Annotated in this window: 46 protein-coding genes and 1 tRNA gene (1 of these 47 running past the window's edge); 21 read left to right on the plus strand and 26 right to left on the minus strand. The window is 50.2% G+C overall.

Annotation, left to right across the window (positions count from 1 at the left end):
- Positions 1-450: 450 nt before the first annotated feature.
- The 5 genes from ACY2RQ_RS13505 to ACY2RQ_RS13525 all read right to left on the minus strand — a co-directional run bounded on the left by ACY2RQ_RS13505 (position 451) and on the right by ACY2RQ_RS13525 (position 4,343).
- Entirely contained in the window at positions 451-1,788 is a 1,338-nt protein-coding gene (locus ACY2RQ_RS13505; RefSeq protein ID WP_490113515.1) for an OmpP1/FadL family transporter, read from the minus strand.
- Positions 1,789-1,860: 72 nt separating this feature from the next.
- Positions 1,861-2,508 carry a hypothetical protein gene (locus ACY2RQ_RS13510; RefSeq protein WP_490113516.1) on the minus strand — a complete coding sequence of 216 codons (648 nt, stop codon included), beginning with the start codon at positions 2,506-2,508 and terminating at the stop codon, positions 1,861-1,863.
- 134 nt (positions 2,509-2,642) lie between these two features.
- Entirely contained in the window at positions 2,643-2,828 is a 186-nt protein-coding gene (locus ACY2RQ_RS13515; protein ID WP_490113517.1) for a type II toxin-antitoxin system RelB/DinJ family antitoxin, read from the minus strand.
- Positions 2,829-3,016: 188 nt separating this feature from the next.
- Positions 3,017-3,346 carry a MarR family winged helix-turn-helix transcriptional regulator gene (locus ACY2RQ_RS13520; protein ID WP_490113518.1) on the minus strand — a complete coding sequence of 110 codons (330 nt, stop codon included), beginning with the start codon at positions 3,344-3,346 and terminating at the stop codon, positions 3,017-3,019.
- A gap of 349 nt (positions 3,347-3,695) precedes the next feature.
- Positions 3,696-4,343, minus strand: coding sequence for a GNAT family N-acetyltransferase (locus tag ACY2RQ_RS13525; protein ID WP_490113519.1), 648 nt, complete (start codon positions 4,341-4,343; stop codon positions 3,696-3,698).
- A 192-nt stretch (positions 4,344-4,535) separates the two neighbouring features.
- Here ACY2RQ_RS13525 and xthA point away from each other — a divergent pair, with 192 nt between their 5' ends.
- The 9 genes from xthA (at position 4,536) to infA (ending at position 15,091) form a co-directional block, all read left to right on the plus strand.
- The gene (gene xthA, locus ACY2RQ_RS13530) at positions 4,536-5,342 is read left to right on the plus strand and encodes an exodeoxyribonuclease III (protein WP_490113520.1); all 807 of its coding nucleotides are present in this window, start codon (positions 4,536-4,538) and stop codon (positions 5,340-5,342) included.
- Positions 5,343-5,530: 188 nt separating this feature from the next.
- Positions 5,531-6,691 carry an isovaleryl-CoA dehydrogenase gene (locus ACY2RQ_RS13535; protein WP_490113521.1) on the plus strand — a complete coding sequence of 387 codons (1,161 nt, stop codon included), beginning with the start codon at positions 5,531-5,533 and terminating at the stop codon, positions 6,689-6,691.
- A 23-nt stretch (positions 6,692-6,714) separates the two neighbouring features.
- Positions 6,715-8,334 carry a carboxyl transferase domain-containing protein gene (locus tag ACY2RQ_RS13540; protein ID WP_490113522.1) on the plus strand — a complete coding sequence of 540 codons (1,620 nt, stop codon included), beginning with the start codon at positions 6,715-6,717 and terminating at the stop codon, positions 8,332-8,334.
- Positions 8,335-8,359: 25 nt separating this feature from the next.
- Positions 8,360-10,366: an acetyl/propionyl/methylcrotonyl-CoA carboxylase subunit alpha gene (locus tag ACY2RQ_RS13545; RefSeq protein ID WP_490113523.1), complete on the plus strand. Its 2,007-nt coding sequence runs from the start codon at positions 8,360-8,362 to the stop codon at positions 10,364-10,366.
- Complete coding sequence (locus tag ACY2RQ_RS13550; RefSeq protein ID WP_490113524.1) at positions 10,363-11,265, plus strand: hydroxymethylglutaryl-CoA lyase; 903 nt, start codon at positions 10,363-10,365, stop codon at positions 11,263-11,265. Before ACY2RQ_RS13545 ends, ACY2RQ_RS13550 begins: the two co-directional genes overlap by 4 nt.
- 3 nt (positions 11,266-11,268) lie before the next feature.
- The gene (locus ACY2RQ_RS13555; protein ID WP_490113525.1) at positions 11,269-13,254 is read left to right on the plus strand and encodes an acetoacetate--CoA ligase; all 1,986 of its coding nucleotides are present in this window, start codon (positions 11,269-11,271) and stop codon (positions 13,252-13,254) included.
- 75 nt (positions 13,255-13,329) lie between these two features.
- A complete protein-coding gene (gene aat, locus ACY2RQ_RS13560; RefSeq protein ID WP_490113526.1) occupies positions 13,330-14,040 on the plus strand; it encodes a leucyl/phenylalanyl-tRNA--protein transferase in 711 nt (236 codons plus the stop codon).
- On the plus strand, positions 14,019-14,732 hold the full coding sequence (locus ACY2RQ_RS13565) for an arginyltransferase (protein ID WP_490113527.1): 714 nt from the start codon (positions 14,019-14,021) through the stop codon (positions 14,730-14,732). The genes aat and ACY2RQ_RS13565 overlap by 22 nt, the downstream gene beginning before the upstream one ends.
- 140 nt (positions 14,733-14,872) lie before the next feature.
- Positions 14,873-15,091, plus strand: coding sequence for a translation initiation factor IF-1 (infA, locus tag ACY2RQ_RS13570; protein ID WP_155159927.1), 219 nt, complete (start codon positions 14,873-14,875; stop codon positions 15,089-15,091).
- A gap of 134 nt (positions 15,092-15,225) precedes the next feature.
- Here infA and clpA read toward each other — a convergent pair whose 3' ends face one another.
- The gene (gene clpA, locus ACY2RQ_RS13575; protein WP_490113528.1) at positions 15,226-17,508 is read right to left on the minus strand and encodes an ATP-dependent Clp protease ATP-binding subunit ClpA; all 2,283 of its coding nucleotides are present in this window, start codon (positions 17,506-17,508) and stop codon (positions 15,226-15,228) included.
- Positions 17,509-17,533: 25 nt separating this feature from the next.
- The gene (gene clpS / locus ACY2RQ_RS13580; RefSeq protein WP_490113529.1) at positions 17,534-17,908 is read right to left on the minus strand and encodes an ATP-dependent Clp protease adapter ClpS; all 375 of its coding nucleotides are present in this window, start codon (positions 17,906-17,908) and stop codon (positions 17,534-17,536) included.
- Between the two features lie 169 nt (positions 17,909-18,077).
- Between clpS and ACY2RQ_RS13585 the strand changes: the two genes are divergently transcribed.
- Positions 18,078-18,356 carry a cold-shock protein gene (locus ACY2RQ_RS13585; RefSeq protein ID WP_490113530.1) on the plus strand — a complete coding sequence of 93 codons (279 nt, stop codon included), beginning with the start codon at positions 18,078-18,080 and terminating at the stop codon, positions 18,354-18,356.
- Positions 18,357-18,722: 366 nt separating this feature from the next.
- Here the strand turns inward: ACY2RQ_RS13585 and icd are convergent, their stop codons facing one another.
- The gene (icd, locus tag ACY2RQ_RS13590) at positions 18,723-19,979 is read right to left on the minus strand and encodes an NADP-dependent isocitrate dehydrogenase (RefSeq protein ID WP_490113531.1); all 1,257 of its coding nucleotides are present in this window, start codon (positions 19,977-19,979) and stop codon (positions 18,723-18,725) included.
- A 354-nt stretch (positions 19,980-20,333) separates the two neighbouring features.
- On the opposite strand from icd, the gene mnmA reads away from it, so the two are divergent.
- From mnmA to ACY2RQ_RS13610, 4 genes are all read left to right on the plus strand, one after another.
- Positions 20,334-21,446, plus strand: coding sequence for a tRNA 2-thiouridine(34) synthase MnmA (gene mnmA / locus ACY2RQ_RS13595; RefSeq protein WP_490113532.1), 1,113 nt, complete (start codon positions 20,334-20,336; stop codon positions 21,444-21,446).
- 60 nt (positions 21,447-21,506) lie between these two features.
- The gene (gene hflD / locus ACY2RQ_RS13600) at positions 21,507-22,130 is read left to right on the plus strand and encodes a high frequency lysogenization protein HflD (RefSeq protein ID WP_490113533.1); all 624 of its coding nucleotides are present in this window, start codon (positions 21,507-21,509) and stop codon (positions 22,128-22,130) included.
- A 122-nt stretch (positions 22,131-22,252) separates the two neighbouring features.
- Positions 22,253-23,617, plus strand: a complete 1,365-nt coding sequence (purB, locus tag ACY2RQ_RS13605; RefSeq protein WP_490113534.1) for an adenylosuccinate lyase — start codon at positions 22,253-22,255, stop codon at positions 23,615-23,617.
- 95 nt (positions 23,618-23,712) lie between these two features.
- Complete coding sequence (locus ACY2RQ_RS13610) at positions 23,713-24,816, plus strand: JmjC domain-containing protein (RefSeq protein WP_490113535.1); 1,104 nt, start codon at positions 23,713-23,715, stop codon at positions 24,814-24,816.
- An 11-nt stretch (positions 24,817-24,827) separates the two neighbouring features.
- Here ACY2RQ_RS13610 and ACY2RQ_RS13615 read toward each other — a convergent pair whose 3' ends face one another.
- Together ACY2RQ_RS13615 and ACY2RQ_RS13620 are read right to left on the minus strand one after the other, a co-directional pair.
- Positions 24,828-25,733 (minus strand): hypothetical protein, encoded by a 906-nt coding sequence (locus tag ACY2RQ_RS13615; RefSeq protein WP_490113536.1) that lies wholly within the window; start codon positions 25,731-25,733, stop codon positions 24,828-24,830.
- Between the two features lie 326 nt (positions 25,734-26,059).
- Positions 26,060-27,193 carry an LLM class flavin-dependent oxidoreductase gene (locus ACY2RQ_RS13620; protein WP_490113537.1) on the minus strand — a complete coding sequence of 378 codons (1,134 nt, stop codon included), beginning with the start codon at positions 27,191-27,193 and terminating at the stop codon, positions 26,060-26,062.
- Between the two features lie 207 nt (positions 27,194-27,400).
- Here ACY2RQ_RS13620 and galE point away from each other — a divergent pair, with 207 nt between their 5' ends.
- The gene (galE, locus tag ACY2RQ_RS13625; RefSeq protein ID WP_490113538.1) at positions 27,401-28,537 is read left to right on the plus strand and encodes a UDP-glucose 4-epimerase GalE; all 1,137 of its coding nucleotides are present in this window, start codon (positions 27,401-27,403) and stop codon (positions 28,535-28,537) included.
- Positions 28,538-28,625: 88 nt separating this feature from the next.
- Here the strand turns inward: galE and ACY2RQ_RS13630 are convergent, their stop codons facing one another.
- Positions 28,626-30,821, minus strand: a complete 2,196-nt coding sequence (locus ACY2RQ_RS13630; RefSeq protein WP_490113539.1) for a malate synthase G — start codon at positions 30,819-30,821, stop codon at positions 28,626-28,628.
- Positions 30,822-31,262: 441 nt separating this feature from the next.
- On the opposite strand from ACY2RQ_RS13630, the gene ACY2RQ_RS13635 reads away from it, so the two are divergent.
- Entirely contained in the window at positions 31,263-32,858 is a 1,596-nt protein-coding gene (locus tag ACY2RQ_RS13635; RefSeq protein ID WP_490113540.1) for an isocitrate lyase, read from the plus strand.
- Positions 32,859-32,971: 113 nt separating this feature from the next.
- Here ACY2RQ_RS13635 and ACY2RQ_RS13640 read toward each other — a convergent pair whose 3' ends face one another.
- Positions 32,972-33,292, minus strand: coding sequence for a hypothetical protein (locus tag ACY2RQ_RS13640; protein ID WP_490113541.1), 321 nt, complete (start codon positions 33,290-33,292; stop codon positions 32,972-32,974).
- 159 nt (positions 33,293-33,451) lie between these two features.
- Here ACY2RQ_RS13640 and ACY2RQ_RS13645 point away from each other — a divergent pair, with 159 nt between their 5' ends.
- On the plus strand, positions 33,452-34,015 hold the full coding sequence (locus tag ACY2RQ_RS13645; RefSeq protein ID WP_490113542.1) for a hypothetical protein: 564 nt from the start codon (positions 33,452-33,454) through the stop codon (positions 34,013-34,015).
- 159 nt (positions 34,016-34,174) lie between these two features.
- Positions 34,175-34,780, plus strand: a complete 606-nt coding sequence (locus ACY2RQ_RS13650) for a YceI family protein (RefSeq protein WP_490113543.1) — start codon at positions 34,175-34,177, stop codon at positions 34,778-34,780.
- Positions 34,781-34,861: 81 nt separating this feature from the next.
- Here the strand turns inward: ACY2RQ_RS13650 and ACY2RQ_RS13655 are convergent, their stop codons facing one another.
- The 6 genes from ACY2RQ_RS13655 to ppsR all read right to left on the minus strand — a co-directional run bounded on the left by ACY2RQ_RS13655 (position 34,862) and on the right by ppsR (position 41,638).
- The gene (locus tag ACY2RQ_RS13655) at positions 34,862-35,833 is read right to left on the minus strand and encodes a LysR family transcriptional regulator (RefSeq protein ID WP_490113633.1); all 972 of its coding nucleotides are present in this window, start codon (positions 35,831-35,833) and stop codon (positions 34,862-34,864) included.
- 69 nt (positions 35,834-35,902) lie between these two features.
- On the minus strand, positions 35,903-37,915 hold the full coding sequence (locus ACY2RQ_RS13660) for a hypothetical protein (RefSeq protein ID WP_490113544.1): 2,013 nt from the start codon (positions 37,913-37,915) through the stop codon (positions 35,903-35,905).
- A 92-nt stretch (positions 37,916-38,007) separates the two neighbouring features.
- On the minus strand, positions 38,008-38,955 hold the full coding sequence (locus ACY2RQ_RS13665) for a glycerophosphodiester phosphodiesterase (RefSeq protein ID WP_490113545.1): 948 nt from the start codon (positions 38,953-38,955) through the stop codon (positions 38,008-38,010).
- Between the two features lie 126 nt (positions 38,956-39,081).
- Positions 39,082-40,461: a YjiH family protein gene (locus ACY2RQ_RS13670; protein ID WP_490113546.1), complete on the minus strand. Its 1,380-nt coding sequence runs from the start codon at positions 40,459-40,461 to the stop codon at positions 39,082-39,084.
- Positions 40,462-40,663: 202 nt separating this feature from the next.
- Positions 40,664-40,737 (minus strand) — tRNA-Cys (locus ACY2RQ_RS13675).
- A 64-nt stretch (positions 40,738-40,801) separates the two neighbouring features.
- A complete protein-coding gene (gene ppsR / locus ACY2RQ_RS13680; RefSeq protein WP_490113547.1) occupies positions 40,802-41,638 on the minus strand; it encodes a posphoenolpyruvate synthetase regulatory kinase/phosphorylase PpsR in 837 nt (278 codons plus the stop codon).
- A gap of 268 nt (positions 41,639-41,906) precedes the next feature.
- Between ppsR and ppsA the strand changes: the two genes are divergently transcribed.
- Positions 41,907-44,285, plus strand: coding sequence for a phosphoenolpyruvate synthase (ppsA, locus tag ACY2RQ_RS13685; protein WP_490113548.1), 2,379 nt, complete (start codon positions 41,907-41,909; stop codon positions 44,283-44,285).
- Between the two features lie 71 nt (positions 44,286-44,356).
- On the opposite strand, the gene ACY2RQ_RS13690 is transcribed toward ppsA, so the two are convergent.
- The gene (locus tag ACY2RQ_RS13690; protein ID WP_490113549.1) at positions 44,357-45,415 is read right to left on the minus strand and encodes a hypothetical protein; all 1,059 of its coding nucleotides are present in this window, start codon (positions 45,413-45,415) and stop codon (positions 44,357-44,359) included.
- Positions 45,416-45,823: 408 nt separating this feature from the next.
- Positions 45,824-46,312: a ribonuclease E activity regulator RraA gene (gene rraA, locus ACY2RQ_RS13695; protein WP_490113550.1), complete on the minus strand. Its 489-nt coding sequence runs from the start codon at positions 46,310-46,312 to the stop codon at positions 45,824-45,826.
- 136 nt (positions 46,313-46,448) lie between these two features.
- Here rraA and ACY2RQ_RS13700 point away from each other — a divergent pair, with 136 nt between their 5' ends.
- The gene (locus ACY2RQ_RS13700; RefSeq protein ID WP_490113551.1) at positions 46,449-46,976 is read left to right on the plus strand and encodes a hypothetical protein; all 528 of its coding nucleotides are present in this window, start codon (positions 46,449-46,451) and stop codon (positions 46,974-46,976) included.
- Between the two features lie 270 nt (positions 46,977-47,246).
- Positions 47,247-50,498: a protein-tyrosine phosphatase family protein gene (locus ACY2RQ_RS13705; RefSeq protein ID WP_490113552.1), complete on the plus strand. Its 3,252-nt coding sequence runs from the start codon at positions 47,247-47,249 to the stop codon at positions 50,496-50,498.
- Between the two features lie 33 nt (positions 50,499-50,531).
- On the opposite strand, the gene prpC is transcribed toward ACY2RQ_RS13705, so the two are convergent.
- The 6 genes from prpC to ACY2RQ_RS13735 form a co-directional block, all read right to left on the minus strand.
- Positions 50,532-51,668: a bifunctional 2-methylcitrate synthase/citrate synthase gene (prpC, locus tag ACY2RQ_RS13710; protein ID WP_490113553.1), complete on the minus strand. Its 1,137-nt coding sequence runs from the start codon at positions 51,666-51,668 to the stop codon at positions 50,532-50,534.
- Between the two features lie 278 nt (positions 51,669-51,946).
- The gene (locus tag ACY2RQ_RS13715; protein WP_490113554.1) at positions 51,947-53,179 is read right to left on the minus strand and encodes a MalM family protein; all 1,233 of its coding nucleotides are present in this window, start codon (positions 53,177-53,179) and stop codon (positions 51,947-51,949) included.
- A gap of 108 nt (positions 53,180-53,287) precedes the next feature.
- Positions 53,288-54,910, minus strand: a complete 1,623-nt coding sequence (locus tag ACY2RQ_RS13720) for an outer membrane protein transport protein (protein WP_490113555.1) — start codon at positions 54,908-54,910, stop codon at positions 53,288-53,290.
- A gap of 82 nt (positions 54,911-54,992) precedes the next feature.
- Positions 54,993-56,075, minus strand: coding sequence for a transporter family protein (locus ACY2RQ_RS13725; protein ID WP_490113556.1), 1,083 nt, complete (start codon positions 56,073-56,075; stop codon positions 54,993-54,995).
- 187 nt (positions 56,076-56,262) lie between these two features.
- On the minus strand, positions 56,263-57,063 hold the full coding sequence (locus tag ACY2RQ_RS13730; protein ID WP_490113557.1) for a C39 family peptidase: 801 nt from the start codon (positions 57,061-57,063) through the stop codon (positions 56,263-56,265).
- A 73-nt stretch (positions 57,064-57,136) separates the two neighbouring features.
- Positions 57,137-57,671 carry the 3' end of a DUF6160 family protein gene (locus tag ACY2RQ_RS13735; RefSeq protein ID WP_490113558.1) on the minus strand. It continues 842 nt past the right edge of the window, so only the last 535 of its 1,377 coding nucleotides appear in the window; the start codon falls outside the window, past its right edge; it ends in the stop codon at positions 57,137-57,139.

The raw sequence follows: 57,671 nt of genomic DNA on the forward strand, positions 1-57,671 counted from the left end.
TAAAAAAGAACCCGGCAGCTGGGGGAAGCTCACCGGGCCAAGACCATAGGAGTGAAACATAGGTACACAATCCAAGTACCAGAGCCAGCCATTAATCACTTACGCTGACTCCACCAGTGTGACTGTAGGGGGACATCAATCACACTGACGACAGTAAGTATTGTTCAATTCCCTTTAAACGCCAGTTATTTATTAGATAGAAAATTTATAATGCAACCTTAAAAATAATATTAAACATCTGATAAAACGGTCAGTTTCCAGGGCCTGTTGAGGTTTTATGGTCGGATCAGTGGCTCTAAAAGCAGCCGGCGTTAGAAAGGCTTGTGAAAATCGTAGTTATGAAAGGCAACAAGCATTCCTGCAACACTGCGCACCTGTGCCCTATGGGTATAACCATAAAGGTACGGAGAGGCATGTTTATGAAACATCCGGGTTAAGCGGCAGCTTAAGTTAAAATGCGAAATTATATTGCAGGGCGAACAACTGTGCTGTGCCTTTTAAATCTGAAGCAGCTTTATCAAGAGTTATCTGCACACCGAGGGGAATGCCTACTGAGTCATCAATGTGAACTTTTTTTCCTTTCACATACATATAGGCGAAATCTATAGATTGTTGTTTGGTAAATGCCCAGGTAAATCCGCAGGCGTATATCTGGCGATCGCTGTCAGGAAGTCTGAAATTCCGGTGCTCGTTATAAACCGGAGAATTATCGTAGGATACTCCGGCCCTTAACATTAAGGAATCTGTGGCCTGGAAGGATGCCCCCAAGGCAAAACGCCAAACATCTTTCCACTGCTCTTGTACAAGAGGTGCAAGGGGAAGATCAATTTCTACTTTACGGAAGCTGGACCAACCTGTTCTGACCGCGCTTGCATGGAACCCGAAAGCCTCATTTACTTGATACAGCAGAGATAGATCCAGAAGGTCGGGCATGGGCATGATCACTGTTGTACGGGCATTCCAGTTAGGTTTGTGAAAATTTTTGACCACCGGAATATTGTTTTTCATAAAATCTTCAAAAGGCTCTCCATTCATGACTTCAGATTTGGCCTTATCCTGAAAACGCATTGTGAATTCAGGGCGATAGCTTATTCCCAAACGCATTTTCTCCGTGGCCTGCCAGATAACCCCGGCATTCCAACTGAATGCTATATCTGTTCCCTTAAGCTTCAGAAGGTTCTGGCTCTTATGGATAAGGGTGAATGTTTTGTTGAAAATGGTGAAAGTCGTGTCTTTATCCGCTGTGGAAGAGAAAATGGCCTGCCCGGTAGTAATACTGACACCTGCTCCGATACTTAAAGTGTCCGTCAGTTGGTATGAAAGTGATGGATTCAAGGTGAGGGTACGGACCTGGCTTTCTCTGGCAAGAGCGGTGACCCCTGACGCTATACCATAGGATGTGCCAATATCAAAGTTTGTGAAAAGGCCTATGCCGTAACGCAGGCGGATATCTTCTCCGGGGGTGACATAGAATATGCCAGGTATTATCGCTTCATCAATAACTTGTTTGGCACCATTGACTTTCTGTCCGTTTCTTTCAAGGTAAATATTGGGCTTGAGATAGATAAGGGCTCCGGTAAAGACGGGGTTATTGAGAAGGTTCATCCCAGCAGGATTTTCTGAAACAACAGCTGCGTCGGGAGCGATCGCAGCCAGTCCGGCCTGAGCCAGAGCCATACTGGCCGCACTGTGTTCATTGACAAGATAGCCAGATCCATAGACTGTCTGGCTCAGGCACAATACGCAGGCCAAACCAAGGGTGGAGCCTGACAGAAGTAATGCTTTCATGGACAGGCTCCATTTCTATGGGCAAGCCGGATTATTTACTCAACAGTGTGGCAGGGCAGGGGAAAGGCCCCCCTACCAGAGATGTGCTCCTTCAGTCAGTTGGCAGGCTGCTTCATGGCTGAAGACAATTCTGCCCAGGGTATCAGCCATCTGAGCCTTATGGGTGATAATATTGCTGCCTTCTTCAATCTTATTCGTGACCAGTATTTTGTGTACTGAGCCCATTGTTCTCCAGCCTGTTTTATTGGTGAGACTCAGGGGAATGCTATGGTGGGTAATCAGCTCGCCATTAACTTGAATAGCTTCATTAAAGTTGACGCTGACATAGGGGATAGTAGATGTACCGGAAGGCTCCATTTTTCCCTGACTTAACTTCATCTCACACATACTCAGGTTGAGATAACCATGAACATTGCGGCCAGATTTCAGTGATTTCATCACATCATCGTATGACGTGTGTTCATAGGGTTTGTCTGGAGTAATAGGATACTCGGGTATTCCATGCCGATGATGGTCACAGGGGGGAGTTATGGGGTATTCGGGTATTTCGTGACGGTGGCCACAGGGGGGGGTTATGGGGTATGCGGGAATTTCGTGACGGTGGTCACATGGAGGAGTAATAGGGTACTCAGGTATATCATGGCGATAATGGGCGGAAGCATACATAAAAAAACCGGAAGCCACGACAAATGAGGCGGCCAGAGCAGTGTACCGTAACATAAGAGTATCCAGGGTGACGAAAACTTGTAGTCGTTAAAGCGAGTGTCAGTGTAGGTATCCTGGAAATATCAGGCGTGTTTTTTTAATAAGATTATGCTTTAAAGGTGTAAAGTTTTAGTTATTAGAACAGAGCCTCAATAAGGTTGTTCTCTGTCGTCTGGAATCGTGACATCAAAAGGAAGGCCTTTGCGAAGGACAATCTGGCTGAAGTACAGGTTGATGGCCTGGGAGGTGTTCAGACCGAGCTGCTGGAGAATACTCTCAGCCTCCTCTTTCAGTTCTTCGCTGATACGTGCGCGAACGGTTGTTTCCTTAGGCATGTGTGCGTGTCTCCTGGATGCTGTTTACGACGGTGTGCCTGTTCCTGATGTATTCTGCCAGTTCTCTCAGGTATATCTGGTTTATGTTGATGAGTTAAGCTAAGTGGAATGGGTAAGGCAGGATAATAGGGAGAGCAGGGTGGATGGCATCCGAAGACCCGCAGGTCTCCGGGATATGCCAGTACACCTTACTTTACATTCTTTATTTGCTGCTTGAGTTTTTCTACCATTTTCTTGCCCTTGGGGCTGAGAGACAGGCGGAAATACCGGCCATCATCTTCATGCTGCTGCTTTTTCAGCAGGCCGAGTCCGGGACGGTCATGTCGACCTTCGCCAAGGCGTTTTACGCTGACGGCTATATCACTGGGCGTGCCGCATACGAGTTTGCCGTCGTTCACGAGATCAGTAATGGTTTCACCGGGATTTTCAGCCACTACCAGCAGGATCTGCCACTGGATAATGGTAAGTGAGTGGGCTTGCAAGATACCTGTCAGTTTTATCAGGCCTTTAAGAGTCATAAGCGTGTCCTCTGGTTTTATAGTCGTCTTCCAATGACGCCTCAGCACGATTGGTATAAAACAGCCCATACGACACGGCTAATACCTTTTCTCTTTGTATAATACGGTGCAATCAAAAAACAACATAATATTACCGTCACTAAATATTAGACAGAGTCTATCCAAAATTGCAAATGACAGACATCTGTAATCTGTTATCAGTCGTATAAATAGAGGTAATATTGCGTAAAATATATTCGCATAATGTATATTATGTTAAATCAATTCTTTATAGATAAATCTGCGGTTCCGGGCAGGAGCAATAATTCTGTTAATATCTCCCTGCTCTTACCCTGGTAAGTGCAGGCACTTATGCGGGCCGTGGCCTGAACAGCAGGACTTCGGAATGGTTCTGCTGTTTCACTTCCGTCAGTTCCCGGTATCCCATTTGCTGAAAAAACGGCAGCAGAGTCCTGTCGTTCAGGGAGACCCCGCTGCCCCTGGAATTTTGATCAAGATCACACAGATCGTGGACGGCTTCCAGCAATTTGCGACCATGACCCTGTTCCCTGAATTCCGGATGCACGCCAACCAAAGGCAGGATATAGCACCGCCCTTTCGGCAGTGCCTTCCTGATATTCTTGTGGTAGGCGAGATAGTTGTCGGTACATCTGTACCCAATGGAAAGAATCATACGGCAGCGCCAGAGCATTTTACTGGTCATGTCATCCGCAACTTCATTACTGTTTACAAATGCCACGCCGGCCAGTCGCTCACCGGCCAGTAACCCGATCACGGGCATATTTTCTGAGAAATAACTGCTGGCCAGCTCCCGGGTGCAGCCCCGGATACGCTGGGAATACCCCCGTCGTTCAGATTCCAGCAATTGCTGGAACATAGGATCTTCATGGTAAGTGTGAAAAAGCAGAGAACGAATCTGCCGGCTCCAGGAGGCATCCATGTAGCGGGTGGAGATTGCCTGGGGAGTAGTACCCAAATCCAGTGTTGCAGTGGTCATAGCATGCTGCCGTTATTGTTATTTTTATTATTCGGCCACCAAACAGACAAAAACGTATCTGGTGTTTCTAAAACGTATCATGGGATGGTATCTGAGGTAAGCCCTGTCACAGGATATTGTTGAATAAGAGTACGCTCTGCTGTTCAATTCAATCTGTTCCACTTACAGATTCGGTACTGATACCTCTACAAAATGAAAATTATATCGTTCAACGCCAACAGTATTCGCACTCGACTGCATCAGCTTGAAGCTATTATTGAATCTCACCAGCCCGAAGTTATAGGAATTCAGGAAACAAAGGTGGCTGATCCTGAATTCCCTGTGAAAGCTGTTGAAACCCTGGGTTACCACGCCACTTACCATGGTCAGAAAACCCATTATGGTGTGGCCACTCTCACTAAAGAGAAGCCCCTTGCGGTTCAAAAGGCCTTTCCCGGTGAGGAAGAAGATGCCCAGCGCCGTATGGTTATTGTGGATCTGCCCTGGAACGGACAGGTTCTGAAAGTCATCAATGGTTATTTTCCCCAAGGAGAAAGCCGGGATCATCCTGAAAAGTTTCCCAATAAGAAGCGTTTCTACGAAAATCTACAACAATATCTTGAAGAGTCCTGCAGTCCTGACCAGCCGGTAGTCGTGCTCGGTGACTTTAATATTTCCCCAGAAGATGCAGATATAGGCATAGGCGCAGATAATGCCAAACGGTGGTTGCGCACGGGAAAATGCAGTTTTCTACCGGAGGAGCGTGAATGGTACCAACGCTTGCTGGGGTGGGGGCTGACGGATACTTATCGCCATATTTATCCCGACAGTAATGATCTGTTCAGCTGGTTTGATTATCGTTCAAAAGGTTTTGACCGTGAACCCAAACGGGGGCTGAGAATCGACCATATTCTGGTAACCCAGCCTTTGTTGGAGAACTGTAAAGCCGCAGGCGTGGATTACGCTGTGCGGGGCATGGACAAACCATCAGATCACGCCCCTATCTGGGCAGAACTCTAACCACCCTTCTCTTTCGATTGATCTTGTCTATATTTCTAAATCCGGCTTTTGCCGGGTTTTCTTTTCTATGGTATTGGCTCTATGGTGTTGGCTGTTTTTTTCCTTTAGCTTATAAACGAAGCGAATCAAAACATTGAACGAATAATTAATAATAAGAGCGCTTCCCAACCCTTTCGGGAGAATAACCAATGCGTTCATTAAATTTCGGGCTCGGGGAAACCCTTGAGATGTTCCGGGAACAGGTTCACCAGTTTTCTCAGGCAGAAATCGCCCCAAGAGCGGCGAAGATTGATAAAGACAACCGTTTCCCTATGGATCTGTGGAAGAAGTTTGGGGATATGGGGCTTCTGGGTATCACTGTGCCGGAAGAATTTGGTGGTCTTGGGCTTGGCTATCTCGCCCATGCTGTGGTCATGGAAGAGGTCAGTCGTGCATCAGCCTCTGTTGCCCTCAGTTATGGTGCCCACTCCAACCTCTGCGTAAACCAGATTCGTCTGAATGGTACTGAATCCCAGAAGCGGAAATACCTGCCAGACCTTATCAGTGGCGAGAAAGTTGGCGCCCTCGCCATGAGTGAAACCGGTGCCGGCTCTGATGTTGTGGGTATGAGTCTGCGAGCGGAAGACAAAGGTGACCACTTTCTCTTGAATGGCAGCAAAATGTGGATCACTAATGGTCCCGATGCCCACACCTATGTGATTTACGGTAAAACGTCTTCAGATAAAAAAGCCCACGGCATCACCGCTTTTCTGGTGGAACGGGATTTTCCCGGATTCTCCCGCTCCCCCCACCTCGACAAGCTTGGTATGCGGGGCTCCAACACCTGTGAACTGGTATTTGAGAACACACCTGTTCCCCGGGAGAATATTCTCGGGGAGCAGGATAAGGGCGTAAAAGTTCTGATGAGCGGCCTGGATTACGAGCGTGTCGTTCTTTCCGCCGGGCCAACAGGCATTATGCAGGCCTGTCTGGATGCTGTATTGCCTTATGTTCACGATCGTAAACAGTTTGGCCAGTCCATTGGCGAATTCCAGCTGGTGCAGGGGAAGCTGGCGGATATGTACAGCACTGCCAGTGCATGCCGGTCCTATCTCTATACCGTGGCCAGGGCCTGTGACGAAGGGGGCGCCACCCGGAAAGACGCCGCCGGTGTGATTCTTTATTGCGCTGAAAAAGCCACCCAGATGGCTCTGGATGCCATCCAGTTATTAGGCGGCAATGGTTATACCAGTGATTACCCTGTAGGCCGCCTGTTGCGGGATGCCAAGCTGTACGAAATTGGTGCCGGTACATCGGAGATTCGTCGTATGCTGATCGGACGTGAGCTTTTTGCGGAAGAGTCTCGGTAAAAGTAATAGGAAAACAATAAGATATGCCTGTTATTTCAAGTTCAGTAAAAACAGCGGATCCTGAATATGCAGCCAACCAGAAGGCGATGGCGGATCTGGTAAAAACTATCAATACACTGTCTGACAGTATTCTTTCCGGTGGCCCGGAAGCGGCCTGCAGGCGTCACCAGGAAAGGGGCAAGCTGTTACCCCGGGAACGTATCAGCGCCTTGCTTGACGCTGGTTCTCCTTTTCTGGAGATTGGCCGGTTTGCGGCTTACGACGTTTACGGTGAGGATGTACCCTGTGCCGGTGTGGTGGCGGGCATTGGCCTGGTATCCGGTCGCTTGTGCATGATCGTGGCGAATGATGCTACGGTGAAAGGTGGTTCCTATTACCCCCTGACAGTGAAAAAACACCTGCGGGCCCAGACCATCGCCAGGGAGAACCGTCTGCCTTGCCTGTATCTGGTGGATTCCGGTGGTGCCAACCTTCCCCGGCAGGATGAGGTTTTCCCAGACCGGGAACACTTCGGGCGGATTTTCTTTAACCAGGCCAATATGTCGGCTATGGGCATAGCCCAGATTGCTGTGGTGATGGGTTCCTGTACGGCGGGAGGCGCTTATGTTCCCGCTATGGCCGATGAAAGCATTATTGTCCGTGATCAGGGCACAATATTTCTGGCGGGGCCGCCGTTGGTCAAAGCGGCCACGGGGGAAAAAGTGTCCGCCGAGGAGCTTGGTGGTGCAGATGTCCATGGCCGTATATCCGGTGTGGTGGACCATATCGCTGAGGATGACCACCACGCCCTGCAATTGGCCAGGCAGGCTGTCGCACGTTTGAACAGCCTTTATTCGGATGCTCCCAACCATTTTTTTAACAAAAGGCCGTCACGGCCCCCTGTGCTGGACAGGCATGAGCTGTCCGGTGTTGTCCCCGCAAGTTTAAAGATCCCCTACGATGTGCGGGAGGTTATTGGCCGTATTATTGATGGTTCGGAGTTTGATGAGTTTAAAGCCGCTTTTGGCCAGACCCTGGTATGTGGTTTTGCGGAGATTCATGGTTATCCGATAGGTATTCTGGCCAATAATGGCATTCTGTTTTCGGAATCTTCCCAGAAAGGCGCACACTTTATTGAACTATGCTGCCAACGAAAAATTCCCCTGGTGTTTTTGCAGAATATTACCGGTTTTATGGTGGGTGCCCGCTATGAAGCTGGGGGGATAGCCAAACATGGCGCGAAACTGGTAAACGCCGTGGCCTGCGCCGCAGTGCCAAAATTGACAGTGATTATTGGCGGAAGCTTTGGTGCGGGGAATTACGGTATGTGTGGTCGCTCTTATGATCCCCGTTTCCTATGGAGCTGGCCCAATGCCCGTATCTCGGTGATGGGTGGAGAGCAGGCGGCTGGCGTTCTGGCCATGGTGCGGGAGGCATCCCGAAAGAAGAAGGGTCTGGACTGGAGCGAAGAAGAGAAAGAGCAGTTCCGCGCAGGCGTTGTAGACGACTATGATCGTATGGGAAGCCCTTTCTACGGCAGTGCCCGGCTATGGGACGATGGCATTATCGATCCTGCGGATACCAGAGACGTTCTGGGGCTGGGCCTGGCTGTGGCCCTGAATGCCCCGGTTTCAGAGACACGCTTTGGCGTTTTTCGTATGTAAGCTAGCCTGAGTGGATAAGTCGGTCATGACAAACAAAACAAAAGAAATCAGAAAAATAACCAGGCTGCTGGTTGCCAACCGCGGTGAGATTGCCTGCCGGATACTTCGAACAGCGAAAAAACTGGGGATGGAAACAGCTGTCGTCTGCTCCGAGCCTGACCGTTTAAGCCTTGCAGCGGAAATAGCTGATGCTGCTCTGGTTATAGGTCCTGCCAATGCCGCGGCCAGTTACCTGAATCAGAAAGCCGTTCTTGAAGCGGCTGTTTGCTGGGGGGCGGATGCTATTCACCCCGGATATGGTTTTCTTTCAGAGAATGCGGCATTTGCCAGGGCGGTTGAGCAGGCAGGTATTACCTTTATCGGGCCATCGCCCAGCGCTATGGAGGCTATGGCCTCAAAGAGCGAAGCGAAAAATTTAATGGAAGGGGCCGGTGTGCCTGTACTGCCGGGCTATCATGGAGAGCGACAGGATGACGTCCTGCTTGACCAGGCAGCCGCTGATATTGGTTATCCGGTGATGTTAAAGGCCGCTGCCGGTGGCGGTGGTAAAGGGATGCGTATTGTTGAATCACCGGAGGCCTTTTCGGAGGCTCTCGCTGCGGCACGCCGTGAAGCCCAGAGTAGTTTTGGTGACCAGGTTATGCTGGTTGAGAAGTACCTCGAGAATCCCCGTCATATAGAAGTACAGATATTTTTTGATCAACAGGGACAAGGTGTCTATCTGTTTGACAGGGACTGTTCTATCCAGCGGCGGCATCAGAAAGTGATAGAGGAAGCTCCGGCTCCCGGACTGTCAGACGATGTGCGCAGGGCTATGGGTGAAGCGGCTCTGGCGGCCGGGCGAGCCATTGGCTATGTCGGAGCTGGTACGGTGGAGTTTCTACTGGATAGCTCCGAAGAAAAAACGAAAGCCGGCAGCTTCTATTTTATGGAGATGAATACCCGCCTGCAGGTTGAGCACCCGGTTACGGAAATGATCACAGACCAGGATCTGGTGGAATGGCAGATTCGTGTGGCTGAAGGTAATTCCCTGCCCTGCTCCCAGAATGAACTGCTGTGCAGTGGCCATGCTCTGGAGGCGCGTTTGTATGCGGAAGACCCGAAGAGAGGGTTTCTTCCTTCAACAGGTTGTGTATCTATATTGCGCTGGCCTGAATTGCAGCCCTGGCTAAGGATTGAAACCGGCGTGCGGGAAGGCGATGCCATTACCTCCTGGTATGACCCGATGATCGCTAAGCTTGTTGTTTGGGGCCATGATCGCTCCCAGGCCGTTAAGCGTCTTACAATAGCTTTGCAGAAAACAATCATTTGCGGTCCGGTCACTAACCGGGATTTTCTCCTGTCGGCTGTCTCCCATCACGCATTTATCGAAGAGCGACCTGATACTGGTTTTATTTCTTCTTTTCAGGAGGAATTGTTTCGACAGCGCGATATGGATATCTGCCTGGCCCTGGGGGCCGCAACTGCGGGTACACGGCCATCCTCCGTGCTGGATGGAAATCCCTGGCATGCCTTGTCCGGCTGGCGTCTTCTTGGGCAGCAGCAGTGGTATGGTTGCTGGCAGGTGGGCGATACTGAATATACGGTCACTGTCAGCTGCCATAACGGACACTGGAAGATTCAGGTGAATAGCCTGTCGATAATGGCTGATAACCTTGCCCTGCTGGATGGCCAGGTTGAAATTTCCTGTGACGGAGAGGTTCATAAAATTCGTCTTTGTTATGACCCTGACGGTGTCGTGACCGCTGTCTCAGACCGGCTCACCCTTCCCCTTCTACGCCCGGATTACTCCATTTCGGCTATAGCTGACCATGGGCTTGTCGCCCCCATGAATGGGCGTGTTGTCGATGTTATGGTGCGTTCAGGGCAGGAGGTGAGTGAAGGTGACCCTCTACTGGTGCTGGAGGCTATGAAGATGGAGCAGACTATTCGAGCGCCCAAAGCCGGAATTATTGAAACCGTGCTGTGCCAGAGTAGCAGCCTGGTTCAGGAGGGAGAAGAACTGATAGCGTTCCGGGAGAATGAGTCATGAGCTTGCCGGAAACGGTGACCCTGGTGGAAGTTGGCCCCCGGGATGGTCTGCAGGGCCAGCAGAGGATTCTGACTGTTGACCAGAGGGTCAGCCTGATTCAGGCCCTCGGGAATGCAGGTCTGCGCCGGATAGAAGCCGGCAGCTTTGTTTCTCCCAAATGGATTCCGGCTATGGCAGACAGTGACAGAGTTTTGCGGAAGCTTCCGGTTTCAGGTGCCCGTTACTGTGTTTTGACGCCTAACCTCCAGGGGCTGGAGCATGCGCTTCAGTCTGGAGCGAAAGAAGTCGCGGTATTTACAGGGGCTTCGGAAACCTTTACCCAGAAAAATATTCATTGCTCGATTGCGGAGAGCCTGCAACGGTTTCAGCCGGTTATTGATAAGGCTATTGAAAAAGGCGTACGGGTACGGGGGTATTTGTCCTGTGTAATGGGATGCCCCTATGAGGGAGAGGTGTCTCTGGATACTGTTACCGGGCTTAGCCGTGATCTACACCAGATGGGGTGTTATGAAATATCCCTTGGGGACACTATCGGTGTAGGTCATCCCCTGCGAGTGGGGCGAATGATTGACAGGATTGTTCCTCATATTCCTGTATCAGCCCTGGCGGTGCATTTCCACGATACCTATGGCCAGGCTCTGGTTAATATTTACCGGGCCATGGAAGCTGGTGTATCAGTAATAGACTGCGCGGTGGCCGGGCTGGGTGGCTGTCCTTATGCCAAAGGGGCCTCGGGAAATGTGGCCACTGAAGATGTGCTGTTTATGTTAAATGGCCTGGAAATTAACACTGGTGTGGATATGGATCGGTTGCTGGATGTCAGCCGTATGGTTCAGGAACAACTGGGCTATCCCTGTTTTTCCAGAACGGCCAAAGCTCTGCTGGCTGGTAAAGGATGAATTATGTCGCTAAAAATGCAGGGAAAAGCCAAAGAGCAAGCCAAAGAAAAAGCACTTTGGCAGCCTTTGCCGGAACAGATGGAACAAACAGCTCTCTGGCGATTCATGCAATTGGTCAGATCCCGTTGCCAGACTTCCATTGATAATTACCAGCAATTGCATCGCTGGAGCTGTGAACATCGACAGGAGTTCTGGCCTTTGCTGGCGGAATTTCTTGATATCCCCCTTTCCGGTTATTCGACAGTGGTCGATGAAAACCATGGAATGTTCTCTGCTCAATGGTTTCCTGAAGCCCGAATAAACTACGCAGAACGCGCTCTTTTTTATAAAGGAAATCAAAAGGCTATTATCTTTTGTTGTGAAAATGGATTAAGACGGGAGTTGAGCAGGGAACAGCTTCGCGCACTTGTTGGCCGGGCTGCCAATGGATTAAACCGGGCAGGAATTAGAACAGGCGACAGAATCGTGGGTTTTCTGCCCAATATTCCCGAAGCGGTTGTGATGATGCTGGCCTGCGCAAGTATTGGGGCTGTCTGGTCATCCTGCTCCCCGGATTTTGGAACCCAGGGCGTTCTTGATCGTTTCGGACAGATAGAGCCCCGTATCCTGGTGGCCGCTGACAGTTATATATACAACGGAAAACAGCGTAACTACCGGGAGAGAGTTATTGAACTGGCGGATACCATAGAATCGATTGAACAGGTTGTAATGGTCCCTTTTTCTGACCAGCCTGTGTCCGTTGAGGGCATTCCCGGCGGAATATTGTTTGAGGACTTTCTCCATAACGATAATACCCTGACCTTTACTCCCCTGCCCTTTGATCATCCGCTTTATATTCTTTACTCCTCCGGAACCACAGGTGTTCCCAAGTGTATTGTCCATGGGCACGGTGGAACCCTGCTTCAACATGGTAAAGAGCTGGTGTTGCACACCGGCTTAACCCCGGCAGACCGGCTGTTTTATTTCACCACCTGTGGCTGGATGATGTGGAACTGGCTGGTATCAGGACTGATGGCCGGCGCGGCCATCGTTCTCTACGACGGTTCTCCTTTTTCCCCTTCACCAGAGGTGTTGTGGAAAATGGCAGAGCGGGAACAGGTGACGGTATTTGGCACAAGCGCCCGTTATCTCGGAGCCTTGGAGAAGTCAGGCTACCAGCCTGCAAACGAGTGCGCCCTGCCCTGCCTGAGGGCGATTTTGTCTACTGGATCGCCACTGCCTCCTGAAAGTTTTGATTTTGTGTACCGTGCCATTGGGAAAAAATTAATGCTCTCGTCCATATCCGGTGGTACGGATATTGTTTCCTGCTTTGCCCTGGGTAACCCTATGAAGCCGGTTTACCGGGGACAGTTACAGTGTATTGGTCTGGGGATGGATGTGGCGTTTTTCAATGATCAGGGGCAGGAAGTTATTGGAGAGTCGGGAGAGCTGGCTTGCCGGAAAAGTTTTCCCAGTCGTCCGGTGATGTTCTGGAATGACCCGGATAACCAGCGCTACCGAAAAGCTTACTACTCACGCTTTCCCGGTATCTGGGCCCATGGGGATTACGGGGAGTTAACCCCGGAAGGTGGCGTGAAAATTTACGGTCGTTCTGATACCGTTCTTAATCCCGGCGGTGTGCGTATAGGTACGGCAGAAATTTACCGGCAGGTAGAAAAAGTTGAGCAGGTACTGGAATCTCTGGCCGTCGGTCATCGTATTCCCGGAGATGAAAGGATTGTTCTGTTTGTCTGTCTGCGTGATCAGGAAGTTTTAACGGACGCCCTGAAAAGCGAAATTTGCGCAACCATTCGGAAGCATGCTACGCCACGTCATGTTCCGGCTGTTGTTATACAGGCCCCAGATCTTCCTCGAACCGTTAGCGGCAAGCTGGCGGAACTGGCGGTAAAAGCGCTGATCCATGGTGAGTCCGTTTCTAATGCTGATGCCCTGGCCAACCCGGAATCCCTCGGTTTCTTCCGTTCCCTTGAGCAGCAACTGCAGGTATGATTTTCCTTGTAATTCAATAAATAATGCTGGTTTATTCCTGTAATTTTATGTTTGAGAAGGTGTTCTGCGGGTTTCATGATTTTATGGTTAGACGAGCATGATCCGGTTTTCCCCCCTGCAGAGCTGGCTCTGCGGGAGCCCGATGGTCTGTTGTGCGCCGGTGGTAACCTGGAGCTGGAAACACTAAAGAGCGCATACGGCCAAGGGATATTTCCCTGGTTTAGTGAGGAACAGAAAATACTCTGGTGGTCACCGGACCCCCGTATGGTGCTGACTCCCAACACTCTGCATATTTCCCGTAGTCTTGCCAAAGTGATCAAGCGTTCCGTTGGACAGGTTACGGCAAACCATTGTTTTTCAGAGGTGATTCAGGCATGCGCGGATGTTCCCCGCTATGATCAGGATGGTACTTGGATTACCAGTGAAATGCAGGAAGCCTATTGTGCACTTCACCAGGCGGGTTATGCCCATTCGGTTGAAATCTGGAATGACAAGGGTGAACTGGCTGGTGGTTTGTATGGCGTAGCCCTTGGTCGGGTGTTTTTTGGGGAATCCATGTTCAGTTACCAGAGTAATGCTTCCAAACTGGCGCTGGCGGGATTAATGGCTTCCGGCTGTTATGATCTGGTGGACTGCCAGGTTCACACACCACATCTGGAAAGTCTGGGGGCGAGGCTGCAACCCCGTTCTCTGTTTCTAAAGCGGGTCAGGGACTTATCTGCCGGCCAACAACAACGATTGGATATTCCTACAGAGGCTGACCAATGGCTCAACAGGAACGGTTGATAAAGCTCTATGAGACGGGTATTCACCCCTGCAGCTATCTGCCCGGTGAAAAAGCATCAACACAGTTTATTGATCCTCGACTGCTGGTGGATGCCTCCCTGGCGGAATATTTTTCCGAGCTGGGTTTTCGACGTAGCGGTATGCATACCTATCGGCCCCACTGCCTGGGGTGTTCCGCCTGTATTTCCCTGAGGGTGCGGGTTGAAGACTTCAAACCAAACAGAACCCAGAGAAAAATTCTGAACCGCAATGCTGATCTTCAATTGGTGTTAACAAGGCCTGAGGTGACCCTGGAGAACTACCGTCTTTACCGCCGTTATATCAATATCCGGCATAAAGATGGTGATATGTTTCCTCCGTCTGCGAAGCAGTTTAATGAGTTTCTTGGAGTTGATACGGGATACACCCATTTCTGGAATTTCCGTAAGGATGGAAGACTGCTGGGTGTAGCAGTTACTGACCATTTGCCAGGCTCCCTGTCTGCGGTTTACAGTTTTTTCTGCCCGGATAGTGTTAAGCGCAGTCTGGGCGTCTATTTTGTGCTGCGACAGATTATGGCAGCCCGAGAGGCTAAGCTTCCCTACCTGTATATGGGGTACTGGATCAAGAACTGCCGAAAGATGAGTTATAAAACTGGTTTCCCATCCCAGGAAATTCTCGATAACGGTGTGTGGAGAGAGTTAATCCCCTGAGGCATTCTTTGCCAATTGTCCGGATTTCGTGCAGAATGCACGCCAAATTTCTTTGTAGTCCTGGTTCGACTGATTTTTAGAGCCATATCAGCAGTATTTATTTAAGTCTTATTATTTCTGTGCAATGAGGTAGGAGCCGAATGGCGAAAGAAGAGTCTATTGAAATGGAAGGCGTGGTTGTTGACACTCTTCCTAACACCATGTTCCGTGTTGAGCTGGAAAACGGACACGTAGTGACCGCCCATATTTCCGGCAAAATGCGCAAGAACTACATCCGCATTCTGACTGGTGACAAGGTTCGTGTGGAGCTGACGCCCTACGACCTGAACAAGGCTCGTATTGTTTACCGCGCCCGATAAGTTTACTGCCTGCGGTTCGTCACTCGAATCTGCTGTTATTGCGCTTATCACCGGTAAATCGGCTGAAAAAAACGGGAGGTTTTATGCCTCCCGTTTTATTTTTCTGGACTGATTTTTTTAAAAAGCTGTTTCCGTTATTCCGTTACATCTGAAGCAGGTTCTTTGGCAGGTTCAATTTTGAAGGAAAGCTTTTCATCCTTTATGCCTATCTTGACTACGCCGCCGTTAATCAACTTGCCGAACAGAATATCTTCCGCCAGGGATTTCTTGATCTGATCCTGCACCAGACGCGCCATCGGGCGCGCGCCCATCAACTTGTCGTAACCCTTCTCGGCCAGCCACTCACGGGCAGCCTTGTTGACCTCAATCTGAACCTTCCGCTCATCCAGCTGGGCCTGCAGCTCCGTCAGCTGTTTGTCTACCACGCTGGCGATTACCCCTGTTGACAGCGGGTTGAACTGGATAACAGAATCCAGGCGGTTACGGAATTCCGGTGTAAAGGTTTTCTTGATGGCTTCCATACCGTCGGTGGCATGATCCTGTTCAACAAAGCCAATGGAGGAGCGGTTCATCATCTCCGCGCCGGCATTGGTGGTCATGACCAGGATAACATTGCGGAAGTCCGCTTTGCGCCCGTTATTATCGGTCAGGGTGCCGTGATCCATCACCTGCAGCAGCAGATTAAAGACATCCGGGTGACCTTTCTCAATCTCGTCAAGCAGGAGGACGCAGTGAGGCGTCTTGTTGATGGCTTCTGTCAGCAGGCCGCCCTGGTCAAAGCCCACATAGCCGGGAGGCGCGCCTATCAGCCTGGAGACCGTATGACGCTCCATATATTCGGACATATCAAAGCGCACCAGCTCAATACCCATGGATTTGGCCAGTTGCTTGCAGACTTCCGTTTTGCCCACCCCGGTGGGGCCGGCAAAGAGGAAGCAGCCAACGGGCTTTTCGTTGGGCTTAAGGCCGGCACGGGACAGGCGAATATTGGTGGTCAGCGCGGAGATAGCCTCATCCTGGCCGAAGATAGTCATCTTCAGGTTACGGGGCAGCTTCTCCAGTAGTTCTTTGTCGGACGCAGAGACCGACTTGGGAGGAATGCGCGCCATCTTGGAGACAATGGCCTCAACATCCTGCACCCCGATAACGTCTTTACGGTCTTCTTTGCTCTGGAGACGCTGATAGGCACCAGCTTCATCAATCACATCAATGGCTTTGTCAGGCATATGGCGATCATTGATGTAGCGGTCGGCCAGTTCCGCAGCAGCGCGCATGGCGTCGCGCTCATAGGTAATTTCGTGATGTTCCTCGAACTTGGGTTTGAGGCCCATCAGGATTTCGAAGGTATCCTCAACATTTGGTTCCTGGATATCGACCTTCTGGAAGCGGCGGGCCAGCGCCCTGTCCTTCTCAAAGATACCCCGGAATTCCTGGAAGGTTGTTGAGCCAATGCAGCGAAGTTCGCCGGATGTCAGTAGCGGCTTAAGCAGGTTGGAGGCATCCATAACTCCGCCAGAAGCAGCACCGGCACCGATAATCGTATGAATTTCATCAATAAAGAGGATTGCGCCCTCTTTCCGTCGCAGTTCAGAGAGAAGCTGCTTGAAGCGTTTCTCAAAATCACCACGGTATTTGGTGCCCGCCAGCAACGCACCGAGGTCAAGGGAGTAAACGGTGCAACCTTTGAGAATCTCAGGAACTTCACCATCCACAATGCGCTTGGCCAGGCCTTCTGCGACAGCTGTTTTACCAACACCGGCTTCACCCACAAGCAAAGGGTTGTTCTTGCGGCGACGGGTAAGAATCTGGGAAACCCGCTCAACTTCCTGGTCCCGGCCGATCAGGGGGTCGATCTTGCCAATCTTGGCCTGTTCATTCAGGTTGAGGGTGTAAGAGTCCAGCGGTCGGGCACCCTGGTTTTCCGGATCTGCGGTTTCTTCAGCCATTTCCTGGCCGATGGTTTCAGCGCCCTGGTGTCCGGGAACCTTGGAAATGCCGTGGGCAATATAATTGACCACATCGATACGGGCGATTTCCTGTTGCTTAAGGAAGTAGACGGCCTGGCTTTCCTGCTCGCTGAAAATGGCCACCAGGACATTGGCACCATTCACCTCTTTTTTGCCAGAACTCTGGACATGGAATACAGCCCGCTGCAGTACCCGCTGGAAGCCCAAGGTGGGCTGGGTTTCCCGCTCATCATCCCCGACAGGGATAAGAGGCGTTGTAGAGTCTATAAATTTGGTCAGTTCTTCCCTGAGCTGTTGGATATCGGCACCGCAGGCCTCCAGCACATCGACCGCCGAAACATTATCCAGCAAGGCCAGCAGCAGGTGCTCGACGGTCATAAACTCATGCCGTTTGCTGCGAGCTTCACGGAAAGCGGTATTAAGCGTTTGTTCGAGATCTTTGTTTAGCATTTTAATAAGCCCGATGAAGCGTTTATTAACTGGCCTTTTGAGCCTTGCACATCAGGGGATGCTGATGTTCCCGAGCATATCGGTTCACCTGCTCTGCACGCGTTTCTGCTACGTCTCGCGTGTAGACACCGCATACAGCCGATCCCTGGGTATGCACCGTCAGCATGACCTGTGTTGCCCTGTCCCTGGACATCCTGAAAAACTGCTCAAGAATCTCGACAACGAAATCCATAGGTGTGTAATCATCATTCATCAGTATGACACGGTATTTCGGTGGCTGCTGCAGCTTTGGTTTGGCTGTTGCAACGGCTACTCCGCCATCGTCGTCATTTTCTGGTTGATGATCTTTGTCTAAGGATAGCCGAATCTTCTCGAGTAAACTTATGCTGTAATCTGTCAACGTACTGTCACATTATTCGGGTTAACTGGGAGCGCCATGGGGTGACCCTTGACATATGCTTGACACTCGTTGCTACATGCCTAAAACTAGTTCCTTCCCATAGGATATGGGGAACAAGAATAATAACACCAAAAAAAAGAAAGCATCAGGAGTAGAGAGGGATATAACGATGCCAACAGGAAAAGTGAAGTGGTTCAATAATGCCAAGGGTTATGGATTCATCCTCCCGGGTGAAAACGGAAAGGGAGAAGATCTGTTTGTCCATTACTCATCCATTAACATGGAAGGCTACAAAACTCTCAAGGCGGGACAGGAAGTCAGCTACGAGATTATCCAGGGACCCAAGGGACTGCACGCAATCAACATCGGCATTCTTTCCGAAGAAGGCGCTGAGTCGGCTCCAGTAGCTGAGTCCGTCTCCCAACCGGAAGAATACACAGAATCATGAAAAGAAACCGCTTCACTCAATGCTTATGAGCTGAGAATCTCATCAAAGGGGTTTGGTCGCTACTACGCCCCTCCTTTCTGCAGTCTTTTTATATCAGTGGTTTTTCATCTCCTGCTGAGAGCTTGCCTATACCCTTTCGATGTGTTGCTACCATTTTGGGCGACTTTGGGCTACAAGCAAGTTTTTCTGGCTATTACTTGAATCTGGTCATTCTCACCATGATTCCACAACGGATAATAAATTCAGTATGTCCGATACACATCAGGATAGGCGTGAGAATAGGTATGGCTGAATAATTCCGGGAGGGTTATCGGCAGAGCAGCATTACTTAACAGTGGGGCCTGAGGCCCCACTGTTAAAAGATGCCTACATTTTTTCAACAATGGCGTCAGCAAACTCGGAGCACTTCAGCAGAGTGGCATCCGGCATCAGACGTTCAAAATCGTAGGTTACGGTCTTGGCTTCAATAGCCCCTTCCATGCCCTTCAGGATCAGGTCAGCAGCTTCTGTCCAGCCCATGTGACGAAGCATCATCTCCGCAGAGAGGATCAAGGAGCCGGGATTGACCTTGTCCTGGCCAGCGTACTTAGGCGCGGTACCGTGGGTGGCTTCGAAGATAGCAACGCTGCCGCCGATATTAGCACCGGGTGCGATACCAATACCACCAACCTCAGCCGCCAGGGCGTCGGAGATATAGTCACCGTTCAGGTTCAGGGTGGCAATAACGGAGTACTCATCGGGACGCATCAGGATCTGCTGCAGAAAGGCATCAGCAATCACGTCTTTGATGATAATTTCATTACCGGTTTTCGGATTGGTCAGGGTGTGCCAGGGGCCACCGTCCAGGGGCTTGGCACCAAAACGTTCAGCGGCCAGCTCATAACCCCAGTCCTTAAAGGCACCTTCGGTAAACTTCATGATGTTACCCTTGTGAACCAGGGTCACGGAGGGCAGATCATTGTCGATGGCGTGCTGGATGGCCTTGCGCACCAGGCGCTGGGTACCCTCTTTGGAGACCGGCTTGATACCGATGCCACAGCCTTCGTCAAAGCGGATCTTGGTCACGCCCATCTCTTCTTTCAGGAAAGTGATCAGCTTCTGGGCTTCGGGGCTGTTAGCTTCCCACTCAATACCGGCATAGATGTCTTCAGAGTTCTCACGGAAGATCACCATGTCGGTTTTTTCAGGGCTGGTGACCGGGCTGGGTACACCCTCGAACCAGCGCACGGGGCGGATACAGGCGTACAGATCCAGCTTCTGACGCAGTGCTACGTTCAGGGAACGGATGCCACCGCCTACGGGTGTGGTCAGCGGGCCTTTAATGCTGATAACATACTCTTGGAGCACTTCCAGGGTTTCTTCCGGCATCCAGACATCGGGGCCGTATACTTTGGTGGCTTTTTCACCGGTGTAAACTTCCATCCAGACGATGGAACGCTTACCGCCGTAAGACTTCTCAACAGCTGCGTCAACAACCTTTAGCATGGCGGGAGTTACGTCCACGCCAATACCGTCACCTTCGATGAAAGGGATGACGGGATGGTTGGGAACATTCAGTGAGAGATCAGCGTTAACGGTAATTTTGTCACCATCGGAAGGTACCGTGATCTTCTGGTATCCCATTCTTAACTCCGTTATGTGGAATGTGTGGCGCCGAAGTAGTGATTTGTTCTCCGACGTTCTTGATATTCTTGTAGTTTTGCTACATTCCGGTTGCCTTTATTTCAAATTCTGGTTAGGCAAACCGTATTGGCGGTAAAAGATACCGTAAACTTAAGCAATAATAAATGCGCCATGTTACAAAACTACATTTATTCACAAGATCCCAAAGCCTGTTGATGCTTTGTAATTGAACCCGGCATTTCCAAATTCTGGCCCCATTATTTTGCTGTTAGGGGCTTATTCTTGTGGACGTGCATCTGCCGTTGCATAGAATAGGACGGTTTAACAACATCAGATGACTCAGAACGCATTTCTATGACTGAAAACTCCCAGACCCGTGTCATTGTCGGTATGTCCGGCGGTGTTGATTCTTCTGTCTCCGCCCTTCTGCTGATGGAGCAGGGTTATCAGGTGGAGGGTCTGTTTATGAAAAACTGGGAAGAAGACGACGGGACAGAATACTGTACCGCCCGGGAAGACCTCACCGATGCCCAGAAAGTCTGTGACAAGCTGGGCATCCATCTGCACCAAGCCAACTTTGCCGCTGAGTATTGGGACAATGTCTTTGAACACTTTCTGGAAGAGTACCGTGCCGGACGCACGCCAAATCCCGATATTCTCTGCAACCGGGAAATAAAATTTAAGGCATTCCTGGATTATGCCCTCGAACTGGGAGCGGATTATATTGCCACAGGCCATTATGTTCGGCGGGATGACACCACTAGCCGCTGCCTGATGCGCAAAGGTCTGGATAACAACAAGGATCAGAGTTACTTCCTCCATGCCGTGGGTGAAAAAGAGCTGGCCAGAACCCTGTTTCCTGTTGGCGAGCTGGAGAAAAGTGAAGTGCGTGACATCGCTGAAAAACATGGACTGGTGACGTTTAATAAGAAAGACAGCACCGGCATCTGTTTTATCGGCGAACGTCGTTTTCGGGATTTCCTCAAGCAATACCTGCCCGCCCGGCCCGGCATGATTGAGACAACGGAAGGTGAAGTGATTGGTGAGCATCATGGCCTGATGTACCACACCATTGGTCAGCGACAGGGTTTGGGTATTGGCGGCTTGAAAAACGCCAGTGAAGAACCCTGGTATGTGCTGGAAAAAGACCTTGAAAGAAATGTACTGATTGTTGGTCAGGGTAACAACCACCCTATGTTGTTCTCCTCAGCCCTATCCGCTGATACTATTTACTGGATTAACGGTGAACCCGAGTTGCCGGCACGATTAATGGCTAAGGTGCGTTATCGTCAGAGGGACCAGGCCTGTACCCTTCAGCGTGGCAGTGATGGCCGTTACCTGGTGGTTTTTGACGAACCCCAGCGTGCGGTAACCCCCGGCCAGTCTGTGGTCTTTTATGACGGTGATATCTGTCTGGGCGGCGGTGTTATTGAGCAGCGTCATGCCTCTCTTGATCAGGCCAGCTGAATTTCCGACTGAACGAAAACTCATGACGACCCAGGATAAACAGGATTATCTGAAGCTGTGATGCACACTGAATCCGACCGAACCCTTGCCCTCGCAGGCATTTTTCAGGCCTGCGGGGTGGTGGAGAAAATTGCCCATACCTCTCTCGCTCCGGCCGATACCATAGAAACCTGTATAAACAGTATCTTTGTCACCAATCCCAAGAATGTGGCAGAGGTTTATGGAGGGGCCTGGAATGTCCAGCCTGGCCTGAGAACCCTGCGGGGACTGCTGGAGCGTAATGCCGATGTGGTTCGTTCGGACACCATTCGTTATGCCCTGACCCTGATCCATATCGAGCGTAAACTACGCAATAACAGGGATATGATGAATAAAATTGGCGCGGGTATCGATAAGGCCAGCGGCCAGCTGGCACACTTTGAACCTCTTCATGAAAATATTCTTGCCAGTCTGGCAGGGGTTTACCTCGAGACCATCAGCACCTTTAAAACCCGGGTGCAGGTAACCGGTGATGTCCGCCATCTCCAGAATCCCGCCAGCGCCAATAAAATCCGTGCGGCTTTGCTAGCGGGAGTACGTTCCGCCATTCTCTGGCGCCAGGTGGGCGGCCGTCGCTGGCATCTGGTGTTTGCCCGAAAGTCCATGCTGGCGGAAACCTCAAGGCTGCTGAAAGGCCAGAGTTAAACCAGGTTGAGTGAGGATGAATACTGAGGGGCAGATTTTTTCGCTGTTTTGCTGTAGGATGCGCCCCGCTCGCGCTAGGCGCATACTTATAACTTATGAACAGCACTGACAAGGGTCACCCAATGGAACTGTCATCGCTTACTGCAATTTCCCCCGTCGATGGCCGCTACGGCAGCAAGACCTGCGTGCTGAGAGATATGTTCAGCGAATACGGGTTGATCAAGGCCCGTGTTGAAGTGGAGGTACGCTGGCTGCAGCGCCTCAGCCAGCACAGGCAGGTAGCCGAACTGCCGGCTTTCAGCGATGAAGCCAATGTTCTTCTGGACGGTATTGTCAGCAGCTTCTCCGTTGATGACGCAGCTCAAATCAAAGCCATTGAGCGCACCACCAACCATGATGTCAAAGCCGTAGAATATTTCCTGAAAGAGCAGATGAGGCAGAATCCGGAGTTGACCAGGGCCTTGGAGTTTGTTCACTTCGCCTGCACCTCCGAAGATATTAACAATCTGTCCCACGGTCTGATGCTGAAACAGGGCCGGGAAGTGATTGCCGCTACCATGGGTAAGGTCGTAGAAGCTATTCGTGCCCTGGCTCACGAGCATGCTGCTGTGCCCATGCTGAGCCGCACCCATGGCCAGACAGCCTCCCCCACTACCCTGGGCAAGGAAATGGCCAACGTCGCCTATCGCCTTCAGCGTCAACTGGAGCAGCTGGACCAGGTTCCCCTGCTGGGTAAAATCAATGGTGCGGTTGGTAACTACAATGCCCACCTTGCGACCTACCCGGATATTGACTGGGAAGCCAATGCTCAGGGGTTTATTGAATCCCTGGGGCTGACCTTTAACCCCTATACTATCCAGATTGAACCCCATGACTATATTGCTGAACTGTTCGATGTCGTGCGTCGTTTCAACACCATTCTGATCGATTTTGACCGGGATGTCTGGGGTTATATCTCCATGGGTTACTTTAAGCAGCACACTATTGCCGGTGAAGTGGGTTCCTCCACCATGCCCCACAAGGTAAACCCTATCGACTTTGAAAACTCCGAAGGTAACCTCGGCCTGGCTAATGCTGTGCTGGAACATATGGCGGTGAAACTGCCTGTGTCCCGCTGGCAGCGAGACCTGACGGATTCCACCGTGCTGCGCAATATGGGTGTTGGTCTGGCTTACAGCCTGATTGCCTATGAAGCCAGCCTGAAAGGAATCAGCAAGCTGCAGGTGAATGCCGAGCGTCTGTCTGAAGATCTGGATAACGCCTGGGAAGTAATGGCGGAGCCGGTTCAAACCGTTATGCGTCGCTACGCTATTGAAGAACCCTATGAAAAACTGAAAGCCTTTACCCGTGGCAAGGTTATTACCCGTGATGCCATGATGGCTTTTGTCGATCAGCTGGATATGCCCCGGGAAGCGAAGGATGCCCTGAAGGCTATGACCCCGGCCAGCTATATCGGTAATGCTGAAGAGCAGGCCCGTAAAATCTGATCTTTATCTTAAATCAGGGTTATAAAGGAGAGCTTCGGCTCTCCTTTTTCTATGGATATTCAGAATATTACGTCAGCTATTACAGAGCGCAGATAATGACAAAACAGTCCTCACCTCTCGGCCATCATACTCCTGAAGAGTTTCTACGGGATTACTGGCAGAAAAAGCCCCTGCTGATTCGCAATGCCATGCCCGGTTTTCAGTCGCCTCTTTCTGGTGATGAACTGGCAGGTCTGGCCTGCGAAGAGGAGATAGAGTCCCGGCTGGTTATTGGCCAGGACAAAGACTGGCAGTGTAAAAGAGGCCCGTTTACCAGTAAGGACTTTACCTCCCTGCCCTCTTCCCACTGGACCCTGCTGGTTCAGGCGGTTGATCACTGGGAGCCGGAGGCCAGAAAGTTACTGGAACAGTTCCGGTTTATCCCTGACTGGCGACAGGATGATTTGATGATCAGCTATGCGGTGGATGGCGGCGGTGTCGGCCCCCACTTTGATAATTACGATGTTTTTCTGTTGCAGGCTGAGGGTCAGCGTCACTGGCGTATCGGGCAGCACTGTGACGATAATTCTCCCCTTATGGATACCGATGCCCTGAAACTGCTTGAGTATTTTCAGGAAAGTGGCGGGTGGGTTCTGAATCCCGGAGATATGTTATATCTGCCTCCCTGTATCGCCCATTGGGGTGAAGCTGTAGGCGATAACTGCATTACCTGTTCCATTGGCTTCCGGGCTCCGTCAAAGGCGGAAATCCTGGGTGACTTCTCCCACTTTGTAGCGGAAACCATGAATGAGCAGATGCGCTATGCAGACCCGGACCTGGCTCTGCAGTCATCTCCCGGGGAAATAACTTCAGATGTCGTTACCCGTGTGCAGAATATTCTTCTGCAGACTGTTCAACAGCCAGAGGTGATAGCCAAGTGGCTGGGCAGGCATATGACCGCGCCCAAGTACCCTGATTCAGTTGGCGATACGGTCTGTGAAGACAGATCCATGTTGACCAGTGGTTCCCGTATTGCCTGGTTTCGAAATGGAAATGGCAGTATAAATCTGTATGTGAATGGTGAGATGAAATGCCTGCCTGCAGAAACAGAAACGGCAGTTCAACAGTTGTGTGCTGACAGGCTGCTGTCAGAGCATGTCCGTCGCACACTTGGAGAAGAGATTATCCTTTGGCTGGGAGAGATTGAAGCATTCTTGTGATAGAAAAAATATCATTTCAGGCCCTGTGGCTGTTGCTGCAAAAGGAAAGGTCGCAGTGGCCAGCTTTCAGAGGAGGGGGAGTCTATTCTGGCTTGATATTCATCGGAAATCTGAACCGCGTCCTCAAGGGCTTTTCTGGCGCTTGGGTACTGTAAATCTGGCAGGGTCAGAGCTTCTTTCAAGTGAGTCTTCGTCTCTGTCAGAATCTCACGTACCCCTTCAGCATACCCCCCCTTAAGAAGTAGCTGCCGGATTTTGTAGAGTTTCGCCCGAATCACAAACAGCAGGTAAAGGCTTTTCCCTGGTAAATTCAAGAATGCCCCCTTCCACCTGGAAAGGCCTGCCAGTATTTTGTAGTTTGTGATCGCATAATTAGAGCCGTTAAGAAGGTTGGCCAGAGCCCTGAGGCGCAGCAAGTCCATATTGTCCTGTTCGTTAATGATTTTTTCTGCTTCCTGATGTCCCAGCCAGCCATACCCCCCATAGAACCCCGGATTATTCAGTAAGAGCTGCAGCTGCCAATAGAGCCATTTCATCTGCGGTGGGTTCACCAGTTTGCCTTTAACCTGGTAACCACCAAGAATCTGGCAAAGAGTCAGAGCTGATGAGAAGGAGTGAAAAGCCTTTTTGAAGTTAACGGCATCCTGATACAGCCAGTTCATCCCTTCACTGATATATTTCAAGACAAGGGTGTAACCGCCGGTATTTGTGTCTCTGGTCAGCTCACTGTCCAATTCGTTTCGCAGGAGGGCCGCTTCATGGGAAGAAGGTATATCTGGTTTGATCTCTGAGGATGCCATCTTGATGGCGGTATTCTCCAGCGAAGGCAGAATGAAGGTATGTTCCAGGTGTTTTTTTAAGGTATCCGGAGTGAAAACTGCGCTGGCTGCTGCAGACGCAGCTGCATGCCTGAGCATGGCGGACGAGCCAATTGGCAATAGTAGTAAAACAGCGGTGAAAAGAAAGAATGCACTGTTCTTCAGGGGTTTTCGAGGGTAAAAAAACACGCCTTGTTTTCTCCTCTTGCCTTTTTTGATTGCTGTTGGTATTGGGTGACAATTACTGGGTGACCATGATTGGCGGTAGTCAATATGGACGAATGTTGGTGTTTTTTCCAAATACTGACGGGAGGCGGGAAAATAAAAACGGGGTTACCAGACCGGCAAACCTGATAACCCCAAAAAAGGCGCAGTGACTTTTCAAAAGTTTCTGCAAAGTATCCGTTAAAATATCAGGCGGATTATCAACTGAATGCTTTGATAACCTGAGAGAAGTTGTCCAGCATTTCCAGCTCTTCTTCCTGGGTGAAGTAGCCTACGTGGTGCCAGCAAACGAATTCCTCAGTGCCGTACTTCTCTTTCAGAGCGCCAATCTGGTCAACAACCTGCTGGACAGTTCCCTTCCAGACACGCCCCATGGGCACGTTGTAAGGGGGCACGTTATAAGCGGTGTTAAACAGGGTTGAGAAGTCATCATAGTGCTGGCTGGCCTGCTTCTCGTTGCTGCCGATAGTCAGGTGACCCCCCAGAACCAGGGTGTTACCTGTGGTTAGCTCGGTATGGCCGTGCTTGTGGGCTTCTTCGATATAGATATCCATGGTGGTATCGATAAATTCATCCTTGGCCACAAACGCAACCAGCTTGGCACCCTCTTTGGCCCAGAACCTGGCGGTTTCCATAGACCAGGAGAAAGGCACGTACAGGGGCGGGAAGTCGCGGCCCGGGCGCTTGCGCGGATGGGGAACGATACCAATTTCCTGCAGCTCGTCATTTTCGTTCAGGGCCGCATTACCACCCCACATTTTGGTGGGCGGGAAAGGCCACTTGATATTTTTGGGGGGGATCTGCCAGAACTCGCCGTCGTAGCTGAAGGTTTTCTCGGTCCAGGCTTTCTTCACAATTTTCCAGGACTCTTCCATCAGGCGGCGGTTTTTCATGTCCGCTTCAGAACGGTCGGACTGGGTGGTGGTGATATCCAGATGCTGGGCCAGGGTATTCAGCCAGCGAGGGGTGTTGCCACGAACGAAGCCCACAAACAGACGACCATCGGTCATATGATCCAGCATGGCCATATCTTCTGCCAGGCGCAGGGGGTGGTGAGCGGTCAGGGCCATACCCACCTGTCCGACGGCCAGGTTCTTGGTGTGCTTGGCGATATGCAGGTTCCACAGCAGCGGATTGGTGGTGGTTTCTACACCTTCCACCTGGAAGTGGTGTTCGGTCATACAGAAGCCGGCATAGCCATTGTTGTCGGCAAACTGCATCTGTTCGGTAGTGCGTTGCAGCAGGGTGTTAAAACGCTCCGGATCGGCACCGGGGTTTTCTACACTTTCACCCTTTTTGCGCATATAAGGCTGAACGAGGACGTGGGCTTTCATAATTGACTCCCTGTGATTGTTCTCTGTTCTTGTTTAGTATTTTTATTTATAGAAGTGAACGTTCATTCACTCTTTCAGCTATCTTATTGAACGACAAAATCAACACATTGATCTAAGTCAATTTTGAGGAGGGTTTGTAAAAATCTGCTAAATGCTGGTGACTTGCTAGGCTATGCCCTTTCCTTTTCGTAATGGTGGGAGGAGATTATGCGCCGAGGTTTAAGCTTGTTCGGAAAATTAAGACTGCTCGGAAAAGTGGCCAGGTGTCTTTTAAACGGCCTGATCTTTGGTTGTACTCTGCTAATGGCTTCTCTTTCTTATTCCCAGAAAACCGTTCTGGTCACAGGAGGGGCTGGTTTTATAGGCAGCCATACAGTTGTTGAGCTTCTGAACAATAACTACAGCGTTGTAATCTTCGATAATTTTCAAAATAGCAAGAGTGAGGTTATTAAGAATATTGAAAGAATTACCGGAAAAAATGTCACGGTCGTAAAGGGGGATATATGCAGTTATCAGGATGTAGATAGTGTTTTTGTCCAAAACCCTTCCATTATGGCGGTTATTCATATGGCAGGGGTGAAATCCGTTGCAGAGTCTGTTCGTGACCCTGCTAAGTACCATAAGATCAATTTTGAAGGAACCGTTAACCTATTAAATGCAATGGGAGTCCATGGGGTGTATGACCTGGTATTCAGCTCTTCTGCCACTGTTTATAAAACCCACCCGGGAAAGCAGCGCTTGGTCGAAACCGCAGAAACAGGTCCCACAACCCCCTATGGGGAGTCAAAATTGAAAGTGGAACAACGGCTTGCTGAATTAAGTCAGAATAATCCTGCTTGGGGAATTGCAGTATTGAGATATTTTAACCCGGTTGGTGCCCATCACAGTAGATTGATTGGCGAAGATCCGGCGGGACCGCCAGCCAATCTTGTACCGGTGATCTGTCGTGTCGCGATGGGACAGCAGCCACAGTTGGATATCTATGGAAGTGATTATTGTACGCGAGATGAAACAGCGGAGCGGGATTACATCCATATAGAAGATGTAGCCAAAGGACATATTGCTGCTCTTGGATGGTTGGAACGTTTTAACAGGGGAATAAAAATCTGGAACCTTGGTAGAGGCGAAGGGGCAACAGTGCTGGAGGTTGTTAATCTTTTTGAGCAGGTTAATAAAGTTAAAGTTGTCCGCAGATTTATGGCCCGTCGACCCGGAGATGCCGAGAGCGTGGTATCAGATCCAACATTAATAAAACAGGAGCTGGGGTGGACAGCGGAAAAAACACTGGAAGATATGCTGATTACTGCCTGGGAATATCATCAGAAGAAGCCTTCCGCACAATAAGCTACTGAGGGAAAAGAAAACAGAAGACTCGCCGAACAGGTTTTCTATCCGGTGAGTCTGTCAGATTAATACAGATTAAAGTTGATGTTTACTGCTCCAGCCTGGCCTTGGCTTCCCGGCGACGGGCATGGAGAACAGGCTCGGTGTAACCGCTGGGCTGTTCAGCACCCTTCAACACCAGATCAAGGGCCGCCTGAAAGGCAACACTGTTATCAAAGTCCGGAGCCATATTGTGGTACAGAGGGTCACCGGCATTCTGCTGATCAACAATAGCGGCCATGCGCCGCAGTGACTCCATCACCTGCTCTTCACTGCAAACACCGTGGCGCAGCCAGTTGGCCATATGCTGACTGGAAATTCGCAGGGTGGCGCGGTCTTCCATCAGACCCACATTGTTAATATCCGGAACCTTGGAGCAGCCAACCCCCTGCTCTACCCAGCGTACTACGTAACCGAGAATGCCCTGGGCGTTGTTATCCAGCTCGTTCTGGATATCGTCAGCACCTAAAGCCTTCAGGCTGTCATCGTCAAGTAGGGGCAGGGTCAGAATGTCATCCAGGCTGGCACGTTTCCGGCCGGCCAGTTCATCCTGACGGGCCGCGACATTGACCTTGTGATAATGCAGCGCGTGCAGGGTAGCCGCTGTAGGTGAAGGTACCCAGGCGGTATTGGCACCGGCCATGGGGTGACCGATCTTCACTTCCATCATCTCGGCCATATTGTCCGGGATCGGCCACATGCCTTTGCCGATCTGGGCGCGGCCCTTCAGGCCCGCAGCCAAACCTGTATCTACATTCCAGTCTTCGTAAGCCTTGATCCAGGCCTGCTGCTTCATGGGGCCTTTGCGTACAACGGGGCCTGCCTCCATGGAGGTATGGATTTCATCACCAGTGCGGTCCAGGAAACCGGTATTGATAAACACCACCCGCTCGCTGGCGGCGGCGATACAGGATTTCAGGTTCACAGTTGTACGACGTTCTTCATCCATAATACCCATCTTCAAGGTATTACGGGCCAGACCCAGGGCATCTTCCACCCGGTTAAACAGGGTGTTGGCGAAGGCCACCTCTTCCGGACCGTGCATCTTGGGCTTAACAATATATACGCTGCCTTCACGGGAGTTGCTGTTCAGGCCACCTTTTTTATTCAGGTCGTGTATAGCGATCAGGGAAGTGAACATCGCGTCCATCAGACCTTCCGGTACTTCTCTGCCCTCGCCATCGAGAATGGCTTCGTTGGTCATCAGGTGACCAACATTACGGACAAACAGCAGGCTGCGACCGGGCAGCACCAGTTCTCCACCGTTCGGGGCAGTGTAAGTACGGTCTTCATTCAGCTTGCGGGTGAAAGATTTACCGCCTTTGTTTACGGTTTCTGTCAGGTTACCTTTCATCAGGCCCAGCCAGTTGCTGTAAACAACGGCCTTGTCTTCAGCGTCTACGGCAGCAATGGAATCTTCACAGTCCATAATGGCTGTCAGCGCGGATTCAACCAGTAGGTCATTTACGCCGGCAGGATCAGTTTTTCCGATCGCGCCTTCCGGATTGATCTGAATTTCAATGTGCAGCCCATTGTTTTTCAAAAGAATTACACTGGGAGAAGCAGCATCGCCACGGTAGCCGGAGAAACCTTCAGACTCCCTCAGGCCCACTTCCTTACCGTCTGCCAGTTTCACTGCCAGCTGGTTCTCTTTTACGGCATAGGCGACAGAGTCTGCATGGCTGCCGCCATTCAGGGGAGCTGCCTCATCCAGGACGTTACGGGCATAGGCGATAACCTTCGCGCCACGCTTGGGGTTATAGGCACCGCCGCGTTCCGCGCCATCGTTTTCATCAATAACATCGGTGCCGTACAGAGCGTCGTACAGGCTGCCCCAGCGGGCATTGGCGGCGTTCAGGGCGTAGCGGGCGTTCATAATCGGCACAACCAGCTGGGGGCCGGCGACAGTAGAGACTTCTGCATCGACATTTTCGGTGCTGATTTTAAAGTCAGGGGCTTCCGGTAACAGGTAGCCGATCTCTTTCAGGAAGGCTTTGTAGGTTTCCGGATTGTGGGGTTTGTTTTCCTGGTGCCGCTCTTTGTGCCAAGAATCAATCTGCTTCTGCATTCTGTCCCGCTTGGCCAGCAGCTCACGGTTAACCGGGCCCAGCTCGTTAACAATGGCTTCAAAGGCAGTCCAGAATGCTTTGGACTCCACGCCGGTTTCCGGCGCGATTTCTTTCTCTACCAGATTGTAAAGAACACTGGCAATCTGCAGTGAGCCAAACTGTGTACGTTCTGTCATCTCGCTACCCCGTCTGTTGTGCAGCTGCTGCTGTTTCGTCCGCTGTTTTTATTTTATGCTTATTGCCTGCAACCTCTCTGTCGCAGGTCTTCATCATTGGCGGCAAAAATGCCTGAAAAAACAGCTGTTGCCAAGCGCCTCAGTGGAACTGTTCCCGTATTTTGAGTCGTATTCATAAGCAAAATCGTCTGAAAGTACCGGGTTTTAAAGGGATATTTATGGGCTAACGACCAGTATTCACAAAATAAATACCTGAAATAAAAAAGGGAGATTGCCACTGATCGCGACATTTACTTAGAATGCGATCACCGAACCGAAATGGTGTCGGCAAAAATACGCACCAAGGCAGAGTAGCTGACGTATTAACACAACAAGAAGTACTGCCCGATAATTTAATCTTCTCTGGGTGAAACGGCTGCTACCAAAACTAAAGGACCGATCATGTCAAACTATCTGAAAGACATTGACTCCGTTGCTTCCCTGAAAGCAACTCAAGGGTCAGCCTGGGACGCCATCAACCCTGAATCCGCTGCACGCATGCGTGCTCAGAACAAGTTCAAGACTGGTCTGGATATCGCCAGGTACACTGCTGGTATCATGCGCCGTGACATGGCTGAGTTCGATAAGGACAAGACCAAGTACACCCAGTCCCTGGGCTGCTGGCATGGTTTCGTAGGTCAGCAGAAGCTGATCTCTATCAAGAAGCACTTCGGTACAACCGAGCGTAAGTACCTGTACCTGTCTGGCTGGATGGTTGCCGCTCTGCGTTCCGACTTTGGTCCTCTGCCTGACCAGTCTATGCACGAGAAAACTGCCGTTGTCGGTCTGGTTGAAGAACTGTACACCTTCCTGCGTCAGGCTGACGCCCGTGAGCTGGGTGGCCTGTTCCGTGCCCTGGACGCGGCCCGCGAAGCTGGTGATGCCGCTAAAGAAGCTGACATCCAGTCTCAGATCGACAACCACGAAACTCACGTTGTACCTATCGTTGCTGACATCGACGCTGGTTTCGGTAATGCTGAAGCCACTTACCTGATGGCCAAGCAGATGATTGAAGCCGGTGCCTGTGCACTGCAGATCGAAAACCAGGTAGCTGATGAGAAGCAGTGTGGCCACCAGGACGGTAAAGTGACCGTTCCTCACGCTGACTTCCACAACAAGCTGCGCGCCCTGCGTTACGCTTTCCTGGAGCTGGGTATTGATGATGGTGTTATCGTTGCCCGTACTGACTCCGAAGGTGCTGGCCTGACTAAAGAAATCGCTGTAGTTAAAGAGCCAGGCGATGCTGGTGACGTCTACAACTCCTACCTGGACGTTGAAGAAGTTTCTCCAGAAGATACTGCTGAAGGTGACGTACTGATCAGCCGTAACGGCAAACTGGTTCGTCCCAAGCGCCTGCCTTCTGGCCTGTACCAGTTCCGTCAGGGTACTGGCCATGAGCGCTGTGTATTCGACTGTATCGGCGCTATCGACGCTGGTGCTGACCTGCTGTGGATCGAAACTGCCGTTCCGACTGTCCACGAAATCAAGGGCATGATGGACGAAGTTCGTAAAGTTCACCCCGATGCGAAGCTGGTTTACAACAACAGCCCGTCCTTCAACTGGACTCTGAACTTCCGTCAGCAGATTTTTGATGCCTGGGAAGCTGAAGGCAAAGACGTTTCTGCTTACGATCGCAGCAATCTGATGTCCGCTGAATACGACGATTCTGAGCTGTCTGCTACCGCTGACGCTCGCATTAAGACATTCCAGGCTGATACTTCACGTGAAGCGAACGTATTCCACCACCTGATCACTCTGCCGACTTACCACACGACTGCACTGTCTGTAGACAATCTGGCGAAAGAGTACTTCGGTGAAGCCGGTATGCTGGGTTATGTTGAAGGCGTCCAGCGTAAGGAAATCCGTCAGGGTATCGCCTGCGTTAAGCACCAGAACATGGCTGGTTCCGACATGGGTGACGACCACAAAGAATATTTTGCTGGTGAGAACGCTCTGAAAGCTGGCGGTGCCAAGAACACCTCCAACCAGTTCAGCTGATTAATTGGCTCGAAACTGCCGCTTATAGCGGAATGTGCTCCGACGAAGGCGGGCGCTTTTGAAAGAAAGCAGCCCGCCGGAAAAGGCGACCTCAGGTCGCCTTTTTTATTCTTTTATCCCTGTGACGAAAGCCAGACTTGGCTTAGCAGGTCACAATAGGTGTCATCACCAAAATCCTTGCAGAACAAACCTGCACAGCAGTCATCATTCCGATAGCACTCAACATACCTGCCCTTGCAAAGCTGACAGTATCCTGTGTCCATATCCGCACTATAGACATGGCATCTTGCGCCCAGTGTATCTGGTGCAGGTTGGCAGCAGTCCTGATCTGAACGGCAGATCTTTCCCACCGGAGCACAGCCCACAGCATTCCCGCCCATACCAAAGGCAATAAGCCCCAGGAGCAGGCTGGTACCAGAGATAATCTTTTTCATATCAAGTAACCTGTCAAGTCCATATATGTCTATTGCAAAAATAAAGGGTTACGGCTGCTGGTTGCACAGACCTCTTATTTTAGACTGATCCCTTTGATAAGATGCTGTTTTATAGAACCCATAAAAATCACCACTCAGACAGCACAGAGTGAGACGACCATGAGTACCGCCCCAGCCTACCTGAGAGATGCCAAAGACCTGTTGAGCAAGGATGGATTTACGACAGGAAACGTCTGGTATCACGGCACTTCATCGGCGCTGCAGGCTTCAATACTTGAGCATGGCCTCAAGCGTTCCGGTGACAAGGCCATGAAGCAGGTTGCCAAACAGACCATGGCCACTATCGGCAATAACTATGTTGAAACCATTGAGCCGGTGTTTCTTACCCAGAGCAAAGAAATCGCCTGGTATTGGGCCGAACAGACTGTACGTGACCGCAGCGTTCGTATTGAAGGCGAAGAACAGCCCGTAGTATTGGCTGTTACCCTGCCCGGCGAAGAAAACAGTAAGGTTAAGCCCGATGTTGGTGCCGCAAGTTTACTTATGGTGAAAGAAGGCGAAGCCTATCTGGCTTATATTGCAGGCTTGTATGAGAACGCCGGATTGCCCACCCCCTCTATTGACCTGATGAAAGCCGATCGTATGGAATACCTTAATAAACTGGGTATGGCTTACTGTAATCAGGATATTATCACTGAATATATTTCTGTTTTAACAGGCTGAACAGCCGCATAAAGCAGTTCTCCCTTTCCCCGGTATATCCGGGGTTTACTGCTCCATGAAAAAGAAATAGCGTCCAATGGTCGTTTTTCTTTGTGGTTTTTGTAGAATGGCTTGACCAGAAGATCTGTTACTGAAATAAGAATGAATCATGGATTGGATATGTTACGACATTTGACATTTGTTATTGGTTTTTTTGTGCTGTTTTCCGGTTATGCGTCCGCAGGATGGGTGCTGGACCCACAGCAATCCAGGCTTTATTTCAGTTTTACCAAAAGTACCCACCTTATTACCACTGCCACATTTACAAATCTCAATGGCCGGATTGATGACAGCAGGAACGTCAATATCACTATTGATCTGGCCAGCCTCTCCAGCGGTATCGAAAAACGGGATAACCGCCTGAAAGACCTTTTTTTCGAGGTCAGCAAACACCCGGTCGCTACAGTAGAGACCAAACTCTACAACCGGACCCTGAAGAGAATTCATGAATCCGGCCGCAATAATATGGTCTTCAGCTTTTTCCTGACCATGAATGGCGTAAAGAAACGTATGTCTGCCGAGACTTTTGTTGATCTCGATGAAAATAACGAGATCAATATTGTGACTCTTCAGCCGGTTATGGTTCATGCCAATGAATTTGGTTTTAGTGGTAAAGTGGCCGCTATGGTGAAAATGGCGGGTGTAAAAAATATTTCTTATGCGGTGCCGGTGACTTTTCGTCTAAGGTTTGTACCTGAAGAGAAAGAGCCGGGTTCTGCTAAATAACCCGCTGCCCTTTCTATCCCGTTGGCCTTTCCATAAGGGAGCCGTTGTTTAAACAGTTCCCTTCATTCTCAGCCCTTCCAGCTATGTCATTTCAGCGCGGGCGTTTCGAGGATTAAGCTCCGGTTTCCGGGCCAGTTCCACTATCAGCCGGCGCAGCCATCTGTGGCCGTAATCCTGTTGCAGCAGAGGACTCCAGGCCATTTTCAGGTCCAAGGGCGGAATGATGAACGGCGGTGGATGGATAATCAGGTCAGGATCTTCCGCCATCAGTTTGGCCGCCCGGGTAGGCAGGGTCGCGATCAGATCATTCTGCCGGGACAGCTGCATGGCCACATGGTAATGGCGGGTAAAAACCGCGATCTGCCTTTTATGGCCCAGGCGACTGAGGGCATCATCCACCCAGCCCAGGCGCTGGACATCTTCCGGGTTCATTCCCACACCCACACCCATGCCGGTTTTGCTGACCCAGATATGGCGGCCTTTCAGGTAGTTTTCCAGGGTGAATTTTCTGCGAATCAGATTGTTGCGGCTGAGCAGGCAGGAGAATCCATCTTCCCAGATGGTTGTCTGGTGAAAGGACTGGGGAATATCATCAAAGCGGTTGATAGCCATATCCACCCTGCCCTGCTCCACATCCTGGAAGCTGACATCACTGGGGGTCAGCATATCAAGGGTGACATGGGGAGCATCCTGGCGCAGCTGGCGCAGCAGGGTTGGAATAAGGGTGGATTCCGCATAGTCACTGGCCATAATCCGGAAAACCCGTCGACTGGATGAGGCTTCAAAGGGTGTCTGGGGCCTGACAGCCTGCTCTATACCGCTAAGGATATGGCGAATCAGCGGCTGCAGTTCTATAGCCCGTGCGGTCGGGGTCATACCATCGCTGGTACGTACCAGCAGGGGGTCATCAAACAGTGTCCGCAGGCGCCTGAGTCCATTACTCATGGCTGGTTGGGTGATGCCAATCTGGTCGGCCGCGCGGGTGACATTCTGCTCCCTGAGCAGGGCATCAAAATAGACCAGAAGATTCAGGTCTATTCTCGATACATTCACCATTATTATTCTCGGTGTTTTGTAATAAGTGAGAAAAATTATCGCATAACTTCGCCGTAAATGCGTCCGTCAGAAACTGGATTTAGGCACCATAGTGGAAAATGTATTGAAGTAATCCAGAGACAGCATGCCGTTGTAGTAACTGTCCCCCATGCCTGATTTTGCCATTATTCGGGTAATCCAGGGAGTAAGCGCATAACGTGACTCCGGAGGTGAAAGATGAATAGCAGCCGCAGCCGCAACAACGAAAGGTGCTGAAGCCAGAGCTAAAGGCGCAAGGGCCGGGCCCGCGGGACTGACGGCCAGATAGCCCAGGTACACAGGCAGTGCCCCTATCAGTCCGTGGCTGATACTGTCTATAACCCAGGAGCCACTCCATACACTCCATTGAGTCACCAGATAAATCTGCTGACTGGCCTTGTGGTATACGCCTCGGACAGTGATTCTCAGTACCCGGGTCTGGAGATCAACACCAAACAGGGCACCCCGGCACCAGGTAGAACTTTCAGGGACGGTAAAGTCACTGCCATAGTGCTGCAGCAGTGGCCAGGTCCAGGGGGTGTCCGTAGATTGCAGCACCACATTCCAGAGGCCTTCCCCGTTCAGGCGGATTTCAAAGCCTGCAGGGAATCCGTACTGGTTGTTGCCCCGCCGGGGAGCAAAGGTGGCTTTCTGACCAGTACTGAGATCACAGATTTCAAACTGGTCGCGTTTATTACTGTCCAGGCGTTCTGCCAGAGGAGTATCCGTTTTACTGTTAAGGGCATTTACCAGCTCTTCCGGCTCTTTCAGGATTTCATCCGGGGCAGTCTGGTTATTTTTGCCGACAAGGGCTGGCTCTAATGGGGCGTCGATCATAGAGCTTCGGTCACTGGCCTCTTCCAGGGCTCTCTTCATATCGGTAATCATGTCCGATATCTGGGCGCTGACCATTTCCAGCTTCCGGCGGGCGCTGACAACATCACTGAAGAGATCAAAGGAGCGAGTCCCGTAATCCATATTCTGCTTTATCCGGGATGACATTTCATTGAACTGTCCTATGGCGCTCAGATATTCCTGTCGTCTTTCCTCACCGGACTTGGTGAGAGCCTCCTCAATATGGGAATCCGCCTGTTGAATCAGGGTCGCGAGACTGTCGGAGTCATAAATGGAGCCGCTGAATACTGAAGACTTGTTGTGCAGCAGAGTTCTGACATGAACCAGGTACGCCCGTAGAGTCCCAAGACTAACAGGCAGATCCGGGCGCAGGCTGTTCTGGGAAGAGGATTCATCAGCATCGTAAAACAGGCTTTCCGCGTCAGTGCTCATGCGGGCCATATCAGTATCCTGATAGCCATTATTCTTTTTACCATTCATGTACAGACTGTTTTTGCCAGCATCTTCGTAGTGGTATTCATGGAGATGGGGAGCCCGTCCTTTGTAAAACTCCAGATACATCCAGTAAAGTCCGCCGGTGACGCCCCAAAAGGAGTAGCTGTTGTCCAGTCTGGCAATCCGCAGGCTGCTTTGCTTCTGGCTGAACTTATCTTCGGATTCGGTGAATTCGGCGCTGAGGTACCCCCCCGAGGAATCAAAAGACTCCCGGGAAGAGGTCAGATCCCTGCCCTTCCACTTCAGTTTCAACCATTTTCCCATACACAGGAATTCAGCATGGTTGCTGCTCTGACCATCAATAAAGGCCATATTATCGGTAGTCCAGGTGAGGTCTTTTTCCTGGTGATCTCCGGTAATCATCAGGCTGATATTACCCTTGTAGCGATCGACAACCACGGCATAACGCTCCACGGTCGCAGAGCTGTAATAAAAGTCGATGTAGTTCTTGAACTGGGTCCAAGATGGGATACCGTAGTAACTGGGATTCACCCCTCGCTTTGCGTTCAGATCTTCCAGGGTGCTGACGGCAAAGCCCTGGCGGGCAAAGTCATCTTCGTTTTTGACCGTCAGGACATAGATATCCTGAGGAATTTCACAATTCATCATGGCGACCTTGGCGAGAGAGACTGTGGGCTGAACGCCACAACAGGTCAAAGTAAACAGAAGACCAGCTTTGATTAATCGAGCGATAATGCCGGAGGCCCCCATTGCGCACACCTCATAAAGAATTGATGTGTACTCTGAGAGCGTTTCGGGACCAGGGTTCCGGCTGTGGGTGTTATGAATTGTAACCGGGGCTGTTAGTTGGACTGACCGTGCCGGGCCAGCAGGTTTTGCAGAAGCTCAGGATCGTCGGTCTCAATCCAGTCAACGCCCAAATGTTGGAGTCTGGTGGCTTCCTGTCTGTGATCAATGGATGGATCAGAAACGGTGCGGGTATCCAGAGGGAACAGAGTATAGGCACCAACCAGCATATTACGCTGGTGAAATTTCTGAACTGTATCGGAATCAATTAGCAAATGCTCAGCGCCAACAACGGAAGATCCGACCATGCCACCTATAGTATTCAGCTCCAGCAGTATATTGAGAAATGTCAGGTGATTCTGGCTCCCTTCGGGGGAAGAGAACTCACCGCCCAGATTGGGAAGCAGTGATGTCCACTTTTTCAGGCCATCCACCATGCCATCATCATAGGCAAAGCCGGATTGTATGGCGGGCAGTGTTTTTTCCAGTTCACGAAGCATAAAGAAATCAAAGGATGTAGAGATAACGCTATCCATACTTTGGGTCTTCTGAATGATATCCGCCACCAGTGACCCGGTGTGTCTCCGGCTCCACACAGGCTTGTAAGCCTTCATCTCAATATTAATCAACAGCTTGCCAGAGAACTCTTCCAGTACTTCTTCAAGAAGCGGGATACGCTGCTCACTGGGATATGCCTGATAATCGCTGCCACTGTCACCCTGGGCGTCATCCTGGGCCAGACGTTTCTGGATACGGAGTTGTGAGATTTCGTCCCAGGTCATATCTGTTATCTGGCCTTTTACGCCAGTCAGGCGCTCGGTGTTTTCATCATGGAAAACAACGATTTTGTTATCCCTTGTTGCAAACACATCCAGTTCAATACCATCAATGCCCAGCTCAACAGCTTTGTGGAATCCGGCCAGAGTATTTTCCTGATGAGCCAGGGGAACACCCCGATGACCCAGCACCAGAGGGCGGGTTTTATCCTTTAAAAATCCATTCATGGAAGTTCCTGCTTTATTATCTGCTTGTATAGCTTGTTATTTTGTTTTTTCTCCGGTTTCTCTACATGTTACCGGAACAGGCGCAGAGAGGCTGCCGGGAATATTCTTTGGAAGACGTGGAGGGATTTACAGGAAGTGATAACGGGCAAAAAGGGTAATTATGGGCAGGGCCAGCACAGTTCGGATAATAAACAATGACAACAAGTGAAAGAAATTCAGGGGAATTGATGAACGGAGAATCAGCACTCCGACTTCCGACATATAAACCAGCTGGGCTACTGAAAGCGCAGCAATAATAAACCGGGTCATTTCGTTATCTATTTGCGCACACAGAATAACGGGCAGGAACATATCAGCAAAACCAAGGAAAATAGCCGGAGCGGCCTTTGCTGCTTCCGGTATCTGCATGAATTCCAGAACAGGAATAAGGGGAGCACCCAGCCATCCAAAGATATTGGTCGTGTACGCGGTGACAAGGCCAGTGGTGGCAATCGTCATAATGATTGGAATAAAGACAAACCAGATATCAAGGGCATTCACTATGCCCTTCTGGATTAACTCATAAAATCCGGGGGCGCGGTTGGCTTTAGCAATTGCCTTGGACAGTCCGCCTTTCAGACCTGTTGCCGCCTGGGTATCGGTCATACGGTTATTGATATCGGCATTAGGGTGATAAGTGTCCGGTATTCGGCTAAGAGGCCATATACGCGGTTGTATCAGGGCGATACACAAGCAGGTGCAGATAACAGTGAGATAGAAATAAAGAAAGAGATGGGAAAGCCCAATAAAATTCACCACCACAACACAAAAGGAAATAGAGACTATGGAAAAGGTGGAGGCGATAACAGAAGCTTCCCTGGCGGTGTAATAGCCCTTTTCATATTGCCTTGAGGTAATCAGAGTACCGACTGTGCCATCACCCAAAAGTGAGGCAATAATATTGACACCGCTATTGCCTGGTACACGATAGGCTTTCGGAAGTATGCGATGCAAAAGAGAGCCAACCACTTCCACTACCCCATAATCCAGCAGTAATGGCAGAAACAGCCCGGCCAGAAGAAAGAAAATAAAAAGGACGGTGAGTAATTTAAACAGAACCAGGCCGCCGGTATTTTCTCCCCATATCCACTCCGGGCCGAGTTGAAACAGCACCATAACCCCGAGAGTCGCGCCGATGATTCTGATGATAATCCAGAAGACGGATGTTTGAAAAATGGTCCAGAGTACTTTGTTATTACGTATAAAAGCCGGCTCAAACAGATGGCCAATTAAAGCACCGGCAGCTGACAGGCACATAAGCAGAGTAATACAGGCAGGAAGCCACTGGTCAATTTTTTCCAGCAGAGAATAGCCAATTAGTCCCAGTAGTATTGTTGGTCCCCGGGGGCTGTCAAAAGGAATAAGAAAGAGAAGAACCCCCAGTGTTGAGGGCAGTAGAAACCGAAGCAGTCTGGAGAGTGTTAAGGGGTCTTCCTGACGGGCTGGTTTTGGAAGAAAATCGGGCAAAATCAAGCTCTTTTATTAATTATGTGAATGCTTAACCCGTTCAGTCTAGCCGAAAAGAGTTAGCTGGCAATTGAAAAGAGTCTGGATTTGAGCAAAAGAAACCCATAAAAAAGACCCGCGAGTTGCCGGCCTTTCTTTATGGTTCTTTATGGTCCGGTTGTCATCTGACGTTTTGAATCTGCCAGATGTCCGGATTTAAATATGGAGGCGAGTACCGGAGTCGAACCGGTCTGAATGGAGTTGCAGTCCACTGCATAACCGCTTTGCTAACTCGCCGGTAACCAGGCTAATCTACATATAGAGTGATTCAAAATCAATAGGTTGCGTCACTCTATACCGATTATTTTGACATACGTTCAATGCCCGTCTGGGCGATAATACGTGTGGCAATCTCCTCAACAGAATAATGGGTGGTATTGAGGTAGGGGATATTATTCTGCTGGAACATCTGCTCCACTTCCTGCAGTTCCATGGCGCATTGCCTGGATGAAGAGTAGCGACTGTTGGGACGACGTTCGTGGCGTATAGCCGCCAGTCTTTCCGGACTGATGGTCAGGCCGAACAGCTTATTCCTGAAAGGTTGCAGACACTTGGGCAGCCGCATCATATCCAGGTCATCTTCGGTAATGGGATAGTTGGCGGCGCAGATACCGAACTGCAGGCCCATATACAGGCAGGTCGGTGTTTTACCACACCGGGACACCCCCACAATAATAATGTCCGCTTCATTGTAAAAGCGGGTCTTTGCGCCATCGTCGTTATCCAGGGCGAAGTGCACGGCATCAATACGCTGGTTGTATTTGCTGGCAGAGGAGTGAATAGAGCGCTTTTTGCCAACCTCATGGATTGCATGGGAGTGGAGTTTACGCTCAAGGGTTGGCATAAAGGCATCGAAAATATCAATTCTGTCCGCCGGAGCGTGGCGGATAATGCCCGCGATTTTCTCATCAATAATAGTGCTGAAAATCAGGGGCTGCTCCGGTACGTTTTTGGCGGCTTCAGTGATTTCGGTTACAACCCTGTGGGCTTTGTCTTCGGTGTCGATATACGGCAGTGTCATACGGTCAAAGTCGATGTGCTCAAACTGGGCCAACAGGCTCTGGCCAAAGGATTCCGCAGTAATGCCCGTACCGTCGGAAATAAAATAAACCAACCGTGATGGATTCTGTTCAGACATAATTGTTTTTTGATGACCTTTTTTCGTAAAGTTCCTGAATCGCCGGCGCGACCATTTTAACGTATGAAGCAAGAACGTATAGTGCGACACAGCTGACAAAAGACGCTTACGTATCTTTCGTTCGGTATATACTTGTTCAACCCTGTTCGTATCGCTCTGAAAACGGTATTGTGAGGGCAATGTCTGCCTGTAGGAAAGATGTTTTTTTATAGTGTACACAGACGACCTGTAGCGATTGACAGGGACAGTTTTCTTAAGGGGGTATCTTTTGGAAGCATATGTAATCAGTCTTGGCAAACTCGGTGCCAACGATGTTGAAACCGTCGGGGGGAAGAATGCGTCCCTGGGCGAAATGATCAGTAACCTTTCCAGTGCCGGTGTATCGGTTCCCGGCGGGTTTGCCACAACTGCTGATGCGTATCGGGAATTTCTGGAGAAAAGCGGCCTGAATGACCGCATTCACGCCCTGCTGGACACTCTGGATGTTGATGATGTCCGTGCGCTGGCCAGCGCCGGCTCCCAGATTCGCAAGTGGATTGTTGAGCAGCCTTTCCAGCCGGAACTGGAAAAGGCTGTATGTCAGGCCTGGGAAGACCTGGTCGGTGACAATCCCAACCTGGCGGTTGCCGTACGCTCTTCCGCCACCGCTGAAGACCTTCCTGATGCTTCCTTTGCCGGACAACAGGAAACCTTCCTGAATATACGTGGCTACGACAATATTCTTGTGGCCATTAAAGAGGTGTTTGCCTCCCTCTTTAATGACCGGGCTATCTCCTACCGGGTTCATCAGGGCTTTGACCATCGTAATGTGGCCCTGTCCGCCGGCATCCAGAAGATGGTGCGCAGTGAAACCGCCTCCTCCGGGGTTATGTTTACCCTGGATACGGAATCCGGTTTCCGTGACGCCGTGTTTATCACCTCCTCTTATGGTCTTGGTGAAATGGTGGTTCAGGGCGCGGTAAACCCGGACGAATTTTATGTGCACAAGCCTACCCTGGAAGCTGGCCGCCCTGCAGTGCTGCGCCGCAACCTGGGCAGCAAAGCGGTAAAAATGATGTACACCGGTGACAGCTCCGCCGGACGCTCCGTGAAAACCCTGGATGTGGATGAAGCTGATCGTCATCGTTTCTCTATTACCGATGCGGAAGTGGAAGAACTGTCCCGCCAGGCCCTGATTATTGAAAAGCATTACCAACGCCCCATGGATATTGAGTGGGCCAAAGATGGAGATGATGGCAGGTTGTACATTGTCCAGGCTCGCCCGGAAACCGTAAAAAGCCGCAGCCAGGGTGGTGTGATGGAGCGCTACCTGCTGAAAGAGACCGGCAAGGTGCTCGCGGAAGGTCGCAGCATCGGTCAGCGCATTGGCAGCGGTACGGTTAAGGTGATTAACAGCATCTCTGAGATGGATCGGGTTCAGCCCGGTGATGTTCTGGTTTCCGATATGACCGACCCCGACTGGGAACCGGTTATGAAACGGGCCTCCGCGATTGTGACCAATCGTGGTGGACGTACCTGTCATGCCGCCATTATTGCCCGTGAGCTGGGTATTCCTGCGGTTGTGGGTTGTGGCGATGCAACCGGAACCCTGAAAGACGGTATGGATGTAACCGTTTCCTGCGCTGAAGGTGATACAGGTCTGATTTATGAAGGCCTGCTGGACTTTGATATCCACAGTAACTCTGTGGACACTATGCCCGAGCTGCCCTTCAAGATTATGATGAATGTCGGTAACCCCGACCGAGCTTTTGACTTCGCCTCTCTGCCGAACAGCGGTGTAGGTCTGGCCCGTCTTGAGTTCATTATTAATCGTATGATCGGAGTACACCCAAAAGCCCTGCTGAATTACGACGCCCTGCCCTCCGATATCCGTAACAGCGTGGACAAGCGTATCGCCGGTTACAGCAGCCCTGTTGATTTTTATGTTGAAAAGCTGGTTGAAGGCGTGGCTACCATTGCTGCGGCTTTCTACCCGGCAAAAGTGATTGTTCGTCTGTCCGACTTTAAATCCAATGAGTACGCCAACCTGATTGGCGGTCGCCTCTATGAGCCAGACGAAGAAAACCCCATGCTGGGCTTCCGTGGCGCGTCCCGCTATATTTCTGATGGTTTCCGCGATTGCTTTGAGCTGGAATGCCGGGCCATGCGCAAGGTCCGTGATGAAATGGGCCTGACCAATGTTGAGCTGATGGTGCCCTTCGTACGCACGATTGGTGAAGCCCGTCAGGTGTCTGATCTGCTGGCGGCCAATGGTCTGCGCCGTGGCGAAAATGGCCTGCGCCTGATTATGATGTGCGAACTGCCCGCCAACGCCCTGCTTGCGGACGCTTTCCTGGAATTATTCGATGGCTTCTCCATCGGCTCCAACGATATGACCCAGTTAACCCTTGGCCTGGATCGGGATTCGGGCGTTATCGCCCATCTGTTTGATGAGCGCAATGATGCTGTGAAAGCCCTGCTCTCTATGGCAATTCAGTCCTGTCGTAAGGCCGGGAAATATATCGGCATCTGCGGCCAGGGTCCGTCTGACCATCCGGACTTTGCCAAGTGGCTGATGGAGCAAGGTATTGATACCGTGTCCCTGAACCCGGACAGTGTTCTGGAAACCTGGTTCTATCTTGCGGAAACAGAAGTCGCTTACACTTAAGCCGTAAGCCAGCCTGCAATCTGTCGTACAAATCCAAGGCCACAGCCATAAAAAGCTGTGGCCTTTTTGTCTCAGTTAACTTGTTCTGTTTTTCCCAGTTTTCCAGCCATTTGAATGCCTTCTATGCGGGCTTCCAGCCGAATAATTTGCTCGTGAAGGGTTCTATTCTCACTCTCAAGCTCAGCTTGTAGCTCCAGAGCCCGTTTCTGCTCGCTAAGTTGCTGTTTCTGGTTTTCATGTTTTTGTGCCAGTTGAGTCATTTTGACGGCTGACTGCTGCAGTTCCCCTATTTTCTCCTCTGGCTTTTCCGGGTTGCCAAGTAATGTCGAAAGCCTGTCGAGTTGCAGACCTCTATCTTCCAGCTTCTTATTTTCACTCTTCGCAGCCTGGAAATCGGCCTGTGCGACTTTGAACTGCTTTGTTTCCCGCTCAAGCTGGGAGGAGAGGTTCATGTTCTTTTTCTCCAATGAGGTTCTGTCCTCCTGCATCTTTTCAACTTGCTTTTGCAGTCTGGTTTTCTCTCTTCTCTCTTCATCAAGCACTTTCAGCCAGTGATCAATAATTTTCTGGTGGGTTTCGTCCAGGCGTTTCTCCTGCTCACTCAAGGCTGTTTCTGTTCGTCGGGTTTCCTGCTCAATGCGCTCTTCCAGCTTTCTTTCTTTTTCTGCGGACAGTTCGCTCTGGGTTTTAAGGGTGTTGATTTCGCTGCTCTGCTCACGACAGACCTGTTCGGCATTTTGCAGTTCGGCTTTGAATTGTCGGTTTGCTGCCTCAAGCTCCCTGATTTGCACCTGAAGTGCTTCATTTATCTCTCTGCTATGGGCGGATTGTGCCGCATAGCTGTCACGCTCTTCATCCAGCTGATCTTGAAGTCTGCGGCACTCCTCTCCCTGGCGAAACCGCTCCTTGCCGATTTCCCTGCGCAGCACCCGGACAAGTTCAGAAGACAACTCCAGTTCCTCGTCTTCCCCCAGTATCTCCAGTTCCTGCCACTCTCTGTAGTAAGGCAGCACGGTTTGCTTACCCATTTTCACCAGACTGGCCAGTTTCTGGGCAGTGATACGTTCACCGGCCTCTTTTAATCCATCCAGTGCCGTAAAAATCAAAGTTCTGCGCTGTGAATCCTGCATAACGGCTTTTCTCTGTATTTCTCTTAACTCATGATACTTTAAATACTGGTATTATAAAACTGGTATTTAAAGTACCAATAAATATTTAAAACTGCCAAATAAGTACCGGTAATATGAATTACCGGTACTATTTTAGGTTTTGGTTAGAAAACCAGAGAATAAATAGAGCGCCAGAGTCCAAAGAGGGGAAAAGATGCAGAAAAGGGCTACAAATCAGCTGAAACCAGAAAGAGAGGGATAAACTAAAAAAAGAAAGGCAGGAGAGGAGAAGAAGCTGAAAATGCCCAGCCAGAGCAAATACAGCCCTTTCCCTGCTTATAGAAAGCGGGTGAACAAAGTTTAAGGAAATTGCGTTCAGGAAAAGAACAGAGCAAAACTGCTGACCAGGGACGATCAGCAGTAAACAAATTACTCAGGCATGATCAGGGGAATATCAGAAGAAATGATGCCGTTATTATCGGCGTAGACATAGGATCCAGGAGTAAAAGTTACGCCATGGAAGGTAACCGAAATATCTACCTCCCCGATCCCCTTTTTATCGGTTTTCATAGGATGAGCACCCAAAGCCTGAACTCCCAGATTAAGAGTTTCCAGAACATCAACATCCCTGACACAGCCATACATAATGATGCCTTCCCAGCCATTTTTAACGGCTTTCTCCGCCAGCATATCTCCCAGACAGGCCCGGCGCATGGAACCTCCGGCATCTACGACCATCACCTTGCCGGTACCATCAGTATCAACCAGCTCTTTTACCCGGGAATTGTCTTCAAAACACTTAACTGTAACCACTTCCCCACCAAAAGAGCGACGTCCGCCAAAATTGCGGAAACCGGGGGCCGCGGCGGTGACATTATCCGGATAGGCGTCACAAAGATCCGGTGTTACATAGGTCATGGTATTTTGCCTTTTATCGTTATTGAGTCATGCACCGGCAGGGATTATTCCATGATTCCAGTTATCTGCCAAAGCATGATGCGCTCCGCTTCTATACTGAAAGCAGTCAGGGACAGGTAGAAGCGGTGAAAAAATTATGGATGCGAAAGGAATACAGCCAAAAGGAACGACAGAAGCTGAACCCCGGAACCCGGTTGAAGCGGCAGGAAAACAAAATACTGAAGGACGTTCTGGCCGAAGGCGAATCAAACACAGCCCTGGGAAAAAATCCCTGGGATATAAACCCGAAAAGCTTACGCCAGGAGAAAGAAGGGAACACCGTAAAGCTTCACGGATGAAAGCAAACCAGCCTCATTCTCCCGAGGCGGTTAATGCCGGGAATACAATCAACAACCCTCGGGATATTGCTACAGAAATTGTCAGGCTGGCCATGGAGCTGGACGCTAAACAAGGCAATTATTCTGACCCGGCCATACATAAACAGGTTCAAAATTTAATGGAGCTGGCCTCAAATATTCTTCGGGATATTGAGAAACATGAAGAACGTATGACGGAGCAACAGCAGGAAGAACGGGATCAGGACAGAATTGAAGACGAACGTCGTAACCAGGAGCGAATCAGAAAACGGCAGGAAGACGATAATCGTAAACAAACACAGCGGTAACGAACCTCTCCGGTTCTGGACTGTAAACGGTTTAAGTTTTTCCACTTTTATTGTGAAGCATTAGCGCACGTTGCATTGAAGGTTTTTCAGGTTTTTTGGACTTGAAGCCCACAGCTCCAGATGCTGCAAGGGCTAAAATCACTGAACCGGTCAGCAGTGGGGTCCAGCAGTGGGATCAGGTATGAAAACATCCAGACGCCTGAGCAACCCTTGAAACCCGTCGATTCCCGCCGATAGCTGCTTTCAGGTACTCCAGCGGGAATCACAAATATGGCGGATGGTATTCATCGCAGTCAATCAGGGCAGTCTTCCCCTGCACCGAAGCCTTGTCAACACAGTGTAAAGCCCCGACGGCCAAGGTCACCCAGCCCAACGGCTCGTTCTGTGACCGGAACACCTGTTTCATCCAGCCATATTCAGGCTGAGACTGGAGCTTTAGACTCTTTAGAGGCAAAGCCCCTGTTGAAGCGTACGGCCGCCAAAGTTGAGAGACTGACAACGTCTCTGGGTCAATTAAAAGCCGAAGCCAATGCAGACAGGGAAAATGTTGTTGCCGAAGCCCAGACATTACTTCGGGAAACGGATAATCCCAGCCAGACCCTGAACGGCAAAGAGCTTATTGATTACATAAAGCTTCTTGAGAATTTACAGGGGCATCTCACCCAGGTTTATACGGAACTTCCAGGCAGTGATGCTCAGGTGCTGGCCCCCGGGGCATTATCTGATCTTGACGGCAGCGCTGAATGCCTTGATCTTTTAAAACGGCGCCAGCAAAAATTGTCAGCCTTTGATGACATTATAATGGTGGATGAAAATCTCTCTTTTTATGAGAAAAATATTCGCCAGCAAAGAAATCCACCTGCCATGCTTCTGATTCATTCCCTTCGACAAACGACCAGGAATCTCAACAGGCTGGACCTTTCTTCTGCTGAAGCTTCACCTGTTCTTTTTCAGCATATTGATCTTCTAACCCGATTGCAGACCCTTGGGCAGCAGAGACATTTGCCGGCGGATATTTTAAAAATGGCGCAGTCCTACGCAACGGAGGTTGAAACTCTGGTGAACAAAATGACCACGTCGGATTCCGGGATTATTCATCCGTTGTCGCTTTCTGGGGGGCAGGATGAATCATCAACACAGCTGGATTCAAATCAGCCTGCTTCATTAACGGAAAAGACCGATGAGAAAGTTGAAAAACCAGCATTGGACACCCCGTTCACTATTGGTCAGGTCACTTGTCCGGGAATAAGCCAGGAACAGGCGCAGGCGTTTTTCAGAGCAGCAGAAGGTGTGGCCAGTGATGAAAGAAGCTCTTATCAGTTTTACCACCTTATAGGGAATACTCTGGATATCCTGGGGGTAGATTCTCAATCAAAAGTGAAGATAACTGGAGATGGCCCTCCCCGCTTTCAGTCCCAGGATTTTACCGTTGCCCCTGACAAGTTAAACGTTTCTGCTCCTTTAAAGCACAACCAGATCAAGGTGAAGGTTCCAGAAGCAGGCGAAGTTCCCCTGGCGGCTAATACCATGACTTTTGATGGGGAAGACGCAGGTATTGCCATGCGTGCTCCCTCCGTAAAAGAGATGCCCGCTGTTTTACAAATGGCACAAGATAAGAACCCCTGCCTCTTTGTTGATCTGATGTCTGAGAGTGACCGGGCCAGGTACAGCAATCAACAACTGTTTAACTGGGCTGATATTCAGTATGGAAAACCAGCCACCTTTCCTCCCGGTTATGAGATCTCCCTGCAGGAGAGCGATACCCTGACTTTTGCCAGTACAGTGAACAAAGGCTCCGGAACCGTTAATGCCAAAGCCCATATTCGAACGTTCCATGTAAAAAATCCGGATGGAGACATATCGTCGTTTACCCAGATCACCTTCCCTGACTGGCCCGATGGCAAACCTCTGCCCGTGGATGTGATGGAAGAGCTGCACCAGCTGGTTGACCGTACCAGCGAATCCATAAAGTTTAAAAACTGGGACACGCCTAACCTGGTGGTGAATTGCCATATGGGGGTAGGACGAACCGGAACATTTTTTGTCACCCGCCACCTGAGGGAGAAAGCCGCCAGAAATGGGCTGGATGAAAAGCAACTGGACCTTGAGTGTCTGAGAGGGATTATGCAGGCAAAAATGTCCAGAAATATTCACTGTGTCCAGTATGCTTCCCAGGCCCGTATGATCCGGGAAGCCGCACAACAGTATAACCGCTCCCACCAGTACCAGGTGGTACCTGGAGCTATAGGCCCTTACAAACCCAAGCCAGTCACTGCGGAAATGGCTGCCCAGTGCCGACGGGAGATTGATGAACTGACCAGCGTAAAACGATCCGCCACCGATCTTCTCCATGGTTATGGGAAAACCATGATGGATGTTATGAAGCGGGTATTGCCCGCAGATGCTGTGATGCAGGTACAGTTAACACCCAACCATCGGGAATTAATCCGCAATACCCATAAGAATCTTGCAGAGATAAATGAGCAGTTAGCGGATTCCCGGCTATCGGAAGAAGAAAAAGAGTTTCTGAAGTTACAGAAAGAAGCGACCGAAAGGACTCTGCAAAGGTGGATTCTGGCAGAGTTGAGAGTATCCGCCAGTGAGCTTGAAAGACTGGAAAACCCGAGTCCTTACGCCGCCATAGGGAATGACAGCTATGATAAACCCCGCCACCGTCGTAAGAATATGGTTCCCCAGAAACATAACCAGGTCATGATAAAGGGCCACTCTGGACATGAAGAGGCTCTGAGTGCCAGCCATATTCAAATGGGTAGTAATTACCCGGGTATTGCCCGCCAGGTGCCCAGGCCGACAGATGCCTCAGCAAATCTTCAGGCTATCAGGGAACATAATGTGCGTGTGGTGGTAGATCTGATCAGTTACCGGGACAGGGAGGTCTATGGCTATGATGAACCCATACTGAACTGGCATGAGTACATGGAATTGCCTGAAGGGATAACACTGGACGCGATTAAAACGACTGAGGAAGGATGTAAACAGCATGGAGTTGAGGATTTACCCCTTATTGTCAGTGAATTGAAACTGACAGACCCTTCCGGTGAACATGATTTTACCCAGGTATCATTCCCGCAATGGCCTGATGGTTCCGGTATGCCTATTCAACCTTCCCTTGATCTGCTTCGTATACTTGACAATGCCCATCGCAGCAGTGGAGATGAAAACGGAAAATTTATGATCAACTGTATGGCCGGTATGGGCCGTACCGGCCAGCTGTTCTGCATGCTGAATATCTGGCAGACCTTTGCCCGCCATAATCTGACCTGGGATGATATTGACCGTTATCTGGAACAACATTCTCTGGAAGAAGCCGCAAAAGCGGGTGACCTTCCGGATGACGGCATTATTGCCCTTGAGAGCATTATCCATGGGCGCCTGTCCCGTAACGGAGAGTTTGTGCAGAGTCCCGGACAGGCACAGGTGATTTATCAGCTGGAAACACTCTGTCGCCGGGTATATCAGGATAAATTCAAGACACCTTTCGTTTACAAGAGTAAGGGTTAAAGGAGGTTAAATCCGGAAGCTTGGGAAACAGATTTACCGGGCTTCAATGTCCACCCACTTTCTCGGTTTCGGTCCGATATAATCCGCCGATGGCCGGATAATCCGGTTATTGCTCCGTTGCTCCATTACATGGGAAGCCCAGCCCGTTATCCGGGAGCAGACGAATATTGGGGTAAACAGCTTGGTAGGTATGCCCATAAAATAATAGGCCGAGGCATGGAAAAAATCCGCGTTGGCAAACAGTTTTTTTTCTTCCCACATTACCTTCTCAATCGCTTCTGAGACCGCGTACAAGATAGTATCTCCGGCCTCCTCCGCCAGTTGCCTGGCCCAGGATTTTATCAGCGCGTTCCGGGGATCGGAGCTTTCATAAACCGCATGGCCAAACCCCATAATTTTATTCTTGCGTTCCAGCATACCCCGCACGGATTCCGTCGCATGTTCAGGGCTGGAAAATGCCTTAATCATCTCCATAGCCGCTTCGTTAGCTCCGCCATGGAGTGGTCCCCGCAGGGAGCCTATGGCGGCGGTAATACAGGAGTGCATATCAGACAGAGTTGAAGCGCATACCCTGGCGGTAAATGTGGAAGCGTTAAACTCATGCTCTGCGTAAAGAATGAGTGAAACATCCAGACAGCGACGGTAAAGTTCTGTGGGTGACTTATCATGGAGCAGGGTCAGAAAGTGTCCGGCAAGGGTGTCGTCGTCTGTTTCTGTTTCAATGCGAATACCGTCATGACTGAACCTGTACCAATACAGGAGCATGGAAGGCAAGGCAGCCAGCAATCGGTCCGCCGTGTCCTGCTGTTGTTCAAAGCTGCGCTCTGTTTCCAGATTACCCAGCATGGAACAGCCGGTGCGCATCACATCCATGGGGTGGGTATCTTCAGGGATATTTTCCAGAACGGTTTTCAAAGCACCAGGAAGTCCGCGAAGTGTTTTCAGCCTGGCTTTATAGTGCTTAAGCTGCCTTGAGGTTGGTAACTCACCGTGAAACAGTAGAAAGGCGACTTCCTCAAATGTCGCATATTTAGCCAGCTCATGGATATCATAGCCCCGGTATGTCAGGCCGGAGTCTTCTTTACTAACAGTGGAGAGCGCGGTTGTGCCGGCGCTCTGCCCTCTCAGACCGGTATTGCCCGGTTTATTCGCCGGTTTGTTTTCGGCCATGGATACCTCCCGTGGCTATCTCCCGCGGCTATCTCCCGTGACTATCTCTTGAGGCTACTCATGCGCTTTTTTTATTCTGGCTATCATATGCAATTGCAAGCAGCTTTTTACAAACAGCTTTACAAACAGCCTGAATGGAAAGCTCTGGCAGATATTCAGCTCACTCAATGACCAGATTATTAATCAGAAAGATCAGAAATATGTTGCTGCTTGCAAATCTGTAGGAAGAACAGGATAGAGTACGGAATGGGATTTTGCCGTCTATTACGGCAAGAGGGTTACTGCTCCAGCAGGCTGACCTCAAAACTTCCTTCCCTGGCATGTTGCCGGGCATAAAGGCCATCTGTGGTATCAGGAGTCCGGCTGTCAAGTGGGCGATCGTAGGGTTTGTTATCCAGGGTTTGCTGGCGAAGGTCTTTTTCTGTTGTCATGACGACAAGGTAACGTTCCCCCAGCCAGGACTTGACCTGCACGACACCTTCAATATGGGCATAGCTTTTCCAGCTCTCCGGCTGGAGGCGATAAACGGCATCCGTCACCATGCGGACGGGTTCCCTTCTGGCATTCAGGAACAGCAGCGTCGGGTAGATCATTGCCTTATTATCTTCGCTGGCAAAGCTTCGCACCCTTACTGACAGGCGCCCTGCTTTTTCCGGCAGGATAAAACCTGCATATGGGCTGACACCCGTAGGAAAGTTATAACTGGGAGAGAGATAGGAGAAGGTTTCAAAATGGCTTTCTCCACGGTCAAGGGGGATAAAATAGCGGGCATTCAGGCTGGCGCAGCACTGGCTGGTCATGGCATCTGCCAGAGATTGATCTCCTCTGCGCTGTCTGGTTTTACGCTGTTCCCGCCCGGCATCAAGAACCGAAGCCAACTCTGGCGTGAGATCCGCTTTCCTATTGTTCTGTTGTCGAACACGGGGGGTGGGCTTCTGGATAAGAATTTCATAGCCATCGCTGAATCCCGCCGCTTGCTCCATTCCCGGCAAGACTGGCTGTTTAAACGCAAGTGCTCGGGTTTCCGGTGATACAGAGCTGTTGTACATACGCCCAGTTTCATCTGTCCAGGTAAAAAACGGTAATCCATCCCCTTCCCTGATAAACCCCTGGGATTCCAGTTTATCCGCATCAATATAAGACGATGCCCGTTCACCGGAACCGAGTACATAATCAGCGGCAGCAGTGGCTTTGGTATTATTTGCGTAAAAGCTGCTTTGCAGATTACCGTCAGCATCCACCCAGGTGAAATAGCGACGGGCACTTTCTTTTACAGAACCGGGACTGTTCTGCCAGGCAATACTGTTGGGGGAGTCAACACTTGAAGTGTAACCGGACAACGTAATACGACGTTTAATATCGTTCTGCTGCTGCTTAAACTGGTTACCGAGAAAGAGGTTGCGGACTTTTCCGGTTTCATCAATGAATGTAAACCAGCGCTCCTCTCCAAGGGCTGAGAATGAAACCAGAACAGAAAAGAGAAAAATTAAAGCAGTTGGCAGCCTTTTCATTATTAATCTCCTGCAACAACATCTTTCAGCACGTTCTTGTCTGTGCTTTCTGCAAGAATGCCACTAAATAGCGGCTGTGTCCTTAAAACATGCCCCTTAACATGGGATTTAAAACCGTGTGCGGTAAGTCAGGGAAAAAACATACGCCTTAACGCTGGTTTTAATATCAAGCCCGGCATAGGGATTGTAAATAATATCAGTCAGGCCACCACAGTTTACATTACAACTGCTGTTGGCAGGGATATTCTGCTTTGACCAGAGGTACTGAAAGCCAAAATCAATCACAGAATCTTTGTCCCACTGATAACCAAACCCAAATCCAAGAGAGTGGGCATCCCCCAGAGGGGCCAGGATATCTGCCTTATTTTTCGGAATAGCTGATGGGCGATTCTCATAACCGGTTCTCAACCGCAAGCGACTGTTCCACTTGTACTCCATGCCGATAGCCCAGCTCCAGACACTTTTATAGCCTCGATCAAGGGTAATAAAAGTTGGTGCCGCAGATGCCTTGTTACCAGCCAGAATACGGGCAAAACGGGTGGCGGAAAGTTCCCGGTCAAACTCTATTTTAAATTCGTCCCATACTGCCCAGTCTGTCCATTTAGCATCCAGGTTTACTGTCAGCCTCGGGGTTACATCAATACTGGCCCCCATGGCGAAATGGGCGGGGTATTTCATTTTCAGGAAAGCTATTCCTGAGTCTTCCCGTTTTCCGGTCGTTGCCCCCACCAAAGCCCGGCCAAAAATAGACGGCACCCCCCGCCTGCCAACAAAACCTTCCAGAAAATCGTAAAAACCCTGGGAATACTTCATGGAGTATTTGCCTGACAGAGACATATCTGCCCCGCTCTGGTAAACAGCCCCCAGGCGGAGCCAGTCGTAAGGTTGCCATTCCAGACCAAGGTTAAATGTTGGTGACAGGCGTTCTTCCAGCTGGATATCCAGATCAGCAAGAGGTTTAAAAGGGCCAAAATCGCCTTCACAGATGTTGATGAAAATACCTATACCGGTATTTGCGAGAGGGACTCTGCACACCAGCCCTTTTATCGCATCATTACCCACAAGAGCCACAAGACTGTTAGGTGTACGCATCTGCTGTTGTAAACCTAGCGCCTGATGGGAAAAACCAATCGATAAACCGACAGAGAGACGATCATTTACCTGATAAGCAATACTGGGAGAGAGGTAGGTAATTCGCTGAATAGCGACCCGCTGCCCCTGAAAAACGCCAGGATCATTTTTTTTTCGGGAAAAACCCAGAGCCATGGGAGCGTAAAGATTATTCGCAAAGGTAAATTTCGAACCCGGTGGTGAGATTGAGACACCAGCCAGAGGCGCAAACAGAACAGGAATATCCAGCAGGCCATAACCGGGAACAAACAGGGCTGGTGAACTGACCCGGCTGGTTTTACCTACGACCGGATCATCATCGGCATCAAAGCCGAAAAAACCATAGCCAGGCGGCGCATCAAACTTGGCCTGAATATCCATAAATCCACCAAAGAGCTTGGTCTCTATCTGGCGGCCTTTCAAGTGAATCAGCGCGGCAGGATTATAATGTACACTGTCCATACCCTCACTGTCTGCCGTAACTGCGCTGGCCATAGCCAGAGCCTTGGGGTTACCAATGGTCAGGTTATGGGAAAGCTGGGCCTGCACCCGGACCGAAAGCATCCAAAAAGGTATCAGCAGAGCGAGTAACAGCGATAAATATTTAATCTTGTTCTGCATACAACAGTGATCTTTTAATTGTTATGGTTCGGTTGTTGCGTGAGTCCGGTGCTCTTGTGCTTACGTTTTTGTTCTTACAGCGTTATTCTGGCTTCAGGCCATCCAGGTCGATGGGCAGAGAAAACCCCAGCAGAATATCGGGGGAGTCCTCGGTCAGGCCAAAGCCCGCGTTCACATTAACGATATAATCCGGCGAAGCCCGCAAACCGAGGGAGAGATTGACTACTCCGCTGGTGCTGGTGGTGGATTCTACTTCCCGGCCATCCTTAAATTTGAATCTTGTCGCCTCGCTGAAAGACACCTGGTAAGACGCACTCATGGACACGTCATAGGAGAGGGAGTAGGCAAAACCCATATTCAGGTTGTAGCTGTTACCCGGATTGACCTCTTCCAGGGTGAACTGGTCCTGGTTCGCACCAACGGGCTGGTTCTGTGGCCCACGGAACTGGTTAAGGCCGGTCTGCTTCAGGTTAATGGTGTAACCCGCTGAACCAAACAGTACCACAGGGTCAAGCACATGGCTGATATTGGCGCCAAAACCCAGGGAGTAATAACCGGAGCCGGTGGGCAGGTCCTTGGCAAGGTTCACCTCGAAGGGGCTGTCCCCGGTTTTGGTTGAGAAGCTGCTGTACAGGGTCAGAGACGGCTTGCCGGGTTTCACTTCAAAGGGCTGCCAGCGCAGGCTGAAGGAAACATCACCCAGGCCGTAGGCGAATTTCTCCCTGGAACGGTAGGTCCGGCCATCCAGGGATTTGATATCGGAATATTTGGCTACCAGAGGAACCCGCACAGACAGTGTCAGGTTATTCCAGATGCCATAGTCAAAACTGAAGGTGTTGGTAAAAGTATTTTCCGCAGAGTTTTCAACAAAATTCGTAGCGACAGCCGTAACACCATTCTGGACGGCGGCCGGTACAAAATCAATGCGAGCATCCCGAAAATGGGAATAATCAAACGAATAGGTTAAACGGCTGTCGCCGGATTTCAGCAGAGAGTAACTTTTCTCTGCCGCCTGAAAGACCTCTTCCAGCTGTTTTTCCTGGGACGCATCATCATCCTTTTGTCCGAGAGCTTCCCTGGCTTTATCCTGTGATGCAGCCTGTGCGTCCACCGTCGCAAACAAGGCTGTTATCACAAAACAGAACAAGCGTCTGTCAAACTTCATTCGATCACGCCCTTATTGTTGTTATATGACGTTGTTTCAAAACAGTACTTTTTATATTTGCTTTTGTTTCATTATAGGGACTGGAGCTGACAATCAGACTGGCCTATACAGATCCCTTTATGTGTCAAAATGGTCATTTAAAACCGATCCCTGCACCGATTATGCGCAATTTGTAACTGATAAACATTTATTGTCTTTTGTAATGCCAGCCACCGGTTGTGCCGTTATTGGTTTTGTCCTTATAGGCTTCTATAGCCCTGACCGCCGCAGCGGCATCATCGGCCCGCCTTTCTATGGGCTGAGTAAACTCAGGCAGCTCATTAAAGGCAAGATAGGTAATAGTTGCGTCTTCCACGACACGCATATCCTCTGGTTTCAATTCAAGGTTTGCGAGGGGCGCATGACCATTGGGGAAAACAATAAAAAGCACATTGCGGTCCCACACCTTTTTAAAGCGCTCAAGGGTGAAACTGATATTGCCAACAGCCGGATCGGCCACATAGACATGACCGTTATGGACATCCCGCACCACCACAAAATGTTTAAAGCCGGCATATTCAATGGGCACAATGGCGGGGTGGTCAAGATCGATCAGATCTTCAATGGAAGCCCGGTAACCGCCGCTTCTGTGACCGATAGCCCGCACAAAGCGTTTCATATCCAGCAGGGAAAACGCACGGCGTGAGACAATTTTTTCAGCTTCACCGAAACGCAACAGTCCTTCCATTACCTGACGTTCTGTCAGGTTCCGGCCCAGATAATAATCAAGAAGTGTTGTCAGAGCCGCAGCGCCACAACTGTAGTCGTAGGCCTGGCGGACAATATTGCGGAATTTCTGTTCACTAAGGGGATTAACTACGACCTCGTCTGTGACCGGCATACCAGACTGTTGCTGGTAGTAGACGGTGCCCTGCTCCTTGGGTTTAACGTCGACCGCTGTTTGTATACCGAAAACGGTAAGCAGACTGCCGACCAGAATTTCTATCATTTGTTTTTTTCTTTATTATTTTTATTAGTCATTTGACGTGTTTTATTCAACTACGTCAATCCTGAAAAAGAAATTAACGTCCTTTTATAGAGAAAGTGTTATTCATATTGATACCCAGTACAGCAAGTTTTCCCAGGCTTTTCTCTCCCAGAAAAACATCCGCTATCTCAATACTTCCGTTCTCTACGGGGATAGAAAGGATAAGTTCTTCTGCATCGCTGATATCAACGCGAACCTCCGTCTTATCGCTTTTTATCCGGACATTCCCAAGGGAGATTGTACCCACGGAATCTGTCGGGGAGTTGTAATAGGCCAATCCCAGGTTATTTGCACGGGCTTCAAACTGGGCTTTATCGAAATCATCCAGGGCTGCCACTTCAGTTTCCGCCTGGTTTACTGCCTGGAAAAGATTGTCATAGGTCGCATCCACTCCGAGTGCCGGATTCCCGGAACCTGCGGGATCATCATATCCCTGACTTGTGCGATAAATGGCTAAATTCTGGCGGGCCAGATTAACCTGACTGACAAATCTGTCCCGCACCGCAGATTCCGGTGAGTCTGGCCCGGAAAAATAACTTATACGGTCAATCTGATAATCCATGGCCTGG

It is taken from the genome of Parendozoicomonas sp. 209JJ7-1, assembly GCF_058147085.1.

Bases quoted from the DNA above. Each gene is read 5' to 3' on its own strand.
- ACY2RQ_RS13505 (WP_490113515.1), bottom strand. From the start codon at position 1,788: ATGAAAGCATTACTTCTGTCAGGCTCCACCCTTGGTTTGGCCTGCGTA.
- ACY2RQ_RS13510 (WP_490113516.1), bottom strand. From the start codon at position 2,508: ATGTTACGGTACACTGCTCTGGCCGCCTCATTTGTCGTGGCTTCCGGT.
- ACY2RQ_RS13515 (WP_490113517.1), bottom strand. From the start codon at position 2,828: ATGCCTAAGGAAACAACCGTTCGCGCACGTATCAGCGAAGAACTGAAA.
- ACY2RQ_RS13520 (WP_490113518.1), bottom strand. From the start codon at position 3,346: ATGACTCTTAAAGGCCTGATAAAACTGACAGGTATCTTGCAAGCCCAC.
- ACY2RQ_RS13525 (WP_490113519.1), bottom strand. From the start codon at position 4,343: ATGACCACTGCAACACTGGATTTGGGTACTACTCCCCAGGCAATCTCC.
- xthA (WP_490113520.1), top strand. From the start codon at position 4,536: ATGAAAATTATATCGTTCAACGCCAACAGTATTCGCACTCGACTGCAT.
- ACY2RQ_RS13535 (WP_490113521.1), top strand. From the start codon at position 5,531: ATGCGTTCATTAAATTTCGGGCTCGGGGAAACCCTTGAGATGTTCCGG.
- ACY2RQ_RS13540 (WP_490113522.1), top strand. From the start codon at position 6,715: ATGCCTGTTATTTCAAGTTCAGTAAAAACAGCGGATCCTGAATATGCA.
- ACY2RQ_RS13545 (WP_490113523.1), top strand. From the start codon at position 8,360: ATGACAAACAAAACAAAAGAAATCAGAAAAATAACCAGGCTGCTGGTT.
- ACY2RQ_RS13550 (WP_490113524.1), top strand. From the start codon at position 10,363: ATGAGCTTGCCGGAAACGGTGACCCTGGTGGAAGTTGGCCCCCGGGAT.
- ACY2RQ_RS13555 (WP_490113525.1), top strand. From the start codon at position 11,269: ATGTCGCTAAAAATGCAGGGAAAAGCCAAAGAGCAAGCCAAAGAAAAA.
- aat (WP_490113526.1), top strand. From the start codon at position 13,330: ATGATTTTATGGTTAGACGAGCATGATCCGGTTTTCCCCCCTGCAGAG.
- ACY2RQ_RS13565 (WP_490113527.1), top strand. From the start codon at position 14,019: ATGGCTCAACAGGAACGGTTGATAAAGCTCTATGAGACGGGTATTCAC.
- infA (WP_155159927.1), top strand. From the start codon at position 14,873: ATGGCGAAAGAAGAGTCTATTGAAATGGAAGGCGTGGTTGTTGACACT.
- clpA (WP_490113528.1), bottom strand. From the start codon at position 17,508: ATGCTAAACAAAGATCTCGAACAAACGCTTAATACCGCTTTCCGTGAA.
- ACY2RQ_RS13585 (WP_490113530.1), top strand. From the start codon at position 18,078: ATGCCAACAGGAAAAGTGAAGTGGTTCAATAATGCCAAGGGTTATGGA.
- icd (WP_490113531.1), bottom strand. From the start codon at position 19,979: ATGGGATACCAGAAGATCACGGTACCTTCCGATGGTGACAAAATTACC.
- mnmA (WP_490113532.1), top strand. From the start codon at position 20,334: ATGACTGAAAACTCCCAGACCCGTGTCATTGTCGGTATGTCCGGCGGT.
- hflD (WP_490113533.1), top strand. From the start codon at position 21,507: ATGCACACTGAATCCGACCGAACCCTTGCCCTCGCAGGCATTTTTCAG.
- purB (WP_490113534.1), top strand. From the start codon at position 22,253: ATGGAACTGTCATCGCTTACTGCAATTTCCCCCGTCGATGGCCGCTAC.
- ACY2RQ_RS13610 (WP_490113535.1), top strand. From the start codon at position 23,713: ATGACAAAACAGTCCTCACCTCTCGGCCATCATACTCCTGAAGAGTTT.
- ACY2RQ_RS13615 (WP_490113536.1), bottom strand. From the start codon at position 25,733: ATGCTCAGGCATGCAGCTGCGTCTGCAGCAGCCAGCGCAGTTTTCACT.
- ACY2RQ_RS13620 (WP_490113537.1), bottom strand. From the start codon at position 27,193: ATGAAAGCCCACGTCCTCGTTCAGCCTTATATGCGCAAAAAGGGTGAA.
- galE (WP_490113538.1), top strand. From the start codon at position 27,401: ATGCGCCGAGGTTTAAGCTTGTTCGGAAAATTAAGACTGCTCGGAAAA.
- ACY2RQ_RS13630 (WP_490113539.1), bottom strand. From the start codon at position 30,821: ATGACAGAACGTACACAGTTTGGCTCACTGCAGATTGCCAGTGTTCTT.
- ACY2RQ_RS13635 (WP_490113540.1), top strand. From the start codon at position 31,263: ATGTCAAACTATCTGAAAGACATTGACTCCGTTGCTTCCCTGAAAGCA.
- ACY2RQ_RS13640 (WP_490113541.1), bottom strand. From the start codon at position 33,292: ATGAAAAAGATTATCTCTGGTACCAGCCTGCTCCTGGGGCTTATTGCC.
- ACY2RQ_RS13645 (WP_490113542.1), top strand. From the start codon at position 33,452: ATGAGTACCGCCCCAGCCTACCTGAGAGATGCCAAAGACCTGTTGAGC.
- ACY2RQ_RS13650 (WP_490113543.1), top strand. From the start codon at position 34,175: ATGTTACGACATTTGACATTTGTTATTGGTTTTTTTGTGCTGTTTTCC.
- ACY2RQ_RS13660 (WP_490113544.1), bottom strand. From the start codon at position 37,915: ATGGGGGCCTCCGGCATTATCGCTCGATTAATCAAAGCTGGTCTTCTG.
- ACY2RQ_RS13665 (WP_490113545.1), bottom strand. From the start codon at position 38,955: ATGAATGGATTTTTAAAGGATAAAACCCGCCCTCTGGTGCTGGGTCAT.
- ppsR (WP_490113547.1), bottom strand. From the start codon at position 41,638: ATGTCTGAACAGAATCCATCACGGTTGGTTTATTTTATTTCCGACGGT.
- ACY2RQ_RS13690 (WP_490113549.1), bottom strand. From the start codon at position 45,415: ATGCAGGATTCACAGCGCAGAACTTTGATTTTTACGGCACTGGATGGA.
- rraA (WP_490113550.1), bottom strand. From the start codon at position 46,312: ATGACCTATGTAACACCGGATCTTTGTGACGCCTATCCGGATAATGTC.
- ACY2RQ_RS13700 (WP_490113551.1), top strand. From the start codon at position 46,449: ATGGATGCGAAAGGAATACAGCCAAAAGGAACGACAGAAGCTGAACCC.
- ACY2RQ_RS13705 (WP_490113552.1), top strand. From the start codon at position 47,247: ATGGCGGATGGTATTCATCGCAGTCAATCAGGGCAGTCTTCCCCTGCA.
- prpC (WP_490113553.1), bottom strand. From the start codon at position 51,668: ATGGCCGAAAACAAACCGGCGAATAAACCGGGCAATACCGGTCTGAGA.
- ACY2RQ_RS13715 (WP_490113554.1), bottom strand. From the start codon at position 53,179: ATGAAAAGGCTGCCAACTGCTTTAATTTTTCTCTTTTCTGTTCTGGTT.
- ACY2RQ_RS13720 (WP_490113555.1), bottom strand. From the start codon at position 54,910: ATGCAGAACAAGATTAAATATTTATCGCTGTTACTCGCTCTGCTGATA.
- ACY2RQ_RS13725 (WP_490113556.1), bottom strand. From the start codon at position 56,075: ATGAAGTTTGACAGACGCTTGTTCTGTTTTGTGATAACAGCCTTGTTT.
- ACY2RQ_RS13730 (WP_490113557.1), bottom strand. From the start codon at position 57,063: ATGATAGAAATTCTGGTCGGCAGTCTGCTTACCGTTTTCGGTATACAA.